General features: G+C 38.0%; 51 protein-coding genes (1 of these 51 running past the window's edge). 20 read left to right on the top strand and 31 right to left on the bottom strand.

Features of this window, described 5'->3' with window-relative positions:
- Together BTN98_RS07290 and BTN98_RS20280 are read left to right on the top strand one after the other, a co-directional pair.
- Window positions 1–369 carry the 3' portion of a DUF2884 family protein gene (locus BTN98_RS07290; RefSeq protein ID WP_060999669.1) on the top strand. Its footprint begins 393 nt before the window's first position, so only the last 369 of its 762 coding nucleotides appear in the window; its start codon lies off the left edge, out of view; its stop codon occupies window positions 367–369.
- A gap of 135 nt (window positions 370–504) precedes the next feature.
- Window positions 505–660 (top strand): hypothetical protein, encoded by a 156-nt coding sequence (locus tag BTN98_RS20280; protein ID WP_162840644.1) that lies wholly within the window; start codon window positions 505–507, stop codon window positions 658–660.
- Here the strand turns inward: BTN98_RS20280 and BTN98_RS07285 are convergent.
- The 3 genes from BTN98_RS07285 to BTN98_RS07275 form a co-directional block, all read right to left on the bottom strand.
- Window positions 657–1,661 (bottom strand): phospholipase A, encoded by a 1,005-nt coding sequence (locus tag BTN98_RS07285; protein ID WP_060999666.1) that lies wholly within the window; start codon window positions 1,659–1,661, stop codon window positions 657–659. The genes BTN98_RS20280 and BTN98_RS07285 overlap by 4 nt on opposite strands.
- 185 nt (window positions 1,662–1,846) lie before the next feature.
- Window positions 1,847–4,216 carry a YgiQ family radical SAM protein gene (locus BTN98_RS07280; protein ID WP_060999663.1) on the bottom strand — a complete coding sequence of 790 codons (2,370 nt, stop codon included), beginning with the start codon at window positions 4,214–4,216 and terminating at the stop codon, window positions 1,847–1,849.
- Between the two features lie 224 nt (window positions 4,217–4,440).
- On the bottom strand, window positions 4,441–5,682 hold the full coding sequence (locus BTN98_RS07275) for a mechanosensitive ion channel family protein (protein WP_082732196.1): 1,242 nt from the start codon (window positions 5,680–5,682) through the stop codon (window positions 4,441–4,443).
- A 199-nt stretch (window positions 5,683–5,881) separates the two neighbouring features.
- Between BTN98_RS07275 and BTN98_RS07270 the strand changes: the two genes are divergently transcribed.
- Complete coding sequence (locus tag BTN98_RS07270; protein ID WP_060999677.1) at window positions 5,882–6,655, top strand: ribonuclease H family protein; 774 nt, start codon at window positions 5,882–5,884, stop codon at window positions 6,653–6,655.
- A gap of 6 nt (window positions 6,656–6,661) precedes the next feature.
- On the opposite strand, the gene BTN98_RS07265 is transcribed toward BTN98_RS07270, so the two are convergent.
- From BTN98_RS07265 to BTN98_RS07255, 3 genes are all read right to left on the bottom strand, one after another.
- A complete protein-coding gene (locus BTN98_RS07265) occupies window positions 6,662–6,994 on the bottom strand; it encodes a hypothetical protein (RefSeq protein ID WP_060999675.1) in 333 nt (110 codons plus the stop codon).
- A 125-nt stretch (window positions 6,995–7,119) separates the two neighbouring features.
- A complete protein-coding gene (gene dcuC / locus BTN98_RS07260) occupies window positions 7,120–8,487 on the bottom strand; it encodes an anaerobic C4-dicarboxylate transporter DcuC (protein ID WP_060999661.1) in 1,368 nt (455 codons plus the stop codon).
- A gap of 230 nt (window positions 8,488–8,717) precedes the next feature.
- Entirely contained in the window at window positions 8,718–9,593 is an 876-nt protein-coding gene (locus tag BTN98_RS07255) for a LysR family transcriptional regulator (protein WP_060999657.1), read from the bottom strand.
- Window positions 9,594–9,751: 158 nt separating this feature from the next.
- On the opposite strand from BTN98_RS07255, the gene BTN98_RS07250 reads away from it, so the two are divergent.
- Window positions 9,752–10,948 (top strand): MFS transporter, encoded by a 1,197-nt coding sequence (locus BTN98_RS07250; RefSeq protein WP_065190126.1) that lies wholly within the window; start codon window positions 9,752–9,754, stop codon window positions 10,946–10,948.
- 14 nt (window positions 10,949–10,962) lie between these two features.
- On the opposite strand, the gene BTN98_RS07245 is transcribed toward BTN98_RS07250, so the two are convergent.
- The 4 genes from BTN98_RS07245 to glpA all read right to left on the bottom strand — a co-directional run bounded on the left by BTN98_RS07245 (window position 10,963) and on the right by glpA (window position 15,718).
- Window positions 10,963–11,379 carry a hypothetical protein gene (locus BTN98_RS07245; RefSeq protein ID WP_060999653.1) on the bottom strand — a complete coding sequence of 139 codons (417 nt, stop codon included), beginning with the start codon at window positions 11,377–11,379 and terminating at the stop codon, window positions 10,963–10,965.
- Window positions 11,380–11,514: 135 nt separating this feature from the next.
- Window positions 11,515–12,723 (bottom strand): anaerobic glycerol-3-phosphate dehydrogenase subunit GlpC, encoded by a 1,209-nt coding sequence (gene glpC / locus BTN98_RS07240; protein ID WP_060999652.1) that lies wholly within the window; start codon window positions 12,721–12,723, stop codon window positions 11,515–11,517.
- Entirely contained in the window at window positions 12,723–14,066 is a 1,344-nt protein-coding gene (glpB, locus tag BTN98_RS07235; protein WP_060999650.1) for a glycerol-3-phosphate dehydrogenase subunit GlpB, read from the bottom strand. Before glpB ends, glpC begins: the two co-directional genes overlap by 1 nt.
- Entirely contained in the window at window positions 14,066–15,718 is a 1,653-nt protein-coding gene (gene glpA, locus BTN98_RS07230) for an anaerobic glycerol-3-phosphate dehydrogenase subunit A (RefSeq protein WP_060999648.1), read from the bottom strand. The genes glpB and glpA overlap by 1 nt, the downstream gene beginning before the upstream one ends.
- A 287-nt stretch (window positions 15,719–16,005) precedes the next feature.
- Here glpA and BTN98_RS07225 point away from each other — a divergent pair, with 287 nt between their 5' ends.
- The 3 genes from BTN98_RS07225 (at window position 16,006) to BTN98_RS07215 (ending at window position 18,364) form a co-directional block, all read left to right on the top strand.
- Window positions 16,006–16,674 (top strand): hypothetical protein, encoded by a 669-nt coding sequence (locus tag BTN98_RS07225; RefSeq protein ID WP_060999646.1) that lies wholly within the window; start codon window positions 16,006–16,008, stop codon window positions 16,672–16,674.
- A gap of 157 nt (window positions 16,675–16,831) precedes the next feature.
- A complete protein-coding gene (locus tag BTN98_RS07220; RefSeq protein ID WP_060999644.1) occupies window positions 16,832–17,020 on the top strand; it encodes a DUF4250 domain-containing protein in 189 nt (62 codons plus the stop codon).
- A gap of 291 nt (window positions 17,021–17,311) precedes the next feature.
- Window positions 17,312–18,364, top strand: a complete 1,053-nt coding sequence (locus BTN98_RS07215) for a hypothetical protein (RefSeq protein ID WP_107207917.1) — start codon at window positions 17,312–17,314, stop codon at window positions 18,362–18,364.
- Window positions 18,365–18,420: 56 nt separating this feature from the next.
- Here the strand turns inward: BTN98_RS07215 and metR are convergent, their stop codons facing one another.
- Window positions 18,421–19,332 (bottom strand): HTH-type transcriptional regulator MetR, encoded by a 912-nt coding sequence (metR, locus tag BTN98_RS07210; RefSeq protein WP_060999640.1) that lies wholly within the window; start codon window positions 19,330–19,332, stop codon window positions 18,421–18,423.
- Window positions 19,333–19,610: 278 nt separating this feature from the next.
- Here metR and metE point away from each other — a divergent pair, with 278 nt between their 5' ends.
- Complete coding sequence (metE, locus tag BTN98_RS07205) at window positions 19,611–21,932, top strand: 5-methyltetrahydropteroyltriglutamate--homocysteine S-methyltransferase (protein WP_060999638.1); 2,322 nt, start codon at window positions 19,611–19,613, stop codon at window positions 21,930–21,932.
- 83 nt (window positions 21,933–22,015) lie between these two features.
- Here metE and BTN98_RS07200 read toward each other — a convergent pair whose 3' ends face one another.
- The 8 genes from BTN98_RS07200 to BTN98_RS07165 all read right to left on the bottom strand — a co-directional run bounded on the left by BTN98_RS07200 (window position 22,016) and on the right by BTN98_RS07165 (window position 29,265).
- Complete coding sequence (locus BTN98_RS07200) at window positions 22,016–22,474, bottom strand: META domain-containing protein (RefSeq protein WP_060999636.1); 459 nt, start codon at window positions 22,472–22,474, stop codon at window positions 22,016–22,018.
- Between the two features lie 352 nt (window positions 22,475–22,826).
- Window positions 22,827–24,485, bottom strand: coding sequence for a mechanosensitive ion channel family protein (locus tag BTN98_RS07195; RefSeq protein ID WP_060999634.1), 1,659 nt, complete (start codon window positions 24,483–24,485; stop codon window positions 22,827–22,829).
- 221 nt (window positions 24,486–24,706) lie between these two features.
- The gene (locus BTN98_RS07190) at window positions 24,707–25,084 is read right to left on the bottom strand and encodes a hypothetical protein (protein ID WP_060999632.1); all 378 of its coding nucleotides are present in this window, start codon (window positions 25,082–25,084) and stop codon (window positions 24,707–24,709) included.
- Window positions 25,085–25,226: 142 nt separating this feature from the next.
- The gene (locus BTN98_RS07185) at window positions 25,227–25,568 is read right to left on the bottom strand and encodes a TehB family protein (RefSeq protein WP_060999631.1); all 342 of its coding nucleotides are present in this window, start codon (window positions 25,566–25,568) and stop codon (window positions 25,227–25,229) included.
- A gap of 197 nt (window positions 25,569–25,765) precedes the next feature.
- A complete protein-coding gene (gene pstB / locus BTN98_RS07180) occupies window positions 25,766–26,515 on the bottom strand; it encodes a phosphate ABC transporter ATP-binding protein PstB (protein WP_060999629.1) in 750 nt (249 codons plus the stop codon).
- Between the two features lie 18 nt (window positions 26,516–26,533).
- Window positions 26,534–27,433: a phosphate ABC transporter permease PstA gene (gene pstA / locus BTN98_RS07175; protein ID WP_060999627.1), complete on the bottom strand. Its 900-nt coding sequence runs from the start codon at window positions 27,431–27,433 to the stop codon at window positions 26,534–26,536.
- Window positions 27,434–27,439: 6 nt separating this feature from the next.
- The gene (pstC, locus tag BTN98_RS07170) at window positions 27,440–28,351 is read right to left on the bottom strand and encodes a phosphate ABC transporter permease subunit PstC (protein WP_060999625.1); all 912 of its coding nucleotides are present in this window, start codon (window positions 28,349–28,351) and stop codon (window positions 27,440–27,442) included.
- 92 nt (window positions 28,352–28,443) lie between these two features.
- A complete protein-coding gene (locus BTN98_RS07165; RefSeq protein ID WP_060999623.1) occupies window positions 28,444–29,265 on the bottom strand; it encodes a phosphate ABC transporter substrate-binding protein in 822 nt (273 codons plus the stop codon).
- A 301-nt stretch (window positions 29,266–29,566) separates the two neighbouring features.
- Between BTN98_RS07165 and BTN98_RS07160 the strand changes: the two genes are divergently transcribed.
- The 6 genes from BTN98_RS07160 to BTN98_RS07135 all read left to right on the top strand — a co-directional run bounded on the left by BTN98_RS07160 (window position 29,567) and on the right by BTN98_RS07135 (window position 35,588).
- Window positions 29,567–30,481, top strand: a complete 915-nt coding sequence (locus BTN98_RS07160) for a LysR family transcriptional regulator (RefSeq protein WP_060999621.1) — start codon at window positions 29,567–29,569, stop codon at window positions 30,479–30,481.
- A 257-nt stretch (window positions 30,482–30,738) separates the two neighbouring features.
- Complete coding sequence (locus BTN98_RS07155; RefSeq protein WP_370738439.1) at window positions 30,739–32,004, top strand: NupC/NupG family nucleoside CNT transporter; 1,266 nt, start codon at window positions 30,739–30,741, stop codon at window positions 32,002–32,004.
- Window positions 32,005–32,100: 96 nt separating this feature from the next.
- Window positions 32,101–32,376 carry a hypothetical protein gene (locus BTN98_RS07150; RefSeq protein WP_060999619.1) on the top strand — a complete coding sequence of 92 codons (276 nt, stop codon included), beginning with the start codon at window positions 32,101–32,103 and terminating at the stop codon, window positions 32,374–32,376.
- An 18-nt stretch (window positions 32,377–32,394) separates the two neighbouring features.
- Complete coding sequence (locus BTN98_RS07145) at window positions 32,395–32,781, top strand: DUF805 domain-containing protein (RefSeq protein ID WP_060999617.1); 387 nt, start codon at window positions 32,395–32,397, stop codon at window positions 32,779–32,781.
- 449 nt (window positions 32,782–33,230) lie between these two features.
- Entirely contained in the window at window positions 33,231–34,391 is a 1,161-nt protein-coding gene (locus BTN98_RS07140) for an amino acid permease (RefSeq protein WP_060999615.1), read from the top strand.
- Between the two features lie 402 nt (window positions 34,392–34,793).
- Complete coding sequence (locus tag BTN98_RS07135; protein ID WP_060999613.1) at window positions 34,794–35,588, top strand: ATP adenylyltransferase family protein; 795 nt, start codon at window positions 34,794–34,796, stop codon at window positions 35,586–35,588.
- A gap of 20 nt (window positions 35,589–35,608) precedes the next feature.
- Here the strand turns inward: BTN98_RS07135 and BTN98_RS07130 are convergent, their stop codons facing one another.
- Window positions 35,609–36,172 carry a C40 family peptidase gene (locus tag BTN98_RS07130; protein ID WP_060999611.1) on the bottom strand — a complete coding sequence of 188 codons (564 nt, stop codon included), beginning with the start codon at window positions 36,170–36,172 and terminating at the stop codon, window positions 35,609–35,611.
- A 249-nt stretch (window positions 36,173–36,421) separates the two neighbouring features.
- On the opposite strand from BTN98_RS07130, the gene BTN98_RS07125 reads away from it, so the two are divergent.
- Window positions 36,422–37,618: a sugar ABC transporter substrate-binding protein gene (locus tag BTN98_RS07125; RefSeq protein WP_065190127.1), complete on the top strand. Its 1,197-nt coding sequence runs from the start codon at window positions 36,422–36,424 to the stop codon at window positions 37,616–37,618.
- Window positions 37,618–39,759 carry a diguanylate cyclase domain-containing protein gene (locus BTN98_RS07120; RefSeq protein WP_060999610.1) on the top strand — a complete coding sequence of 714 codons (2,142 nt, stop codon included), beginning with the start codon at window positions 37,618–37,620 and terminating at the stop codon, window positions 39,757–39,759. Before BTN98_RS07125 ends, BTN98_RS07120 begins: the two co-directional genes overlap by 1 nt.
- A gap of 54 nt (window positions 39,760–39,813) precedes the next feature.
- Here the strand turns inward: BTN98_RS07120 and BTN98_RS07115 are convergent, their stop codons facing one another.
- Both BTN98_RS07115 and BTN98_RS07110 read right to left on the bottom strand, forming a co-directional pair.
- Entirely contained in the window at window positions 39,814–40,281 is a 468-nt protein-coding gene (locus BTN98_RS07115; RefSeq protein ID WP_060999608.1) for an RNA methyltransferase, read from the bottom strand.
- A gap of 124 nt (window positions 40,282–40,405) precedes the next feature.
- Entirely contained in the window at window positions 40,406–40,741 is a 336-nt protein-coding gene (locus BTN98_RS07110; RefSeq protein WP_060999606.1) for a PBPRA1643 family SWIM/SEC-C metal-binding motif protein, read from the bottom strand.
- Between the two features lie 617 nt (window positions 40,742–41,358).
- Here BTN98_RS07110 and zwf point away from each other — a divergent pair.
- From zwf to gnd, 3 genes are read left to right on the top strand one after another with little or no spacing between them, the layout of a single operon-like run.
- On the top strand, window positions 41,359–42,858 hold the full coding sequence (gene zwf, locus BTN98_RS07105; protein ID WP_060999604.1) for a glucose-6-phosphate dehydrogenase: 1,500 nt from the start codon (window positions 41,359–41,361) through the stop codon (window positions 42,856–42,858).
- 2 nt (window positions 42,859–42,860) lie between these two features.
- Window positions 42,861–43,586 carry a 6-phosphogluconolactonase gene (pgl, locus tag BTN98_RS07100; protein WP_060999602.1) on the top strand — a complete coding sequence of 242 codons (726 nt, stop codon included), beginning with the start codon at window positions 42,861–42,863 and terminating at the stop codon, window positions 43,584–43,586.
- Window position 43,587: 1 nt separating this feature from the next.
- Window positions 43,588–45,036 (top strand): decarboxylating NADP(+)-dependent phosphogluconate dehydrogenase, encoded by a 1,449-nt coding sequence (gnd, locus tag BTN98_RS07095; RefSeq protein WP_060999600.1) that lies wholly within the window; start codon window positions 43,588–43,590, stop codon window positions 45,034–45,036.
- A 78-nt stretch (window positions 45,037–45,114) separates the two neighbouring features.
- Here gnd and BTN98_RS07090 read toward each other — a convergent pair whose 3' ends face one another.
- From BTN98_RS07090 to BTN98_RS07060, 7 genes are all read right to left on the bottom strand, one after another.
- Entirely contained in the window at window positions 45,115–45,411 is a 297-nt protein-coding gene (locus BTN98_RS07090; RefSeq protein ID WP_060999598.1) for a hypothetical protein, read from the bottom strand.
- A gap of 286 nt (window positions 45,412–45,697) precedes the next feature.
- Window positions 45,698–48,166: a trimethylamine-N-oxide reductase TorA gene (gene torA / locus BTN98_RS07085; RefSeq protein WP_060999596.1), complete on the bottom strand. Its 2,469-nt coding sequence runs from the start codon at window positions 48,164–48,166 to the stop codon at window positions 45,698–45,700.
- 20 nt (window positions 48,167–48,186) lie between these two features.
- Window positions 48,187–49,365, bottom strand: coding sequence for a pentaheme c-type cytochrome TorC (torC, locus tag BTN98_RS07080; RefSeq protein ID WP_060999593.1), 1,179 nt, complete (start codon window positions 49,363–49,365; stop codon window positions 48,187–48,189).
- Between the two features lie 43 nt (window positions 49,366–49,408).
- Window positions 49,409–49,585: a trimethylamine N-oxide reductase system protein TorE gene (gene torE, locus BTN98_RS07075; RefSeq protein WP_036794120.1), complete on the bottom strand. Its 177-nt coding sequence runs from the start codon at window positions 49,583–49,585 to the stop codon at window positions 49,409–49,411.
- 472 nt (window positions 49,586–50,057) lie between these two features.
- The gene (locus BTN98_RS07070) at window positions 50,058–51,161 is read right to left on the bottom strand and encodes a phosphoribosylaminoimidazolesuccinocarboxamide synthase (RefSeq protein WP_060999591.1); all 1,104 of its coding nucleotides are present in this window, start codon (window positions 51,159–51,161) and stop codon (window positions 50,058–50,060) included.
- A gap of 217 nt (window positions 51,162–51,378) precedes the next feature.
- Window positions 51,379–52,143 carry a metal-dependent hydrolase gene (locus BTN98_RS07065; RefSeq protein ID WP_060999588.1) on the bottom strand — a complete coding sequence of 255 codons (765 nt, stop codon included), beginning with the start codon at window positions 52,141–52,143 and terminating at the stop codon, window positions 51,379–51,381.
- A 223-nt stretch (window positions 52,144–52,366) separates the two neighbouring features.
- Entirely contained in the window at window positions 52,367–53,080 is a 714-nt protein-coding gene (locus BTN98_RS07060) for a DUF445 domain-containing protein (protein WP_060999585.1), read from the bottom strand.
- A 217-nt stretch (window positions 53,081–53,297) separates the two neighbouring features.
- Between BTN98_RS07060 and BTN98_RS07055 the strand changes: the two genes are divergently transcribed.
- Entirely contained in the window at window positions 53,298–55,613 is a 2,316-nt protein-coding gene (locus BTN98_RS07055) for an ATP-dependent helicase (RefSeq protein WP_060999583.1), read from the top strand.
- Window positions 55,614–55,616: 3 nt separating this feature from the next.
- Here the strand turns inward: BTN98_RS07055 and BTN98_RS20275 are convergent, their stop codons facing one another.
- A complete protein-coding gene (locus tag BTN98_RS20275) occupies window positions 55,617–55,760 on the bottom strand; it encodes a hypothetical protein (protein ID WP_162840645.1) in 144 nt (47 codons plus the stop codon).
- A 303-nt stretch (window positions 55,761–56,063) separates the two neighbouring features.
- Window positions 56,064–57,320, bottom strand: a complete 1,257-nt coding sequence (locus BTN98_RS07050) for a dicarboxylate/amino acid:cation symporter (RefSeq protein ID WP_060999580.1) — start codon at window positions 57,318–57,320, stop codon at window positions 56,064–56,066.
- Window positions 57,321–57,671: the final 351 nt, after the last annotated feature.

Below are 57,671 nucleotides of genomic sequence, written 5' to 3'. Positions count from 1 at the left end.
TTTTATAATGCGCAAGGTGATTTTGTGATGCCTGCTGATGTGTTTAGTAGTATGGATACCACCTGGAAAACAGAATTTGAAAATGCGATCCAGCAAGTTACTGTTGAATCAATATCAAGTGTATTAACGGCACTTGGTGATGAAATGAAACATGGCGATCTCGATTTTAGTCAAATGCAGACTAAATTTTCGAAGTTAAAGACGCAGATCACTGATACTGTGGCTCAGCATAGTGGTGAGATGAAAGTAAAAGCGAATGATTTATGTGGCTCAATTGAAGGCTTAGCTAAACAAGAGCAGCAACTACAACAAATTATTCCACAGTTGCAAGATATACCAATGTTTAAGAGTAATGCTAATGCAAGATAATCAAAAATAGCACTTAAGGGTGCTATTTTTATTGGTATTTACGCCTACACTTGATAGATAAGACATCAGTGTCATGCTTAACGTTGGTGAATGTTACTGCTTGTAAATTTGTTCGCTAAGTCAATGGAGCGCTATATGTTAAAGATTTTAATTATTTTTGGTCTATTAGGCTTTGCATATTGGGTGATTCGCTATTTATCAAAGTCACAACAAAATCAGATTGTCACAGGCCTTGTTGCAGTATTAGGCTCTGCGGCAATCATCTTTATTGGATTTGAACTCTTTCGTTAAAGTAAATCAGTTAGGGCAATGCCAATACCGAGTCGTTGTTGTTTATGGTTGTAATCAATGAGATTTTCACCATAACCTGTTGAGTATTTTGTATAACCTCGTAATTTACCCCATAGCGGGAAGGTCAATCCCAATTCACCGTAGCCTTTGTGAGTTGCAAAGTTTTGGCGGCCAGTAAAACTAAATTCGTAATCTTGCCATTTATAAACTGCATTCATCTCATAATGCCCCATATAATCGATGATATCTGGATTGTCATCGCCAGTCGCAGAAGATGGTGTTTGTTTTTTATCTTCAGGTATTCGCCACCACGGGCGTAGTGATAGTGCTAAATTGCCTTTCTCAATGATCAGATCTGTATAGACACGGTTCCAGCTTCTCGATAAGCCCTGAGTGCGACCATTTGATTGGTGTTCAATACCCAGTGTCATCCAAGTTTTAGTGCCAAAGGGGGCCCATGGTGTGGGGGCAAGATAAAATATTTCAGGACGATAATTGGTTTCTCTAAACGGACGCGAAAGATCAGCGGCATACACTTGCCAATATGACTCTAAGGTGAAAGCGACAAATAAGCCATCATCATCAATCAATAAATCACCATAATTTAATGGCGTTTTAAAACTAATTTGAAACTCCGCCTCAGCATTTTTCATCTTACCAGCCCATGGACTATCTTTATAAGCGGCATCATTAATGCTGTCTGTCATGACGATCGGTAGAAAATAATTCATGCGATGGGGAGTAATAACGAAGCGGTTAAATGCTGTTTTACGTTCATTTTGTAAGCGTTGAGAAACAAGCGTTGGTAGGGCTTCTTCTGGTGTAGCTACTGCTGAAATGTTGTTTGTACAATGTAAACGGATGTCATTGAGTGTCAAGTTGCCACTTTGGTTTTTTGCTGCATTTAGTAGGCAAGCATCATATTCTTGAGTCGTGCTTGCAGCCGCAGTACTCGCAATAAATAATGAAGAAGTAAGGCAAGCAGTATAGATACATCTCACAATGAACAATTATCCCTAAAAGTTAAACAATAAACAGGTTATTAATCCGTTGTTATATTGTCATTAGTGTACCTAATTAGTCACTATATTTATTAATATTAAGTCAAATATTTGTAAAACAAAAACGCCGTCTAAAGATAGACGGCGATTATTGTTTAACGTGCAGTTTTTGAGTGCTGTATTAGCTATGCGCCACTGCGACTACGTGTTGGTTTGCCATTTGGGCGACCCCCTGTTTTACCATTACGGTTAGTCGGGCGACTATTTGGTTGGGCAGGCTTTCCATTACGGTTACCATTGGTACTGGTGTTATTATTACCACCACGGTTACTGCTAGTGCCTGTTTTTGCTGTATTGTTACTACGTGAGCCGTTTGGTTGCGGTTTACCATTACCTACAGGTTTACCATTTCGATTACCTTGAGGGCGTTTACCATCGGTACGAATATCTGGCTGATTTGGGTTCTTAGTTGCAAAGCGCTTAGAACCATGACGACCTGAACCACGGCGTTCTGCTGGTGTCATTTCTGCTTCACTACCAGCTTCTGGTACTAAACAATTAGGGCGATTACCAATAAGGTACTTCTTACCCATTGTCGTTAGTGCATCACGAATAAGAGGCCAGTTTAGTGGATCATGGTAACGTAAGAGTGCTTTATGCAGTCGACGTTGACGTTCACCTTTAGCAACAAATAAATCCTCACGACCTTTGTACTTCACTTTCTTTAATGGGTTAGTTTCAGAGTGGTACATTGCCGTAGCATTACACATTGGTGATGGGTAGAAGTTTTGTACCTGATCGCACTGGTAATCATTTTGTTTAAGCCACAATGCAAGGTTCAACATGTCATCATCAGTTGAGCCTGGATGCGCTGAAATAAAGTATGGAATCAGGTATTGTTTTTTGCCTGCTTCTTGACTGTATTGTTCAAACATTGATTTAAAGCGGTCATAGGTACCCATGCCCGGCTTCATCATCAGATCAAGTGTGCCTTTTTCTGTATGTTCCGGTGCGATCTTTAAATAACCACCAACATGATGAGTAACAAGTTCACGCACGTATTCTGGCGATTCGACAGCTAAATCATAGCGCACACCAGAGGCAATCATGATCTTCTTGATCCCCTTAACATTACGAGCATTACGATATAAATCAATTAGATGTTTATGATCGGTATTTAGCTTCTCACAAATTTTAGGGAAGATACATGATGGGCGACGACAGTTAGCTTCTGCACGTGTGTCAGAACAGCCAAGACGATACATGTTCGCTGTCGGGCCACCTAAATCAGAAATAGTACCAGTAAAACCAGGAACTTTATCGCGAATGTCTTCTAGTTCATTAAGAATAGATTCTTGAGAACGGTTTTGAATAATACGACCTTCGTGCTCGGTAATTGAACAGAATGAACAACCACCAAAACAACCACGCATGATGTTAACCGAGGTTTTGATCATGTCATAAGCTGGAATTTTTGCTTTGCCGTAACTTGGGTGAGGTACGCGAGCAAACGGTAATCCAAATACAAAATCCATCTCTTCAGTTGATAATGGAATTGGTGCACGGTTGATCCATAATTCACGATCAGCATGTTTTTGAATTAATGCGCGTCCAGAATAAGGGTTGGTTTCTAAATGCATGACACGGCTTGCGTGAGCATATAAAATACGGTCATTGGCTAGCTTTTCATAAGATGGCAGACGGACAACCGTATTTTCTGCGTCGTGGCGCGATGGACGAACGTGAATTACCTGTGGCTGCTTTTCTTTTTCTTCTTTATTAGATGCACAAGTTTCTTCGGTTGCATAAGGGTTTTGCATCACCATTGGACGACCAGGCTTTTCAATACGTGATGAATCAATTTCCTGATAACGCTCAGGAATGTCTTTGATCATTACTGCAGTGCCTGCAATATCAGTTAATGACTTGATATCTTCGCCATTTGCGATACGGTGTGAGACTTCAACCAATGCACGTTCAGCGTTACCAAATAACAGAATATCAGCCTTCGCATCCATTAATACTGAGCGACGAACTTTGTCAGACCAGTAATCATAGTGTGCAAGGCGACGTAAACTTGCTTCAATACCACCCAGCACGATAGGTGCTTCTTTATAGGCTTCACGGCAGCGTTGTGAATACACCAATACGGCACGATCAGGACGTTTGCCACCTTCATTGTTTGGAGTGTAAGCATCGTCTTTACGCAACTTACGATCCGCGGTATAGCGGTTGATCATTGAATCCATATTGCCGGATGTAATACCAAAATAAAGATTCGGTTTACCCAATGCCATAAAATCGTCTTTATTGTCCCATTTAGGCTGCGCAATAATACCCACGCGAAAACCTTGAGACTCAAGTAAACGACCAATAACAGCCATACCAAAACTTGGATGGTCAACATAGGCATCACCAGTAACAATGATAATGTCACAGCTGTCCCAGCCAAGAGCGTCCATCTCTTTTCTAGATGTTGGCAAGAATGGAGCTGTGCCATAGCATTCAGCCCAATACTTAGGATAGCTATCAATAGGAGTTACTTTAGTGTGCATGTTTTGACCTCTATATTTTGAGGCGGGAATTATAGCGGCTCATAAAAAGGCTGGCTAGTGATTATAAATCTTGATGTTAAACAAAGTTTTTAATAAATCGTGTTCTGACTCTTAATGATAGTGGTTTATTGTGTGACTGAAGGCGCGAAAATATAATTTATTATGTAATAAACGGTGCATTGAGGATGAATAACTTACCACTCAATACGCCGATAATTAAGCCGTTAAGAAGAGGTGATGCCTGACTGTAAGCTTCTTACATCCGATCCATCAGGGCTTTGATATACAGCAAGATCAAATTGGGGCAAAATCGCTAATACATGGTCAAAAATATCAGATTGAACTGCTTCATAAAAAGCCCATCGAGTATCATTAACAAACACATAAATTTGCACGGGTAGACCTTGTGCTGTTGGCTCTAATTCACGCACCAAAAAGGTCATATCTTGACGAATTTTCTTGTTTTGCTTTAAGTAAGCCTCTAGGTAAGCACGAAATACCGTAATATTGGTAAGCTGTAATGCATGCGCATCACCGCTGGCTATTTCAGTGTTTCTTTTCGTTATAAAATCTGCCACATAAGGGAGCTGAGCTAATTTTTGTTGTTGTTGTTCATCTATAAATTTAATCGTTTCAATATCTATTAGCACTGAACGTTTGATGCGTCTCCCTCCAGATTCCTGCATTTGACGCCAGTTAATAAATGAGTCTTGTACCAGAGCATAGGCTGGGATATTGGTCACAGTATTGTCCCAGTTTTTTACTTTAACAGTTGTTAAAGAGACTTCATCAATACTACCGTTAGCGCCATATTTATCCATTTGGATCCAATCACCCACTTTTACCATTTGGTTAGCTGACAGCTGAATACCAGCCACAAAACCTAAAATAGTATCGCGGAAAACCAATAACACTAAACCCGTAGCAACACCTAAACCGCTTAAGAAATAAATAGGTGAACGGTTAGCTAACACTGAAATAGCAATAATAAAGCCAATAAAAAAGAGGATTAATTTTGATAATTGAACAAAACTTTTGACCGGTAGGTTACGGCTGATCTGATTAATATCTGCCATATCGTTGGTTGCATCAAGAAATGCATATGAGCTTCTGACTAGAACGATAATCAGCCACAAGCTAAGCGTACGATCAATAAAGCTACTGAGAATGGCATGTTTATCTAATACTAGCGGTATAACAAGATTGAGTACCATTGCTGGAATAGTCAGTGATAATTTTTCAAAGACTTTATGGCGCACCATAACGTGTCCCCATGTTGCTTGGGAACGTTTTATGGCTGAGCGTAATAATGTAAGTAAGCCCCAACGCACAAAGACATAAGATAAGAATGCAAGGGCACAGCAAAGCACCATAAAGATGGCGGTTGATATATTATCTTGTGGTTGAACATTGATCCCCAGCTGTGACATGCCATTAGCAATGTCTAAGCGTATTTTATGGCTCAAAACTGAACTCCATACTCACACGGTGAATAAATAAATGTTGCATGATGATTGCTTAATATCATTATTTAATAACAGTATTAACAATGATACGAGTATATTTTAGTGGTGGCGTTTATCTTAGCATAATCATAAAGCTGCATTAGTGATAGAATCTTAGAATACCAAGTATGTATGTTCTATAAATAGTATGGAGATGATGGTGGCCAAAAAGTATTATGTGGTATGGCAAGGTCGTGAGCCCGGCATTTATGATGATTGGGCAAGTTGTAAGCAGCAAGTAGATAAATTTGCAGGTGCACGCTATAAATCATTTCCAACTCAAGCAGAAGCAACCGCCGCTTTTGGTAAACAACCTCAAGCAGTAAGATCTACAGCAGTGGGAAGTAATAAAACCACTGTAAAGCGTACAACAACCAGTAAAGGATCATTAACCAGCGAACAAGTTCATGCATTAACTGCAGAAATTAAAATATTTACTGATGGCGGTTGTGATCCAAATCCGGGTAAAGCGGGATCAGGGTTAGCATTATACCGAAACAATCAGCTCTGTGAGTTATGGTATGGCTTGTATGAACCAATGGGTACCAATAATACCGCTGAGTTAAATGCACTTAATCAAGCATTGATCTTAGCCGAACAAGCGTTGGCACAAGAGTCCACTGTCGCTATTTTTTGTGATTCGAAATATTCAATTCAATGTATTACCCAATGGGCGATAACATGGCAAAAAAATGGCTGGAAAAAAGCCGGCGGAGAGATTAAAAATCTAGCTTTAATTCAACAAATGTTTGCCCGTTACCAAGCACTAAAATCACAGCTTGTGATCCACCATGTAAATGGTCATGTTGGTATTGAAGGTAATGAATTGGCTGATCGTATGTCAATTTTAGCGGTCGATACGAAAACAGTCGACTTTTGCTTATACCAACCGCCTTATGATTTGGCTGCGTTACTTGCTCTTCGTGCGGGTTAAGCTCTGTTAGCTTTGGCTTAGTACAGCGAGCATACGTAAAATGTTCGCTTTATTTTCGCCACTGCCCATCATTTCTGGATTGGCTAATGCATATAAATAGCCTTCAATAGCACTACCATCAATATCAGCTCTGAAATCAATTAAATTTGCCCATTGCTCGATATCATCAGCATCAATTTCATCAGCAAGGTATTTTTCTAATACCATGATTAAATGCTGGTGGCTGACCTCAAAAGGGGGATCATTGGGGGAGTTTTCTGCATTTACAAATACTGAAAACGCCGCGTCCCGTTGAGGACCAAAGGTCAAGATTTGAATAAGGGCTTGTTGTTTGTTCATAACATCATCATGTGGTTTTGATTGATAATGGAATTGTGCCGTGAATAACAATATAAAAAAAGCCCACTGAGGCTATTTTCTCAATGGGCTTGGTATTTTTCAGTCGTTAATGTTCTATATAGTGATTAAGCGTACATCGGTACTAAGACAAATGTACCCACAATAACAGTCGCTAAACCACAGATAACAGGCACGAATGTACGTTTAACAACATCAAACGGGCTGATTTTCGCCATACCAGATGTTGCGACGATAACCCCAGAAACAGGTGAAATAGTACGACCTAAGTTTGATGCTTGTAACATTGGAATAATTAGGAAAGCAGGGCTTAAACCTAATTTACCCGCTAGCTGAGGTGCAAGTTCTACGAAAGCATAGAACGGTGCGTTACCAGAGCCTGTTGCAATAGCGGCAGCAACTGTTAGTGCTGTTAGTAGTAGCATCAATGCGAAACCACCTGCGCCAGCTTTATCTGCTAGCGCAATCAGGTTATCAATCGTACCAACTGTCATCAGTCCTTGCGCAAACACACCCGCAGCAACTAATAGCATTACTACGCCTTTAAATGCGTCACCCATACCAGCATAGCAAGACTCTAGATTGCTTAATGTCGTCTTACCATCTAAACGGTTAGTCAAGAAATCAACTAAAGCACCAAGTGCAATTGAAACGATTACAATTGTGTAAATATCCAGTTTTAAACCTGGAATGGTTTCACCGTTAAATAAGAATACGCCGATAATTGGCATGAAAGGTAAGATAGAGTAATAACCAGGTGCATTGACCTCCATTTCTGAAATATCAACACGTTCCATTGGCGTATTGTCTCTCTTATCAAGGTATTTATTCCAGAAAAACGCTGCTACAGCCATAACGATAATGGCGCAGATAGAAACAGGTAGTACCGTTTCAACGGCAAAGACGTGTAACGGTAAACCTGATTTTTCAGCTGCAACAACAACGTCACCTGATGTTGGCGATAAAATAATAGCAGCAGGTGATGCACATACCGCAGCCGCTGCTGGGCGAGAAATACCCATTGCTGTCATCATTGGGAATAGGGTTGCCATTAATAGCACCCCAAGGCCGGTTGCAGAGCTAACTGCAAGTGACATTAAACATGCCACAATATAGGCTGCAACTAATAATGCATAAGGTGATTTAATAAAAGAAAGAGGCTTTGAAAACTGTTTTACAACAACATTATTTGCACCGATGTATGTCATATAAGAGGCAAAACCACACAAAAGCATGATTTGTAAACCTAGGCCACCACCACGGTTTTGAAGCATGTATTTCACATACTCAAGTGAATCAGTTAGCAGGTTACCTGTAGATGCTACTTTTGCAGGTAAAACAGAATGACCTAATATCCCTGCAATAATTAATAATGAAACGCCAGCGGTTAATAAAACACCGGCTGCGTTATATCCTTTTACTATGTAATAACCAACGGCAATGGTAATCACCAAACCAATTAATAATTCCGTCATGGAAAACTCTCTCCTAAAATCAAATTAAATATGCATTTATGATGTTTTACGGCATTTTTTTCATAAAAGATGCGATTAATGTAGCTAAAAAACAGCTTATGAACGACTGTTAACAGTCTAAGTTATGATCTCTGGCATGCTTTTATTGATAATGTTAATAATTTGATTTTTATGATGTTAATTATTGATATTGTTATGTTTCGTAAGTGTTAAAATTGCCTTGCGTATCATTATTGTTGGCATTGCTGTTTGACGTATTCAATAAATGTTCTGTCGGCAAGTGAGAGGTAACCTTGTTTGCGCCATGCCATTGCAAGATCTAAATGAATAGGTTCAGCAAAGGGAATAGGAATAACGTTCGATTCATGGTCAGTGACTAATTCAAGTAAGGATGTGATAGCAAAGTCATGGCGAATAATTTGTAAAATCATGGGTAATAAATTAGTTTCAAATGAAATATTTGCAGTTAGATGATGTTGTTCGCAAATATGATCTAAAATTTCACGATGAAAATACCCAGGTTTAAATGCTACCAATTCTTGCCCAAAAAAATCGTCAAAAGTGATGCTTTTTTGGGTCGCAAACTCATGTTGTTCACTCACTACTGCGACCATCTGTGAACGTAATAGATGCTCTATTTGTAAACTACTCGGTACGTTATGATTAATAATAACACCAAGATCTAATTCCCCCTCAACGAGCATTTGTCGAATTGACTGGGTACCTGCTTCAACAATTGTTAATTTTAAATTGGGGTAGTGGCTTTTAAAGCCCATCAGTATTTGAGGAAAAAAATAGGATCCCAGCATACTTGGCACTCCAAGTCGTACTTCGCCTTTTTCTAATCCGCGTAACTCTTTCATCGCTAAGGTTGCATCGTCGATTTTTTGTAATATTTGTTTAGCATGTATAAGCAACACTTCACCTTCTTGAGTGAGGCTAACTTTGCGTTCATTACGATAAAATAATGTCAGATCTAATTGCTGTTCAAGTTTTTTGATTGCTACGCTAAGTGCTGGCTGTGCAATATGAAGTTGCTCTGCGGCACGAGTAAAATTTTTTGTTTGTGCTAATTGAGTGAAGTAAATAAGTAAACGCGTGTCCATGGCTATAATCTTTGTTTATCACTGTGATATTAATTATATATTTTCATTATTATGTAGCTATTGTTATCGTCTTGTCACGTTATGTTTAGTTTTTGAAAATAGATATTTCTACCCTAATGACATCCTGGGATAGGCATAGATCGTTTAAAGGTGAGATCATGATCGAGATAAACACATTAGCCTATAAGAAAACCAGTTTTGCACTGGCATTAGGGTCATTTATCGTTTTTTGTAATTTATATTTATTTCAGCCAATGCTGCCGTTGATGGCGAAAGAATTTGCTGTGTCCGCGACTCAAATTAACTGGGTATTAGCGGCAACAACATTAATGCTGGCAGTATGTTTAATTCCGTGGGCTATTGCTTCTGAGATAGTCGGACGACGATTGATCATGGTGATCAGCTTATTATTGATGCCCATTGTGGGGATCGTGATGGTTTTCACTCAAAATTTATTGAGCCTAACTTTAGTACGCGCGGTGATGGGGGTTTCAGTTGCAGGCTATGTTGCTGTTGCCGTGGCTTATATGGCTGAAGAGTTTAGTCCTACAGCATTAATGTTAGCGGTTGGTAGCTATATTAGTGCTAATTCATTAGGAGGCATTGCAGGACGATTATATGGCGGTATTTTTGGTGAGCAACTTGGCTGGCATTGGGCGGTATTTGGAATGGCGGTTATGAGTTTAATTGGGGCTATTGTAGTAATTAAATTATTACCGCCACAGCAACATTTTGTTCGTCATAACCATCAACTGTACGTACATGGTCGACAGTTAATCGCACATCTTAAACAACCAATATTATGGCTAGCAATGTTAATTGGTGGAATAAATTTTGCTTTATTTATTAATCTTTACTCAGTGACTGGATTTAGATTAGTAGCTGCACCATTTAATTTGCCATTAAGTTGGGCATCATTAATTTTTGTTTGCTATTTAAGTGGCACCATCACATCACGTTTAAGTGGTCGTTGGGCAAGTAAGTTCAATCCAATATCAGGGATGATTTTAGGAGGGATTTTAAGTTTGGTGGGAATGTGGTTAGGATTAGTTGAATCACGTATTACTATTTTAATCAGCTTACTGTTATTGAGCTCAGGCGCATTTTTTACTCATTCATTAGCTTATGCTTGGGTAAGTCATCATGCCAAAGTCGCTAAAGCAACGGCTACTGCGCTCTATTTAGTTCATTATTATGTTGGTGGTAGTTTAGGGGGATTTTTGTTGATTTACTGCTGGCAGCATGGTGGTTGGAGTATGGTTGTTACTGGCGGTACAGTATTGTACTCACTAATGTTTATATTATGTGGGTACTTAATGAAAGCCAAGCAACAACCTATTTTACAACCCCAATGAGGCAATAAGCGTGGCTAATCGATCGCGATAGTTAATGTGTAATGGCTGCTCTCACCGCGGCGAGCAAAGGCGCGATATTGACCAATGCGAATAGTGTATTTGCCATTGTAAGGTAATACATATTCGCCATTGTCATTAATATCAGCAGAATATGGAGTTAAATCAGCAATCCGTTCAAGTTTTGAATCGAGAAGAATAACCCATAATTTAGTACTTTTGGTGTCGAGGGTTACTTTTAAATGCTGATCTTTTTTAGCATAAAAAACATAATTATTAACATCATAGTTGGCTGTTGTCGCGACATACTGCTCACTGCTAGTTCCGGTTTTAAAATGAACCGCTTCATTGCTATCAGCAGCGATAGCCATAAAAGAACAGCTGCTTAATATCAGTGCAGTAAACAATAGCCCTAGTGGTTTTAGAAATAACATAATATGTTGACTCAATCGTTAGATAAACCTATCTCGCTAACCATTGAGCGAGTTAAAAGTACGCAGTATTTAATCGGGGGGAACACTGCGTACTTGATTAGTATTATCAAAAAGAGCCGATTGGTAAAGGTGTGTTTAGTCAGCTAATGCCATAGCCAGTAAACTAACTGGATGAATTGTTGTTAAATCAGTGTTTTCCTCAATTTGCCATTTACAGGTTTCACAATCAGTTATTGCATAATCAGCATTGGCATGGCGTATTTTTTGAAATAAGTCCTGGCCAATTTTTATTGAAGTATCATAATTTTCAGTTTTAAAACCATAAGTTCCTGCTAAGCCGCAACATTGGCTATCTAATACCTCAAGTTCTAAACCTGGAATCATTTTCAGTAATTCAATGGTATATAAACTCCCTCCAGTGCGCTCTAGGTGGCACGGAGTATGGTAGACCACTTTCTTATTAATAGGTTTTAGCTTAGGGGTATTGCCATTCATAAATGCTTTAAGTAGAAAACGGGTCACATACTCAATTCGATCGGCAACGTTAGCATTATCAACTTTTAAAACATGTGGATATTCCTCTCGTAAGGTAAACGCACAAGTTGAAGAGGTTGAAACAATGGTAGAATTATATTTTTCAACAACCGCTGCAAAACTTTGAGTATTGAGCAATGCGTTTTTCTTGGCTTTATCAAAGAAACCATTAGCAATCAGTGGTACACCACAACACTTTTCTTTTTTTAGTAATTGCACACCAATGTTCATTGCATTCATGACCTTGATGAAATCTTTACCTAATTGTGGGTGATTATAATTTACATAACAGCCGTGAAAATAATGTACTTGTTGTGGATAGTGAGTTTGGTTATGGCAGTGTTTTTTATACCATTGGCGAAAAGTACCATGGGAATATTTAGGTAAACTTTTATGGTCATGAACCCCAATGGTTTTATGCATAACTTTTTTAACCGGTTTCATGCTGGTAATCGCATTGACGATTGGTGCGAAAGGGGTCGCGACAGATCCCATTAAATCGGTATGGCTAAGGACAAAATCACGAATAGTTTTAATATTTAGATCGTGTTTAGCATGTTTACTGCGCGCAACAGCAATCATGTCACCAATTTTAACGCCAGAAGGACACGCGGTTTCACATCGTTTGCAGTTGGTGCATAGCTTGAGCATATCATCATAAAATTCCGCGCTTTTAATCCGTAATCGCTCGCCATCAGGACCACATTGTTTAGGGCCAGGGTAATTAGGATTGGCTTTAGCAACAGGGCAATAAACGGTACATACGGTGCATTTAATGCATTGGTCAAAACTGGTATCTTGCTTGAGCATTAGATATTGCCCTCTGCTAATGATGGAAAAATAGCGCTTGATTGATGGTTGTTCTGTAAGGCGATCATTGATTGTGCCGCATGAAAACCGCTACTAATAGCAACACCGCTGCCACAGCCTTCAAAGACAGGGTTGTAATGCGCCAAAATAGCCCCTGCACAATAGAGATTGGTAATGGTATTACCGTTAAGGCTTGGTTGTAGTTGCTGATTAGTTTCAACGCCCATGCCTAGAAATTGATGCGGTTGATTGCTGAAAAATTGTGATTGATACCAATGCTGGTGGTTGGTTGATGCTAATGGTGCGATATCTAATCCAAAAATGGCTTCTTCAATATGATGGCGTTCTGCATGTAAACCACGGCTAAAGAAACTACCACTAGCGAGTAAGTAATGATTGGCAACTAGTGGCATGTCACCATGGTGGCGAGTGAAAATACGTTGTAATTGGTTATTCTCAAATTCACCATGAGTCACTTCATCACCTGCAAGAATCAACCCACCTAACGATTTATAATAGCTTTTCATCGCATCTTCTAAACGAATGCCAAGTAGCGATGGCGGCATGGTTGGAATTTCACACAGTGTGTAACCGGTTAACTGTTCAATTTTTTTGATGATCTTAATGCCAGTACCGTTACCAAAGACAGCTGGAAGAACCACCAGATCTGCCTCGCCAATGGTATTTTTCATGGCTAACGCAAAACGTTGTAGTTTATTTTCATCGGCTAAGACACGAGAAATATCAATCGAGCGGTATTCACACGGATTACGCTGCATGAGTTCTACATCAGGTAATGCAACAGCTGCAGTGGTAATTTCTACGTTAGCAAAGTGGGGTAGTAGACGTAAGTTATCGGCTGCTAATTGGGGCTGAAAATCACGGAAACCATCAATCGTTACTAATGCGAGTCTATGTAATGCTTGTGCGGGTTCAAACATCGGAAAAGGGTGTACTGTTGATTGTGATAACCATGTCGCTTTAAATGTTCCCATTGGAGTAATGCGCAAATGGTTACAATCATCAGCTTGATGATGCAGTTCAATGCCAATATTTGCTATTGTCTGTTGATACCAATCAATCGCTTGACGAGTAATATCAAGCCCTAATTTACTGTAAGGATGCTGTGGTGATTGAGTAGTTAAGGTGTCAAATTCATTAAAAGGATATTGGATTGCAGTGCCATTAGGTAAACGGCTTAACACATCAATTGATCCTGACGAAAAATGGAGTGCACTTTGACCTGCAGCAATAACGGCTGTTTTAAGTCCAGCTTGAGCACAACGGATCGCACAAGTTAAGCCTGCAACACCACCACCAATAATTATATTATCAAAATTCATTATTTTTCCTCGTCTTGTGGCTGGTTAGTATTGGTAGATGTTGTTGCTGGTGGAATATCACTGACACCAAATAGACCTTCATAAATCCAATAAGAAAACTCGCCTTCGCGTAAAGCATCTCCCCAAAAAACAGGTTTAATGCCTTTCCAGCGTTCTTCAAGAAAATCACTCAAAATATGGCTTGCATGGTTGCCATCAGTGTTGCCATATTCAGCAAATAGTCCAGCTGCTCGATAAGAACATAATTCCCCTTGGCAAGGTCCCATACCAACGCGAGTACGACGGCGTAAATCAACTAAGTTATGCACATCAAGTTGCTTGATGGCATATTCAACTTCACCACAAGTTACCATTTCACATTCACAAATAATGGCTTGGCTTTTCTTATCATCGGTTAAAAATTGTTGCGCGCGCTCACCGTGGCGGTAATAAGCAGATTGATAAACTGGTTTGGCTAAACTGGCTGTGTGCTTAATGGCTTTAGGTTGTTCGGAGCCCGGTAATGGTCGTTGGTGAGTGGTACAAGGGGTGGTATTCCCGAGTTTTATGGCAACCAAGTCGGTGGTCCATTCAGCCATCATGCGATAGGTCATTAACTTACCGCCAGTGATAGTAATAAAACCATCCATGCTATCGCGTTCAGCGTGATCTAATAGCACGATCCCGCGGCTAATATTACGGCCGCTAGTATCACCATCGACAGCCACTAATGGACGTACGCCTGCATAAGCACGTAATACTCGAGTATTGGCCATGATCGGAGCAAGTTTGGCACCTTCCTTTAATAAAATATCAATTTCTTTACTCGTGACATGAAGGTCATCAATATCTTTATAATCAATGCGTTCTGAAGTTGTTCCAATCAATGAAATAGTATCTCCGGGAACTAAAATATCAGCATCAGAGGGCTTGCGACAGCGGTTGATCACTAAGTTATTAATACGATAATCTAAGATCAATAATGATCCTTTGGCAGGGAACATAGTGATATTAAGATCACCGTACTGGCAGATTTTCTGGCCCCAGATCCCTGCCGCATTAATTACCTGTTGAGCTCTAATTTCAAAATGAGTATTGGTTTTAAGGTTTAAACACTTAACTCCTTTAACAATGCCATTTTGTTGAATAAGGTCAGTAACAAAAGTGTGATTAAACAATTGTGCGCCATGTTCGATAGCATCAAGTGCATTTGATGAAGCAAGCCGAAAAGGATCAATGGTACCGTCGGGGACTTTTACCGCTCCAATTAAATGCGGATTACAGTTCGGCTCTAATCGTAACGCTTGTTGTGGGGTTAATTGTTCGACATCAATATCAGCACCTTGGCAGGCGCTAATAAATTGCTGTTGAAATTGAAGATCATCACTTGGCAGAGAAATAAACAATCCTTGTGTATCTTCCACACAATGACGAGCAATATTTTTAAGAATACGGTTTTCAGTAATACATTCTTTGGCTGATTCTGGATCTGTCACGGCATAGCGGGCACCAGAGTGAAGTAAGCCATGATTGCGACCTGTTGTTCCAGAGGCTAAATCGTCTTTTTCAATTAAAATGCATTTTATACCGCGCAGGGCACAATCACGCATTATCCCTGTCCCAGTTGCACCACCGCCGATGATCACAACCTCTGTTTCTAACCAAGTCGTCATGTTCGTTTCGCTTATCGTTATTGATTATATTATTAGCGTTTTAAACGCCCACTATTTTAATAGGGTTAATATGCCATTAAATTACATTCTATTTGTTGAGCGAATGCACATAAATGAGCGAACGAACATTAACATGTTCCTTTTTGTTCATGAAGTGGCTAATTGAAGATCAGTAAACGGAACTGTTAATACAAAGGTTGTGTTTAGCGGTAAAGGGGCGGCTGAGATTCGCATCTTGACGTGACTTGAGTATAATTGTGCTCCCTTAATTTTTTATGATGCTTAATATGATCGGCTATCTTGCATTTTTAATTCCGGCACTACTTGGTGCGCAATGTATTCTTACTTTAGTTCTCACCAAAGGGGAAATTTGCCCTGGTCAACGTGGTCGCGTACATAAAATGCTGCCTGTATTACTGGTTGGATGGTTATTAGCTGCGATCAGCCAAGTATGGGCAGTACTTCCGCTATTAAGCTTGTTATTTTTTACCGTCAAAGTGAAAACCAGTAAAACACGAGATTCAGGGCCTCTCATTGTGCTTTATGGTGCGAATTTGTTGGGTTTCATTTGTTGGGTGATGTTATTGCCAATGATGGATATGCCAGAAGTGTTGCTGAGTTTAGTGGCGATGGTGCTATACGGTAGCTTGCTTGCTCATGTATTACTTACGTTTTCACGCACTCGCTTACAGGCTTTTCATCGCATTTTGCCGTTTGTTGGCTTTGTGAGTGCAATAGTATCGGTACTGTTATTAGTGTGGAAAATTATCTTTATGGGTGAGGCTGCAACTGCGCCTTATACTGTTGAAGTTGTGACTTCATTAGTGTGTTTGGTGATTGCATTACTGGTATGGTCGGGGCATATTTTATTACATAAAACCGTCAACAAATGGCAGCTACTAGCAGCAGCGGCATTACTTACTTTTTCAGCCGTGATGCAATTAACCTTATTTTAAGCCATCACTGTGAATCCTAATTAGCCTTTATCTTGTTTGAGATAAAGGCTTTTTTATAGCTGAAATGTACAACAGGGAGAATTTGTAATATATCGTCTATGCTTAATGAGTTACATATAGTAATGACAATGATCATTGAAATAGTAAGGGGGATAAAATGGAAATTAATAACTTACTTGGTATGGATACCCATATTGTGATTGGTATTGTGAATGAGCGTTTACGGTTAGAGTGTTGCTCAATGGCTGAATTAACCTCTCGTTATGAGTTAAGCGAAACTGAACTGATAGAGAAAATGGCTCAGCAAGGCTATCATTACGATCCATTAAATAATCAGTTTAAGTAATAAAAAAGGAAATATAGGATAACTCACTAATTAGGTGGGTTATTTTGTTAGTGTGTAAAAATGTACTCAAATTAATATGAGGCTTTATTACTTGTTCGCTAAATATACATATTGTTATTAAGTGAATATATATTTTTTCGAATAACATTCAAAATGTTATTGTCTATTTTTCAATTTTAATATAAATATCACTGTCAATAAAATGCTTGCAGAGTATTATTGTGCTCTTTTATAAATTTATTATTACTTTATATATTTAATAATATTAAAAATTTGAGACAGTAAACAACGATGATAATAAAAAAATATTTATTCATAGCGATAACAGTATTTTCTACTTTATTGAGTGTTAATAGTAATGCTGCAGAAGGCGATATTATTGGTCATTGGGAAGATGCCAATGGTAATTTTTTTAGTAACGCGCTGGGAACTAATGATAGTCCAAGGATATTAATTGATAAATTGGTATATTTTCTTGATGCGAATACAGGAAAAATAAAACTGGATGATGGGCAAGGTTACTATCATACCTATATAACTGATGCAGATTGGATTTGGTATGAAAGTAGTGATTGTAGTGGTAATGGTTATTTATCAAATAATGATAGTTCATATATGGATGGAAATTTTAAAGCCCCGCCAGCAGGTGTTATTTTTGAATCAACACCTGATATTATCAATAAAAAAGTATTAAGATTTGAATATGGTAAAGGTGCTGTTATGTGGAATGAAAGTTTTCATTCTACGGGAAGAATACAACCAGACGGAAAATATAAATGTGAAAAATATGAATTTGAGCATGAGCCCCACTCATATGATCAAGTCGAGGTTAAAAATGAAATATTAAATCCACCTGAAAATATTATCGGTAATAATAAATATTCGAAATTACGTTTTTCGTATGATAATGGATCTTTTGCAATATATGCTAATGCATTACTCCCTTTAAAACTTGTTGAGAAACAAATACAGCCAGAACCGGATCCTAAACCTCGTATTGCGTATCAATCACCTGTTAATTCAGTGAGTATTCGTATTTCTTCTCAAGGAAAGCTGAGTTATGTGACTGTTAACCAAGGTCAGTCTCTTTATATCGGTGATATTAAAGTCTCTAAATTAAGCACTGGTGTTTATGACGTAACCTTTCCTGAAAGCTATATTGCAGCTGATCGAGCTCGTGATAAATTAATTTTGACCTGTAATGTGAATAGTAACAATCGCAATCAAGGTGGTGAGATGGGTATTAGTTGTTATAAACTAGATGATAAAAATATTATTAGAATTGTAACTGAATACCATAAACATCCTATTAATACTGATTTTACGTTAGGCGTAAAATGGTAGGTTATTAATATTAACAAATAACCCATTAAATACATTAATGGGTTATTCTTTATGATTTAAACCGTTTTAATACCTTGTAAATGCTGCTGGCATTGCTGTTTCGCTGTTGCAAAAAAAGCCTTCAAATAGTGGTGCTGGTATTCTGACGCTCGTACCGCAGCAAAGAGACGCCGCCATAATCCGGTGCCTAATGGTTTGCTGACAATTAATCCCTGACGGACAAAACTATCAACTGCCCAATTCGGCAATGCCGCGACTCCCATTCCCGCAGACACCATTTGTATCAACATCAGACTATTATCAGCTTGTTTCCACGTTAATGGCTCAATGGCCGCAGGGTGAAGAAAGTGCTTAACAATATCTAAGCGATGACGTTGAATTGGATAACTAAGTAGAGTTTGATCGACAAGATCGGCTGGATCTATATATGACTTAGTCGCTAACGGTGAGTGCGAAGCAACAATGAGGCGCATTTCAAAATCAAACAATGGCTCATAATGAATTTCGTTGCGGGGTTGAATATCTGATGTAATGACTAAGTCTAATTCCCCTTGAGCTAATGCCGGAATAGGATCAAAACTAAACCCAGAACAAAAATCAATATCCACATCAGGCCATAGTACCTGATATTTTTTTAAAGCAGGCATTAGCCACTGAAAACACGAATGGCATTCAATAGCCATTTGTAACCTTGCCGTTGTCTGATGTTTACTATTGGCTAGTGTTTGCTCGGCAATTTGTATTTTTGGCAATACGGTGTCGGCTAAATCAAGCAGCACTTTACCTTCAGCTGTAAAGCGTACTGGGCGTGTTTTACGTAAAAAAAGTTGACTGCCTAAGCGTTGCTCCAGATCTTTTAACTGATGAGACAGTGCTGATTGGGTTAAATATAAACTATTTGCAGTTGCAGTGAGTGATCCTGTTGCTCTCAGTACTGTTAATGTTTTTAGATGTTTAAGTTCAATCATATTCCATCCTTGGAGCATATAGGCAGCAGTTGATTGTTTTTTAATCTACTCGGTAAAGTGGTAATTGTAAACATCTGGATGGCTAAACGGCTATGTTAGCGATTGGTTTTATCAATTACTAGCATTTTAACGTGAAAAAAAATTCATGATCGTTATGAGAAAAATTACCTTGTTGTCAGCGTTATTATTAGTCACTGTGTTAGTCAATAACAGTCATCTTAGCCATTGTTTTTATATGGATTTATGATTAATACACAGTGAATTAAAGGAATATAACAATGACAGTACAATCAGAAAAAAAGGCCGGTATAACTAAAACAGTGACCCATATTTTAGGCTATCCACGTATTGGTAGTCAGCGCGAATTAAAATTTGCTCAAGAACGTTATTGGCGGGGTGAGATCGATCAATCTCAGCTTAAAAACGTTGGACAAGAGTTACGTCATCGCCATTGGAATGATCAACTTAGTGCTGGGCTAGATTATGTTGCAGTAGGGGATTTTGCTTGGTATGACCATGTATTAGGCACGAGCATGTTGCTTGGTCATATTCCAAGCCGTCATCAGCAAGGTTTTCCTGATTTAGATACCTTATTTACTGTCGCACGTGGTAAAGCGCCGACGGGATGTGTATGTGCTGCTGCTGATATGACCAAATGGTTCAATACTAATTACCATTACATCGTGCCAGAATTTACTGCAGAAGATAGTTTTAACGTTAGCTGGCAACAGTTGTTTGAAGAGGTGGCAGAGGCTAAAAAAGCAGGCCATAACGTTAAGCCGGTATTATTAGGACCAGTGTCTTATTTATGGTTAGGTAAAGAGAAACAGCAAGGGTTTGATCGATTGACATTATTACCCCGTTTGTTGACAGCCTATCAGCAAATATTAACCAAATTAACCGCACTAGGGGTTGAATGGGTACAGGTAGATGAGCCAGCATTAGCGCTTGAGTTACCCTCTGAATGGACGGCAAGTTTTAAATTAGCATATCAAGTACTTCATGGTGGGCCTAAGTTACTATTGACCACTTATTTTGATGACATTAGTCATCAACTCGCAACAATTTCACAGCTCAATGTTGATGGTTTACATATTGATTTATCAGCCGCACCAGCACAATTATCAGTCGTAGCTGACGCCATTCCAAATCATTGGGTGCTATCTGCAGGTGTGATTAATGGTCGTAATGTATGGCGGGCAGATCTGGCTGAATGGCTAGTTCGTTTGCAGCCGCTAAAGCAGCAATTAGGGCGCAATTTATGGTTAGCGAGTTCATGCTCTTTACTACATAGCCCTATAGATGTTGAGAGTGAAACTGAACTGGATGAAGATGTTCGTAAATGGTTAGCATTTGCCAAACAAAAATGTCATGAAATTACGTTATTGGCTCAAGCGCTTGATGGTGAACAAAGTGCGATTGCAGCATGTAGTGATTATAGCGTTAGTATAAAAGCCCGTCTTGATAGTGAACGCGTGCATAATACTCAAGTACAGCAACGTACTGCAGCCATTACACCGCAATTAGCTCAACGAGCGCTTCCTTATGCTGAGCGAACGATCCAACAGCAACACGCGTTACAGCTGCCCTTATTACCGACGACGACGATAGGTTCATTTCCACAAACAACGGCCATTCGTAGTCAACGTAGTGATTTTAAAGCGGGGCGAATAACTGAAGCTGACTACCATCAAGCGTTGGAGATACATATTCAAGATGCGATTATTCGACAGCATAATTTGGGACTTGATGTATTAGTGCATGGTGAAGCTGAGCGTAATGACATGGTGGAATATTTTGCAGAGCAGCTAGAGGGCTTTGTTGTTACTCAATATGGTTGGGTACAAAGTTATGGATCGCGTTGTGTAAAACCTGCAATTATTGTGTCAGATATTTACCGAGCAAAGCCAATCACTGTCGATTGGATCCGTTATGCGCAGTCTTTAACTACTAAGCCTGTTAAAGGAATGCTTACTGGGCCTGTGACAATATTAGGTTGGACGTTTGCACGAGAAGACTTATCTCGTGAAGCGATAGCTAATCAGATTGCATTAGCACTGCGTGATGAGGTTACGGATTTACAAACGGCAGGGATTAACATTATTCAAATTGATGAGCCAGCGATCAGAGAAGGGTTACCACTAAAACAGAGTCAATGGCAGGCGTATCTCGATTGGGCTGTACAGGCGTTTAAGATTTCAGCTGCAGGGGCTGCACCACAAACACAGATTCATACGCATATGTGTTATAGCGAGTTCAACCAAATAATTGCATCAGTAGCGGCATTAGATGCTGATGTGATAACCATTGAAACATCACGTTCTGATATGGAATTACTCACAGCATTTGAAGCATTTGCTTATCCTAATGAAATTGGCCCTGGTGTGTATGATATTCATTCACCAAATATTCCAGAAGTTGATACGATCACCGGGTTAATTGATAAAGCTGCGGCTTTGATTCCGATTGAGCGTTTATGGATCAACCCAGATTGCGGTTTAAAAACACGTAATTGGACTGAAACTGAAGCGGCATTAACTAATATGGTGACAGCAGCCCATATTTTACGTGAAAAGTACCGTGAAGTGACTGCGGCATAATCGAAACAATAAAAAAGCCGTCTACAAATATCGCTTTCTTATTGAAAGGATGAAGACGGCTTTTAGCATTTATTTACGAGTAATTATTGCGCATTAGTTGCTGCAGCATCTCGTGTAAATGTTAATGTATGCTTGGCGTTAGTCATTGTCATGGTATCGCCTGAAATGCTAACTTTATTCCAATCAGCAAGAGATTGAGCAAAGGTTTGTTCAATCTTCATTTCGTTATCTGGACAAAGCATCATCGTCATGCCCATTTTTTCAATGCGGAATTGACCGTCTTTTACTTCTGCTTGACCAAAGTATCGGTTACAACCTGCGTGACCATTTGCAGCTAGATCTGTTGCTAATTCTAACGTCGGTGATTGAAAAGGCGCTGGTTGGGCAATATCTTGGTTATCAATCTTCACTAATGACCAACTACCGTTAGCAAGCTCACTGCCAGTTACTTGGTGTGGTGTTGTTGGAGTGTTAATACCCGTTGTTGAACATGCAGCTAACATCATAGGAAGTACCAGAGCTGATAATAGACGCTTTTTCATTATAGTTATTCCTGAACAGTAATGTTGGTGAGTGAGCAAAAGTGCAAGCATTCATAGAGAAAAATTTGCTAGATAAATGATTGTCATCTTCTTTGTAAGGCATGTGTATTACGCCATACAGATTATGAGAATATTGAATAAAAAACTATTTTATCGTAATACTTGCTTGCATGGATTATACCTATTTCTTGCCGAATAATGCGGTTTTATTTGTTACTAAAGGTATATTTGTGAAATGTTTAGTGACAGATATGTAAACGGTGTGAATAATTGAAGTGTGTTTTATTGGTTTGATGAAAAATAAGAGGATAAGTGAGACTTACCCTCTTAAATACATTGTTTAGGGTACTATTTAGTTAGCGATTTTTGACTCTATCGCTTTTTCAACCATATGCAAATGAACATCTTGTTGTGGGAATGGAATCGAGATCCCTTCACGATCAAAGCGCATTTTCACTTCACGAGTAATATCCCAATACACATCCCAGTAATCATCTGTTTTTACCCAAGGACGAACAATGAAATCAACCGATGATGAATTTAACGTATGTAGCTTAATGTTTGGTTCTGGGCTACGTAAAACAGAAGGGTGAGATTCAACGATATCTTGTAAAACACGCTCTGTTTTTTCGATGTCATCGCTGTATCCGATGCCAAAAACCATATCAATACGACGTACTTTTTCATGTGTCACGTTCTTGATGATATCGCCCCAGATCTTACTGTTAGGTACGATAATGATTTCATTGCTGAAGGTTTTAATTGTGGTATTAACCAAACTCATGTGGCTTACTTTACCAGTAATGCTACCTGCTTCGACTAAATCACCGACATCAAATGGACGATAAATGAGTAGCATCATACCCGATGCAAAGTTAGACAATGTATCTTGTAGGGCAAAACCAATAATAATACCAGCAACACCAAAACCAGTTAAAATTGGTGCTAGATTTAAACCGACTTGCGAAAGTGCGATTAGAATACCGATAGCAAAGACAATCTTACCTGACATTGAAATAAAGAATTCTTGCATTAGCATCGACATTTTTAAGTTCTTTGTCGAAACAGCACGCGTTACCATTTTGCGAACAATATTCTTTAATGTCTTAAATGCAAAGATAATAAAGATAAAAATAAACACTTTAAATATCATTTGCGGTAGATTTTCAAATAACCATGAACCAAATTCAGTAGTCCATGAGCTAGCGATTGACCACATTACTTTACTATTTAATAAGTCATCAGTGACATTACCTGTTTGTTCAAACAGTAACCGCTTATATTCTGCGGTATCAATGCCCATATTGTCAGCTAATTTCACTAAATCTGTGAGGTTTTTAGTATCACTATCAACTTGGCGTTGAGCTAAAATTTGTGAAACTTGCAGTGTTTTGAGTTCATCACCGGTGGCTGATTTTAGTTGTTTGTCGTTTAAATCAACAGCTTGACTTCCAAATGTCAGTGAGGCTGACATAAAATCAAGACGGTGCTCAATATTATTTTTGAGTGCTTTTATTGCATTAGGTTGAGGTTTACCTAAACGTTCCATCCATTGATAATTTTCCCATTTTTCATTAAGAACAAGAATAATAAAATCACGACTTTCAGTCAGTGCTTTTAAAGCCACTAACTTGTCAGTGTCTTTTGCTTTATCAAGATCTTTTTGATCGCGTTCAACTTTAGTTTGTAAAAACTTCTCAGCGTCTGCTGCAAACGTTATTTGTTGTTCGACTTGTTTAACTAATAGCTTTTTATCTGCGTTTTTATCGTCAATTAACTCAACCAGTGTTTTTCTTAATTCTTTGTTTTTATTGAGTAATTGTAAGCGAATAACATCAAGAGAAGAGCCAGTTGTTGATGTTGCTTCTTTTGCTAAAACGTTAAGTTCTTTGTTTAGTTTTTGAAGTTGTTGATATTCAACATTCGTTTGTTGAGGGATCGTTGGCTGTGGTTTTGTTTCTGCAAAACTGAGCGTAGAAACGAAGATAAGCATTAATACCAGTAAGCGCATGTTGCGATAAACTCCTGCTGGTGATATGAAATAATATGAAGTTATCAGTCGTTATAATGACTAGTGATAACGAGCTATTTATTGTCATTAGACAAATGTGCGCAGATTATAACTAAATCGACGCTCGCGGCTATAAATATTCAATTAAAAGTGAAAAATTGATGTAACTGCTGTTTTTATAAAGAGTATTTAGTTGTTGTCATTATCAAAAACAATGATTATTAAGGTAAATCTTGTTGGCATAAAAAGTGACAGTGATTAAATGCCCATGTCCAATCTGGTTGCCAATATTCTTGTGTAAGAACAATCACGACATTATGTTGTAAATAGGGCAATATTTGTTGTAATAATATATAACTTGGCTTATCAACAATAATAATATTACAGTTATTGTTGAGTATTTTATTAATTAAAATTTGAGAATTAATTTGTTTGATTAATGTATTGGTTTTTATATTTAGATGATTGAATTGGTATACAAACAACTTATTAATAGGGGAGTTATTAATTAATATAGCCACTGATTTTATTGGAATATCCGTTGAGGTAAGTACGTCTACCCATGACTTAACTTGTCTTATTTGTTGTTTATAGCGCATTATCACACCCCCATAATTGGAATTATCAATGGTTAGTTATTTAGGTGGGCAGACTATCTAATACTTATTTACGTACTGTCATTATAGAGTTAATTTCGTATTTATGGAGTAATGATTGTGATCATGCGCTATGGTGCTGTAATCACTTTAAATTCCGCTCATTTAAGTTATCAAATACAATTTGACTGTCTTTTTGAGCATAAAAACAGACTTGAAATTGTGTATCGTCAGTTAAAAATTCTACCTTGTGCCAGTATTGCGGTGGGCTAATGGCACTATCGCCAGCATGAATGATAACTTGTTGTTCAATATCACTACGTCGGTCACTAAAGCCATAAAATTTGAGTTGCCCTTGCAATACACATATTTTTCCATAAACACCAGCACGAGTATTGTGACGATGTAAAAACATCTTCGGAATGTTTTCAACAGTAAAGATTGGGGTAGATTTATAGTTTACGTAATCTTTTGGAATCGTTGCCATGATGGGGACCTTATTGAGATAAATACAAACATGACTATAAAATACATGTTAAGCGGTGGTGCTGCAATCCTTTTTGTTTACATTGCGAAGTGGCATGTTTAATTTACTGATATTTAATTGTTTTTTTAATAAAAAAAGCCCCTTCATAAAGAAGAGGCAATAAGTACCATCGCTTTTATTATTCGTCAAAAATAGGCTTAACCAAAATCACCATTAACATAGCCTCGAGTACGATCGTCTGCTGGGTTGTTAAAGAGATTTTGGGTTTCATCATGTTCAACTAATTCACCCATTAAGAAGAATGCTGTTCGATCAGAGATACGGCGAGCTTGTTGCATCGAGTGAGTTACAATAACAATGGTAAATTCTTTTTTAAGTGTTTCCATCAAATCTTCAATCTTTTTGGTTGCTATAGGATCAAGGGCTGATGTTGGTTCATCCATTAAAATCACTTCAGGTTTCATTGCTATAGTGCGCGCAATACATAGACGTTGCTGCTGACCACCAGAAAGGCCAAAAGCATGAGATTTCAAACGATCTTTGACTTCATCCCATAATGCGGCACCGCGCAGTGATTGTTCAACAATGGCGTCTAAGGTTTTTTTATCTTTTACACCTTGAGCACGTAAACCATAAGCAACATTTTCATAGATACTCATTGGAAATGGATTTGGCTTCTGAAATACCATGCCAACTTTGATACGTAATTGAGCAACGTCTATATTGCCATAAACATTTTCATTATCGATGGTCAGTAAGCCCTTAATAGTAACGCCTTCGATTAAGTCATTCATACGATTTAAACAACGTAATAAAGTTGATTTACCACAACCAGAAGGGCCAATAAGTGCTGTTACTTGGCGGTTAGGAATTGGTAAGTTAATTTGCTTTAATGCTTGGTTTTGGCCGTAAAAAAGGTCAAGATTTTCAATGTTAAATTTGTTCATGTAATGGATCCTCAAAATTTAGTAAGTCGCAGTATTAAAACGGCTAGCGATAAGCTTGGTAATTAGATTAATTACAAGAACAACAATAATGAGTACTGTTGCAGTACCATAAGCTTGGTTCCATTCATGTACGGTATAGAGTTCTTGGGTTAGCTTGTACAAGTGAACAGTAAGCGTGCGTCCTGAATCAAATACACTGTCAGGAATACGCGCTACCATGCCTGCTGTCATAAATACTGGTGCTGATTCACCAATAACACGACCAACGCTGAGGATAATTGCGGTCACAATTCCAGGCATTGCGCTAGGAAGAGTGAGTCGCCAAATAGTATAAATCTTAGATGCGCCCAAACCATATGAACCTTCACGGTAGGTTTGTGGTACTGCCATTAATGCTTCTTCAGTGGTACGAATAATCACCGGAAGAATCAAAATACTTAAAGTTAGTGCACCTGATAGGATCGAATAACCAAATCCGAGAATAACAACAAAAAAGGTCATACCGAAAAGGCCATAGATAATCGAAGGAATGCCAGCTAAAGATTCAGTACAAAAACGAATAACTTTTACTAACCGGCTACCAACTTTGGCATATTCAGTAAGATAAATTGCAGTCATTATCCCTAATGGTGCTGCAACAGCAATTGAAGCGACGACCATATAAAGAGTCGATACAATCATTGGCCAAATGCCAGATTCTTTACCTATAGTGGTGTAGTTTGAACTAATAAAAGACCAATCGACATGGGAAAGTCCATTACTAAGAATGTACCACATAACCCATAATAAAAAGCCAACCGTAACGCCTGCCGCTAACCAGATAACGGCGATAGCTAAGCGATCTTTTCGTTTTTGTGCCGCAGGATTGGCGTTTTTTAGTCGACTCGTTTTAGCTGATAAAGAGTGATGATTAAGCATTGTAAATTACCTCGCTCGCTCACGATTCAGATAAAGAAGGATGCCGTTGAGTGTCATAATAAACACCAATAGCACAATACCAGTTGCATACAGTGCGCTAGCATGAATACCTGTGGCGTAAGACATTTCAATAGCAATATTTGCAGTTAGCGTTCGAGCTGATTCAAGTAACCCTTCAGGCATTGCAGGAGAGTTACCCATAACCATAATGATTGCCATGGTTTCGCCAAGTGCACGTGCTACACCTAAAATTACGCCAGTCATAATGCCAGAGCGAGCGGCGGGAACGATGAGTTTAAAAATAGTAAACATCGGCGATGCGCCAAGCGCTAATGAACCTTCTTTATAAGCTTGTGGCACAGCACGAATAGATGTTTCTGAAATGGTAATTACTGTTGGTAAAATCATGACTGCAAGTACGATGATTCCCGCTAAGATTGTATTACCCGCAGGTACATTAAAGATTTCTTGAATTAGCGGAACAATAATAACCAGTCCAAAAAAGCCATAAACAACAGATGGAATACCTGCTAACAGTTCAATCATTGGACGAATAAAACTGGCCAGTGGTCTTGGTGCTACTTCAGCAATAAAAATAGCGGTTAATACGCCAACGGGAACACCAATCATTACTGCACCTGCTGTTGAAACAAGTGAAGCGACAATCATCGGTGCAATACCATAGAGTGCTGGTGGTAACCAATCGGTACCAAGGACAATACCAGTAACACCAGAGTAAGCAAAGGCAGCATAACCTTCACGGAAAATAAAGTAGCCAATAGTAACGAGTGATAAGATACCGATAGCTGCGCTTAGCATAAAAAGGTATTTAAAGAATATTTCACGCCAGTCGATACTTTTTTTCGACTTTAACGACGGTATATCCTTGGTTGATTTTTTAATATTTGCGATGGTCATAATCTACACTCCAGAAAGGATACCAATTAGTAACCTATTTCTGAGAAGTCAAAAACGCTCAACTTATATTAAGTTGAGCGCTAAAATAAAAATTAGTTAACTGAGATGAAACCTTTATCTGAAACAATTTTTTGAGCTGTTGGTGATTGGATCCATGTTAGGAATTCCAATGCATCTTTTGATGGGCGGCCTTCTTTATAAACCACGATAAATGGGCGTTGAACGCTATAATCACCAGCTTTAATCGCTGCGACTGATGGTTTATGTCCATCAATAGTTAGTGGTTTAACTGTATTATCAACCGAGCCCAGTGAAATATAACCGATAGCAAAAGGATTATTAGCTACGGTAGTTTTTAATTGACCGTTACCACTAGCAACTTGTGCCTTTTGGGAAATCGCTGATACTTTGATGCCGTTAATCTTTTTCTTTAATGACATAATGTCTTCAAATGCGCCACGTGTGCCTGACGCTGTATCTCGTGTTGCGACAACAATCGGCTTATCTTCTCCACCGACTTGGTTCCAATTAGTCACATTACCTTTATAGATTTCAGTGATTTGTTCTTTGGTCAAATCAGTGACAGGGTTATTGTTATTCACTACAACGGCAATACCATCACGTGCAATAACGATTTCTTTTATTTGTGGTGATTCTTCTGATGTTTTTAAGTTACGAGATGACATACCAAGGTCAGCAGAACCATCGTGAGCAACACGTATACCTGCTGATGATCCTGGTCCTTGAACTTCTACCGTTACATCGTTAGATTTTGCATAAGTTTCACCTAATACTTCCATGAGGGGAGAAACAGAGCTAGAACCTACAACAGAGATAGTCTCGCCAGCGAACGCTGCAGAGCTAACAGCTAGTGAACTTGCAACAACAACTGCGCTGATAATCTTTGTTTTCATTTTCCTAATCCTTTCTTGTTGGGCTAAATGCCAATAGGTTTGAATCAACATGACAAAGATTAAAAAAGTTATGTGACAGTAATGTTTCAGAAGTTTGAACACTCTATGAATGCTGTAATAAATACTTAATAGGTATGTATGAAAAAATTATTTTATTTGAAGGAGATTAGCGTCGTTAACGTAATCAATATTCAGGCATATAATTGGATATCATATACTGTCAATTATAAACCGTATTATGATGACACCGAATTGCGCTCTTTGGTTTGTCATTTTTTTTCTTAAAATAAATAGGTTGTCGATGTTAAAAAAAGCACAGCAAATGATTGTTTTTAATGCGTTAACTAAACAACAAAGCTTTACTAAAGCCGCACAGCTACTTGATATATCTCGCACTCAAGTAAGTAAATTGACTCAACAGTTAGAACAGCGACTTGGAGTGCAATTAGTGCAACGGACAACCCGATCATTTGCGTTAACAGAAGCTGGACGTTTGTTTGCTAAGCACTGTGAAAAAGTGGCGCAAGAAATCAATGAAGCAGAAAGTGAATTATTAGGAAGTGAAGATAATTCGCAAGGTTTACTGCGGGTAGGTATTGCACAATCTTTTGCTTCTCATCATGTAGCACCTTATATCAATGAGTTTCATGAACAACATCCACTATTAGATTTAGAGTTGAGTTTGTTTGATCACCGTGTTGATTTGATTGCAGAGCAACTTGATCTTTGGATCGGTTTTATGGATTCACCACCAGAAGGTTTTGTTGCTCGTCATTTGAGTAATTGTGATTTTGTATTAGTAGCAAGTCCAGAATATTTAGCTACTCATGGTGTACCTTATCAGCCGAGTGATTTAGCTGATCATAATTGTATTATTTATTTTAGCCGTGAACGTAAAGATAATGTCTGGAGTTTTAGTCAGCAAAATAATAATCAGAACATTAAAGTGACAGGTAATTACCGTGTTGATTCTGCTGATGCTATTCGTGACGCGACAATTTCAGGCAATGGTATTGGTTATTTGGCAACGTATTTATTAACTGATGAAATACGCAAAGGGAAGTTGATTCGATTAATGCCTGATTGGCAATTAACACAGCATATGCCGCTATATGCTGTATATCCAAGACATAAATTTTTGCCTAATAAAGTGAATCTATTTATTGAATTTATTCGTCGCCATATAGAAGCTGGTAATATTTTGTGCAAATGGTGATGATGCAAAAAACAGCAACCTCACGCAAACGGTTGGCTTAAATAGCGGGAAGAATGTTTCAAATTGTAACCATTAGAGGTAATAGTATTCTCTATAGGAACCAATTCGATGATTTTCGTTTGCTTAGGCTAAAAAGAATACAATTTAGTGTTAATTTGTTAAGTTACTGTTGCTTGCAATAACAATTTGAACCTTGTCACACTTTTTTTTATGAATAAACTCTTTCCGCAATCGTTTACTACACCAAACATTGGGGAATGACTTTGCATTATCTTGTTGGCATGCTCGGTATTATTACTATTTTTGCAGTTGGTTTTTTATTTTCAGAAAACCGCTCAGCAGTTAATTGGCGGAGTGTATTAGGGGCTTTTTGTATCCAAGTCGTTTTTGCCGCTTTTATACTATATATTCCTGTCGGTCGTGTAGTGCTGAACAGCGTATCTGGTGCTGTATCTGGTATTCTTGAATATGGTCATGAAGGTACTGAGTTTCTTTTCGGTCAATTAGCACAATTTAAATTAGGCTTCATTTTTGCTGTCAACGTTTTGCCTTCAATTGTGTTTTTCTCCGCATTGATTTCTGTTTTGTATTACCTCGGTGTTATGAAATGGGTGATCAGTACTATTGGTGGTTTATTACAAAAACTATTGGGTACAACACGTACAGAATCAATGTCAGCAACAGCTAATATTTTTGTTGGTTCAGTTGAGGCACCATTAGTTGTTCGTCCTTTCTTGGCTCGAATGACACGTTCAGAATTATTTGCAGTAATGGTTGGCGGTTTAGCGTCCGTTGCTGGTGGTACTATGGTTGGTTATGCCGGTTTAGGTGTTCAACTTAAATACCTTATTGCTGCAAGCTTTATGTCTGCACCTGCCGGTTTGATGATGGCTAAACTGCTTGTACCTCAAACTGAAGGGGTTCACACCATGGAAGAAGAAGATGATGGTGAAGAAGACGAACCAGTGAACATGGTTGATGCGGCTTCTCGTGGTGCTCTTAGTGGTTTACAAATCGCAATGGCTGTAGGTGCAAGTTTACTTGCTGTTATCAGTTTAATCGCGCTCGTGAATGGTGGTTTAGGTCATATTGGTAACTGGTTAGCTTCTGTGGGTCACTGGTTAGGTTTTAACTGGGATGCTTTACATCAGCTTAGCCTCAATATGATTTTTGGTTATCTATTTGCACCTGTTGCTTGGTTAATTGGTGTACCGTGGTCAGAAGCGACAACGGCTGCGAGCCTTATCGGTACTAAAATTGCGGTGAATGAATTTATTGCATTTGCTGAGTTAATGAAACCAGAAACGATTGCTAAATTGAGTGAGCATTCACAAGCAATCGTAACATTTGCACTATGTGGTTTTGCCAACCTAACATCTATCGCTATGTTAATGGGGGGGCTAGGTGGCATTGTGCCTCAACGTCGTCCAGAAATTGCCCGTCTAGGCATGAAAGCGATTTTTGCAGCAACGTTAGCTAATTTAATGAGTGCGACTTTAGCGGGCTTATTTCTTCCGCTTTAATAATGCTATATTGGCGCTGAAAGATTAGAATAAACGGAGAGCCTAGCTCTCTGTTTTTGTATTCGAAATAAAGCACTAACTGTAGGAAGATGATCAATGAAGTCTGATAGTGACAAACTCATCGCAAAACATGCGCAATTGATTCATAGTGAAGGATTAACTGTAAATTCTCATACGCAGCGAGATGATGGCGAGTGGATACAGCATTCATTGATGATTGACGGCTATAACGTGCCTTTCAAGTTTAAGCGTAAATCAAAGTATCGAACCCTTGTTGGCGCAAAAGTAAATATGACCTATTATGCTGATTCAATTACAGTGGCAGGCTTAGAGTTTGAAATAATGAAAGTTGTCCGTATTAAGCGTTATTAATATTAACAAGGAAATAGAATGAATTGGTATTTTGCTGTTCTTCGTAAATATGCTCAATTTCAAGGGCGTTCGCGCAGAAAGGAATTTTGGTTTTTCACATTAATTAACGCATTTCTTAGTATGGTATGTGGCTTAGTCGACACGACATTACATTTGCCAATATTGGTTGAAGGCTATGGTGTGTTAGCTGCTATATATGCGGTTTTTGCATTTCTACCGACAGTTGCTGTGATTGTACGACGGTTACATGATCAAGATCGTACTGGTTGGTGGGCTTTGATTATGCTGATTCCGATTGTGGGGATTTTGGTATTACTTTACTTCATGTTACAAAATAGCACCGATGGAAGTAACCGCTTTGGTAATTGCCCTAAAAATAATGATAATACAACGCTCAGCGTCTAATTGTGTTTGCTTTTTAGCTTAACAAAGATAGCCCAATCTTAGGATTGGGCTATCTTTGTTGGATAGAAACATAATCATTCATTCCATTCCTGAACAATGTGTTTTAGTATGCTGTTATTAGCAGGCCATTCTGTTTTTGACCGAAACAGTAATGATGTTCTGACCGAATATTGCTAATAAACTGGGATTCATCGTTTAGGAGTACGATAATGACGCATCACCCTCAAAATAAACACTATTACCCCCCTCATCATCAATATCGCATGCCTGTATTACTTATAAGGTATGTCAGGTGAGTTTTTCTTCTGCTTTGTTATTTTAGTTTCCGATTTAGTAACGGTTCTCTGTAACCGCACCTTTTATCGACTAAAAATTAATATGTTATTAGTTATGTATCTCATTTGAGATATATGGATAGCTCTATCTAACAAATAAGAAGACATGGAAATATGAATACTAAATTACTAGGTAGCTCGCTAATTATTGCGGGCACAGCTTTAGGCGCAGGAATGCTTGCTATACCTATGGTGTTAGCTCAGTTTGGCTTACTTTCAGGCTCATTATTGATGCTGTTTATTTGGAGTGGGACAACATATGCTGCGTTATTATTATTAGAAGCAAGTATTAAAGTCGGTGGTGGCTTAGGTATGAATACCATCGCACGCAAAACATTAGGTAAGGGTGGGCAACTCATAACTAATGGGCTACTTTATGCTTTATTGGTTTGTCTGCTAATGGCTTACATTATTGGCGCTGGTGATTTATTACAAAAACTGGTGACAGGCTTCGGCATTGAGCTATCGATGCTGCATAGTCAAATCATTTTCACGGTATTAGCTGGGTGTATTGTTGCTGCCGGAACAGGCGCTGTTGATAAACTTAACCGCGTGCTATTTATCATTATGATCGCAGTATTGATTATTACGTTAGCTGCATTAATTCCTGGCATGAGTTTTAATCACTTCTTTGAAGCAACCAATACTAATAATGTTGATTTAATTAAAACCAGCGCAGTATTATTTACCAGCTTTGGTTTCTTTCCTGTAATACCTTCTCTTGTTTCTTATAATAAAAAAGCAACACATAAGCAATTGAGAAATATGGTTTTATTAGGTTCTCTTATCCCTCTAGGCTGTTATTTGCTATGGCTATATGCGGTCGTTGGAAGTTTATCTGCCGAACAATTAATTAAGTTTGATAATGTTTCAGTGCTTATTGATGCGTTAAGTTCTCGTTTTGTAGGCATTCACATCATACTTTCTATTTTTACGGGTTTAGCACTGTTAACGTCATTCTTAGGCGTAGCGATGTCATTGTTTGATCAAAACATTGATTTATTTAGAAAAAATCGCTTGGTAACTTACATTTTGACATTTATTTTGCCATTATTAGGCGCAATCTTTGCTGCTAATCAATTCTTGTCTGTTTTAAGTTATGCTGGATTGATTTTAGTATTTATTGCGGTATTTATACCAATGCTAATGATTCGCAATATAAGAAAATCAGCTCAAACTACATCTGATAATGTTTATCAAGTGGCTGGGGGAGCAGGAGCAATGCTAATGAGTCTGTTCTTTGGTTGCTTCTTAATTGGTGCACAACTTATTTAACAACGTGTCGCTCTTTAGCTAAACGCTCATTATTGATGGGCGTTTTTTTACTTAAATGATGAGTATTTAAAAGAGAGTAGGGTAGCAGATTGACCGATCTGTAGTACCCTGTTGAAGCACTTTATATGACCAATATAAAGTTTAATCATTAAAGCCTATAATCTACTTTGGAGTACGAATTAACATCGTAAATGATTGATAGAACTTATTGGCTAATAATACAAACTTTCATTAATGAGAGCCATATTCAAACCGTTTTTAGCAAGAGTGTTTTTTTACTAAAAGTGTAAACATTTCATTACAAATGATAGTTTTGGGATCTAATAATACGTTTTTTTTATTAGGTGAGTGATTGGTGTTGTTTTATTTTCTAGTAATTAGAATGATAGCAGGTATTTGTTGATGTTATGGGATAAAGCGTTAACCGTTGCTAAAAAGGCAAGTGAAGCACAAGTATTGCTGCCAATTTCAACAATGAATTCAGTTGTTTCTGAGCAGGGGGTTGATTTTTTTATTAAGGTTATGAATGACAATATTAATAAAAAAATACAGCAAGGACAGACACAGTCTAACCCATTTTTGCCTTATGAAGAGCGAATGTTTGTTGATACAGTGGGTGATGCACATGTGTGTTTATTAAATAAATATCCAGTTAGTGAGCCACATTTACTGATTTGTAGTAAAGCATTTGTGAGCCAGTCGTCTTTACTTGAACTGCAAGATTTTTCAGCTTGGATTCAAGGTGTTAGTTACCCAAATGTATTAGGTTTTTTTAATTCAGCAGCAAAAGCAGGAGCAAGTCAGCCTCATCGACATATGCAGCTGATGAAAACGACAGTACCATTAGAAAGTTTGATTTTGTCTGGTAAGTTACCTTTTAGGCATAAACTATTTACCTTTGATCGAATTAATAGTGAGAAAGCTTATTTTTGCTATTTGGCTGCAATGCATGATTTGGGTCTAACACCTAAAAATGCTAGTCTAAATATCAATGAACCGATCGAATGTTTACCATATAATATTTTACTGACTCAAAATTGGATGTTAGTGATCCCTCGACGTACTAATCATATTGGTGATGTTTTTGCTAATGCATTAAATTATTCGGGCTGTTTTTTAGTAAAAGATCAACAACAGCATGATTGGCTAATTGATTATGGATGCTTGCGATTACTTACTGAGTGTGTCGCACCATAAAACAATAAATAGGAGTATTTTTACTCCTTTATTGTAGGATTTGGCATTCGTATAACGGTTAAATAGCGCTTGGGATAACCACTTTGATAATAACTTGTTTCAGTGACACCAAAATGCTTTTTAGATGATGAACTATGAATAAATTTAATCACTCCTGGTTTTACTTCAGTAATAATCCCCGCATGGCCTGGTCTTCTAATTTTTAAATTAGTCCCTGTAAAAACAATCAGATCACCAACTTTTGCATCTTTTAATGGTATTGAATGCTTAAATAATAGTGTGTAAGCCGCAGTTGTTCGTGGGATAGATATATTAAAACGGCTGTAGACATATTTAATAAATCCTGAGCAATCAAACCCTTTCGGTGATGTTCCTCCCCAAACATAAGGTATACCTATATTTTTTCTTGCATAATTAATCATTTGTTGTTCTATTGTCGTTTTATGCGGCTGTTGGGTAACATTACTAGCTAAGGTTTTGAATGTGTTAGTATGTTGTGGGTATGTATTAGCTTGTGTTTTATAAGCTATAAAAAATAATAGTGATAACGGTAAAATATGCTTTGATAATAAATTGATTTTCATGATGTTTATTCTTTTTGTATGTATATAGTGTATATTATGATAACTGTTTATATTAAGTGTGCAATAGATACTAAAAAACGATTCTTTTTTGATTGGTATCAAATTAAATTTTTATTATGCAGATAGTCTATACTCTTTGCTAGTTAATATGAGTTTTTTATTATTTAATAGAGCCGATATAAATTGTAATTAGTCATTTATTATTAGCTCTAATATGTCATACAAAATTTTTTAGGTTTTATTAAAATAATGTTCAATAAGTTATTAAACAATTCTCATTTTTCTTTTTTGTTATTCATATTATTATTTTCTAAAGCAGTACAGGCATCAGAAACATTAAAAATTTGGTCATCTCATCAAAATCATGAATTTTTAGCTGCAATGTCGAATCAATTTCAGGAAAAGCATGATGTTAAAATGTCAATTGTTCAATTGGATCCATCTGAAATAAAAGCTGAAATTCTATTAAGTGCACAAGATAATGTTTTTCCAGATTTAGTCGTTATACCCTCTGATTTTTTAGGTCTTCATAAGATGATGAACCTATGGCCGATCCCTGATAATTGGTACAAAGAAAAATTGGATACAATGGTTAGCTCAACAATAAAATTAAAATCAAAGTATTGGGGAATACCTCTTATTCAAGGTAATTTCTTATTATTATATTACAATAAAAAATATGTAACGCATCCAGCGACAGATTTTGAAGATATCCTTTTGCAAAAAAAGTATTATTTTGTGAAAAATATCATGCCAATAGGTTGGAATTATAATGATATGTATTATTTGATGCCATTTTTATCAGCCTTCAATGGTAAGCCTATTGAAGATGGAAAGATCACGCTAAATACTCCAGCGATGGTTAACGCATTAAAATATTATCGTTTTTTAGCGCAACAGGGCATTATTAATCCAGAGTGTGACTACCGTTGTTCTCAAGACGATTTTGTTGAAGGAAAGAGTGCTTATTCTATCAATGGAGATTGGGCATACCGTGATTTAAAGAATATGCTAGGTAAAGATTTAGGTGTGGCGATATTACCTAAGATTAATGGACATAGGATGCATCCTATGACCAGTACATTTGTATTGGCGATTCCAAATTATGAGCGTCATTCAAAACAAAAACAGCAGCTGATTAAAGCGTTTTCTGAGTTTGTTCAGCAACCAAGTAGCCAGCAATTAGTGTATGAAAAAACTGGCCTATTACCTATATCCATGGCTTATTATAAAAAAATTAAACAAAATGCGACTGGAGATCATAAGATCCTGTTTCAACAAATGGCATTAACAACGCCAATGTCTTCATCACTAAATATGTCAATTGCATGGCAAGCGATGGCTATTGGATTCCAACGTTATCAAGCTGGCGCTACTGCGGAATATTCAGTACAACATATGCAAAAAATGGCAATAGAGCAGATGAATCAGTTGGACGATAATTAATGAAGTTACGGTTAAAGTCATCGTTAGCATTATTAATGCTAATTATTTCAGTAGTACCTGCTGCGATTGTCGGTGGGTTGCTTTTAAAACAACAGTCAGATGTTGAAGAAAATTATCGTATTGATATGTTAGATCGACTTGCTACCACTATTAAGCAAGAATTTGATTATCGTTTCTCATTATTATCTACAAGTTTGGATGTGTTATCACGTGATAGGTTATTTGTACAAGCAATAAACAACTATTTTCTTGCCGGGCATGTTATCAATTCCTTGGGAACATTGATAAAGAATACCCCATTAACTAAAGCGGCTTATTTAGTTGATGACCAATGGAATGAAATTGAAAGTTATAATGGTATTCCTGGGTTAAATTCATTTTCAAAATTAAAAACGGTACTTAATTATAGGTTATCAGCAAAAGGAAAAGAACGGTTAAAACAGTGGGTTTTTTATTATAATGGTGAAAAACTAATGTCAGATAAATATAATCCAACTCGTCGAGGTGTTGTTATTGGCGTACCTATTTTTCGTTCTATGACTGATGAATTAAAGCATTTACCTCTAGGTTATTTAATCGTTATTGTTCCAATTGAAAATATCAAAAAAGTATTAAAACCATATTTAAAAGATGGCGAGAGAGTTGTATTTAAAAATCATCGAATTGGTGATATGGAAAATATGGCTGATATGAGTAATATTATAATATCGCAAGGTGATATCGATAAAAATAAGCCGACAATACAGAAAACAATAAAAATAAAATTAGAAAACAAATATATATCAGAACCGATTGAATATACAATGGTCGTTTATATGAATAAATATATAAGTAAAAATCCGTATATTAATTCATTGAAATATATTTCTTTATTTGGTTTGGTGATTATTTTATTGGCATTTTTTAGTGCTGGAATGACATACCGTTGGATTGCTAGACCACTAGAGGGATTAATGGCTACTGTACGTGCTTATTCTCAAGGTGAGTACCAACGCTATGGTCGTGATCTTCGTTTTGCCGAGTTTTTTATGGTTGATAAACTCATTCGTAAAATGGCTAAAACGATTCAAGCTCAAGTTTCTGATTTAGCGGCAAAGAATGCAGAGTTAAATGCTGCTTATAAAGAGAAAGAACAAGCAAACTTACAATTAATCGATTTTAATGATGAATTAGAAAGAAAAGTTGAAGAAAAGACATTGGCATTAAGATGTTCTTTAATGAGAGAAGAAAATCGACGTTCAATGTTACAGTCATTATTATCATTTAGTCATGATTTGCAAGTAGATAAAAATATTATTGAAGTTGTAATGACTCAAGTCGTTGCTTTATATCCTACCGCAGGATGGGCAATGAAAGCTTATACTCATAATAATGAGGCGTGGGCATGTGAGAATATTGATAAGAATTGTTTAGAGAATAATAATATTCAACCAGAGACACACTATAGTGATTATTATTGTTTACCCAAGAGTGGTGAATATTTGCACTGTTTTAAGATAAAAAATAGCCATAATGAAGTCGTTGGCGTGATTATTATGCAATATGAAAAGCTGCAGCGTGATGATTTTGAGGTTATTTCATTATTTATTCGCCAGCTATCTACTGAATTAGAAGGTCGTTTACTGAATAGTGAATTAGCACGTATAGCGGTAACTGATTCACTAACGGGGATTGCAAATAGAAAAGCATTTGATCATGACTTAGAACAACATATCCAATTATATAATCGCTATCCAGAGCGCAGTTTTGGATTATTTATGATAGATGTGAATGGACTAAAGCGAGCAAATGATAATTATGGTCATAGTATGGGTGATGCTTTATTAATTCAAACCAGCAAGCTTTTGGTTCAGGCATGCCGAGCAACAGATAAGGTTTATCGTTTAGGCGGGGATGAGTTTGCCATTATTCTTGAAGTTGGTGATGAGGATAGTTGTGCTATTTTATGGCAGCGATTAGAAACCGTTCGTGAACACACGAATTATGCGAGTTTACCAAGTGGTCAATGTGTAGAAGTACATTTTGCTATGGGGTATGCGAGTTGCGAACATTATTCAATTGATGAACTTTGTTTAATTGCTGATAAATCGATGTATAAAGATAAAAGAAGTTTTTACAAGCAACGTGGTATTCAACGCTAACAATATAACCACTGCACTATAGGATTGAGTTGCAGTGGTTTTTAAAGAGCAGGGTTATTTATGATTAGAAAAATTATCACCCTTCGCTAAACGGTCATATAAAATTACATTGACTGCCGCAGCTAAATTCATACTGCCTTTGGTTGGAACATAAATTGTTTCACGACAAAAATCAGTAATATCTTTTTTTAATGTACCGTCTTCAGGGCCAAAAATATAAAAAGCTCGTTTAGGGTGTTTATATTCAGGTAATGGCTTTGCATCATCGATAAGATCGACGGCAACAGGTACGCAACCAACAGGAATGATTGCTTTTAAATCTTCAACGCCAATTAAAGGAATATTAAGCGCTGCATTTTTGGTGTCAGTACAAAATTGTGCTGCGTGATCATAGCGAGTGCCAGTATAAAAGACAGAGTTAACACCATAACATCCCGCTGCACGCATAACAGATCCGACATTTTCAGGTGTTTTAGGGTTAAAAAGGCCTACGCAAGCGTATCCCTGACTTTTTTTGCTCATATTTATATCTACTTTTGAATTTTATACAGGAATTTATACTTAATAGTGATATTTCACTGTCAGTATAATGATTTAGGAGAGAATAAAAACAGGAACTCAGGCCCCTGTTTTGTTATTAGGAAAATTATTTACCGCAGCATTTTTTGTATTTGTTACCGCTACCACATGAGCAAGGGTCATTACGATTAGGTGTTTTATCAAATACTGTAGTGACTGGTTTGTTTAATATTGCAGTAAGCTCGGTAATATCTTCTTCAGCATTAGCATCTACAGTAATTGTTGCAAATAGTTGTTCTACAGCTAGTTGTGCTTCTAATTGCTGTTGGCGTTCTTCTGTGTTCACAATCAATGTGAGAGGGTTGGTTTCCGTGCCAAGCTTATTCTCGCGCTTTGTGTTGTAGCCACAACTGCTGTGTTTTGGTTTTTTTTCGATGCGGCCTTTAAAGAAAAATTTAGACATGGGATAACCTGTTTGCTATGAAATATTAGCGCTGTCATTGTTGAATGAATGCACTTTATAACGAAAAAGCCACCAAAATAAAGGTGGCTGAAATTGCGGGCATAATAACCGCCATTGTGTTGCTTATCAAGCGTTGAGCTGATACTAGCATATAAAAATAAGTAGCCAATGTGCTTAAAAATGTAGCAAACAAGGTTTGATTTGTGGTTTGTATTCAAGTAATCGATTGCATTGGTTGAATTTTATATTCACACTAAAGCTGCATTAATCGACGCTATAGATTGATAGCGAATGGCTAAAAGGGATATTTTGAAGAAAAAATCTATCGGACTAATAGGTTTTTTCGTCTATCACTAAAGTCAATAATTGTTAACATACACAGTATTGAGAAGAGTAAACAGTAGCAAATTGTCTGGTATGTTAATGTATTAGCGATAAATGCCACAGATTAAATGCACTAATTAACTGAAATGAGAATTAAGATATAACAAAAATTTTCAATTTTTATCGCGAAAAATAGATACCAAATTGAAAATTACGGCATAATAATGCCCGTTATACCAAGCAATTGATTGCTGTACCAGATCGAATGATCTGTAAATAAATGGGAACATTACATGGTTAAACCAGAAAATAACGCAATTGTGATTTTTGGTGCGTCAGGCGATTTGACTCATCGTAAATTAATTCCTGCGTTCTATCACTTATACGCTAATGGTTTATTGCCGGAAGATTTTGCAATTTTAGGTGTTAGTCGTACGGCATATAGCGATCAGGATTTTCGTGATAAGCTTCGTTCTGCATTAGAAGAAAATGAAAAAACAGATGCAGCGACATTAACGAAGTTTTGTCAGCATTTATATTACCAAGCCTTAAACACTTCTGACGCTGAAGAATACGCAGTATTAAAGCAGCGCTTAGACATATTTAAAGATACCCACCATACTCGCGGTAATGCAGTCTTTTATCTTGCGACACCACCAAGTCTCTACGGTGTTATTCCTGAATGTCTTGCAGCTCATGGCCTTAACGATGAAGCTGATGGTTGGAAAAATCTGATCGTTGAAAAGCCATTCGGTTATGATCTTGCATCTGCAATTGCACTCGATAAGCAAATCCACGCGTGCTTCCAAGAGCATCAAATCTATCGTATTGACCATTACTTAGGCAAAGAAACAGTACAAAACTTATTAGTTTTCCGTTTTGCTAACGGTATGTTTGAACCATTGTGGAACCGTAACTTTATCGATTATGTAGAAATTACAGCATCTGAAGCATTAGGTGTTGAAGATCGAGGCGGTTATTACGATGGTGCAGGCGCTGTACGTGATATGTTCCAAAACCATTTATTGCAAGTATTAGCAATGGTAGGTATGGAATCACCTGCTGCAATCAATGCTGATTCTATTCGTGATGAAGTGGTTAAAGTGATGCAAAGCTTTAAACCTTTATCTGATGATGATTTACATAAAAACTTAGTCTTAGGTCAATATACTGAGTCTGATGTTCGTGGTAAACATCTTCCTGGTTACCGTCAAGAACACGGCGTTAATGATGAATCACGTACTGAAACATACGTTGGTATGAAGATGTTTATCGAGAACTGGCGTTGGAACGGTGTGCCGTTTTATGTCCGTACTGGTAAACGTTTACCAACTCGAGTTACAGAAGTTGTGATTCACTTTAAAAAGACCCCGCATCCAGTGTTTGGCGCTAATGCTCCAGAGAACAAATTAATCATTCGTATTCAACCGGATGAAGGTATTTTAATGAGCTTCGGCCTTAAAAAACCAGGTGCAGGTTTTGAGTCTCAAGAAGTGTCAATGGATTTCCATTACGACAAAATTGAGTCGCTTAATATGCTGACCGCTTACGAACGCTTGTTGCTTGACTGTATGAAGCAAGATGCGACCTTGTTTGCGCGTACTGATGCAGTAAAAGCCTGCTGGAAGTTTGTTCAGCCAATTCTTGACTATAAAGAACAACCTGAGCATTTATTTGGTTATGCGGCAGGAACGTGGGGACCTAAAGAAGCTGATGAATTACTATCAAATGATGGTCGTCAATGGCGTTTCCCATGTAAAAACTTGGCCAATACAGATTATTGTGAGTTATAAGCATGATTAACTATAAAGTGTTTGCGACTCCGCATGATGTTGTTGTATCTCTAGCTGAAACACTGCAAGCGATGAGCGTGCAAGATCATGCCGCACATATTTCATTATCAGGGGGAAGTACCCCAAAATTATTGTTTAAAGTATTAGCGCAAGCGCCTTTTGCTGACAATATTCAATGGAATAAGCTTCACTTCTGGTGGGGTGATGAGCGTTGTGTTGCTCCAACAGATACTGAAAGTAATTTTGGTGAAGCTAATGAATTGCTGTTTAAACATATTAGTATTCCAGCCGAAAATATTCACCGTATTCGTGGTGAAGCTGACGTTGAAGTTGAATGTGCGCGTTTTGCAGCAGAAATGGATGCAGTTATCCCGCATAAAAATGGCTTGCCTGCATTTGATTGGATTTTATTAGGTATGGGTGGCGACGGTCATACTGCGTCTTTATTTCCAAATCAAACCAATTTTGATGATCCTGCATTAGCAGTGATTGCGATTCAACCACAAAGTGGTCAACAGCGTATTTCAAAAACAGCACGTTTACTTGAAAATGCTGATCGTATTACTTACTTGGTGTTGGGTGAAAGTAAGGCAGAGGTATTACAACAAATAAATAGTACACCGGCGGAAGAGCTTGTTTATCCGGCGGCAAAAATTAAAGCCTCTCATGGCGAAACAGAATGGTATTTAGATGCAGCAGCAGCAAAACTGCTAGCACAAGGAGAATAATATGAAAGGCGATATCGGTGTAATTGGTTTAGCAGTTATGGGTCAAAACTTGATTCTTAATATGAATGACCATGGCTTTAAAGTTGTTGCGTTTAACCGTACTGTTTCTAAAGTAGAAGAGTTTCTAGAAGGTGCAGCAAAAGGCACTAACATTATTGGCGCAACGTCTCTTGAAGATCTAGTGGCTAAGCTAGAAGCACCACGTAAAGTGATGCTAATGGTACGTGCTGGTGATGTTGTTGATGCATTCATTGACCAACTAGTTCCGCTACTAGACAAAGGCGATATCATCATTGATGGTGGTAACTCAAACTACCCAGATACTAACCGTCGTGTTGCTGAGCTTGAAGCAAAAGGCATTTTATATGTAGGTTCAGGTGTTTCTGGTGGTGAAGAAGGTGCACGTTTTGGTCCTTCAATCATGCCTGGTGGTTCTGAAGCGGCATGGCCTGCAATCAAACCAATTTTCCAAGCAATCTCAGCAAAAACAGCTGCAGGTGAGCCTTGTTGTGATTGGGTAGGTAAAGATGGTGCTGGCCACTTCGTTAAAATGGTTCACAATGGCATCGAATACGGTGACATGCAGTTAATCAGCGAAGCATATCACTTTATGAAATCTGGTCTTGGTTTATCTCACGATGAGATGCAAGCGATTTTCCAAGAGTGGAATAAAACAGAATTAGATAGCTACTTAGTAGAGATCACAGCTGAAATTCTTGGTTATAAAGATGAAGATGGTCAACCATTAGTTGAGAAGATTCTAGATACTGCTGGCCAAAAAGGTACTGGTAAGTGGACAGGTATTAACGCACTTGATCTAGGTATTCCACTAACGCTAATTACAGAAGCTGTATTTGCGCGTTGTGTATCTTCAATGAAAGATCAACGTGTTGAAGCTGAAAGCCTATTTGGTAAAACAATTGCTAAGGTTGATGGTGATAAGCAAGTATGGGTTGACGCATTACGTCAAGCACTACTTGCATCTAAGATCATTTCTTATGCGCAAGGCTTTATGCTAATTCGTGAAGCTTCAGAAGAGTTTAATTGGGATCTAAACTACGGCAACGTAGCGCTAATGTGGCGTGGCGGTTGTATCATCCGTAGTGCATTCTTGGGTAATATTCGTGATGCATACGAAGCTAACCCAGAAATCAAATTCCTAGGTTCAGATACGTACTTCAAAGATATTCTACTAAGCAGCATGCCTGCATGGCGTAAGGTCGCATCAAAAGCGATGGAAATTGGTCTACCAATGCCAACAATGACATCGGCATTAACATTCCTTGATGGCTACACAACTGCAAGCCTTCCGGCGAATATGATCCAAGCGCAGCGTGACTACTTCGGTGCTCACACTTACGAGCGCGTTGATCAGCCTCGTGGTCAGTTCTTCCATACCAATTGGACTGGTACTGGCGGTGACACTGCTTCTACTACTTACGATGTGTAATTAGTAACCAATAAAGAGATTAAAGCCACTGTTCACGGTGGCTTTTTTTATGGGTTTTATAAGGCAAATAATCAACACTTAGCTTGCCATACGTTGGCAATATAATAATGCCCGTAGCTCCATATTTTCGGCTTCAAGGGCCACTATTTGCTTGTGTGCCTCTGTGCGCATATCTTCATTTGTTTTACGTGTTTTTTCAAAAATATCACTCAGTGCACTAAATAACTCTTCACCAGCAAGTAGCATCTCTTTCCCACTAATTTCAATATTATAAGAACGTAATAAATCACGCGCATAAGTGGTTAGATCACCTTTTGCTCGACCTATTTGTTTGTCAATTAATGGGCAAGTATGGGGATAAGAAAAGCCTGACATAGTATGTACCTTTTAAATCAAATATCTATAAAATAAAATTGTTATAAACCTCCATGCCTACAAGTTAATTTTCGCTTACAGATGATAATTGATCAACACGTGCACAATAAGTTTGACAAAAAATAAACAAATGTCTCTTTTTTGATACACTTATTCAATAATATAATTGCTAGTGCGGTTTTAATTGATGTTGATGATTGCAAATTACGATTATTTTTTGTCACAAAAAAAGCCCCCGTATCGATTAAGAGTACGAGAGCTTAAATATCACGCTAAGATTATGTGATTAACTTACTTCAATAGGGCCACCAAAGGCTGTTACTGGTGGTAACTCGCCTTTGAATTTCTCAATGCTTACCAAACAGGTTTGGGCACTGGTTGCCTGAGCTAATTCCGAGGTTGGAATGTCCATGGTTAATGTATTTGGGTCACCATAGGTATCAATAGAGCCCACCTTTTCATTTAATGGCCCATACCATGCACCTTCTTCGATACGTACCACACCTTGTGGATAGCTATCTGTAAGCACTGCACCAGCAAGTAACTGACCACGGTCATTAAATACCCGTACTACATCGCCGTCTTTAATGCCTTTCGTTGCTGCATCTTTGGGGTTGATGTAGACAGGCTCACGACCTTGAACGGCATAAGTTGCTCGGAATTCATCTGATTCACACATTTGTGAGTGTAAACGCTTATCGGGGTGGCACGATTGCATCCAGAATGGGTGTTTATCAGAACCTGGGCCACCATGAGAACGTTCTGTCTTTTCAAACCACATTGGGTGGCCTTGGCAGTGTTCATAACCATAACGGGCAATTTTACGACTTGATATTTCAATGAAACCTGATGGCGTACCAAGTGCATTGATTTCAGGATCTTGACGGAAATCCGCATGGCGAACCCAAGGTTTACCAGTACCAAAATCTAAAAATCCTTGTTGCCAGAATACATCAAATTCAGGCATATCGAATTTGCCAGCGTTAGCTTTACGGCAATCGTTATACAGCATTTGAACCCATTGCATTTCGTCCATGCCACGGGTGTATTCATTGTTTTTACCAAAGCGACGTGATAATTCAGTGAAAATATCAAAGTCAGTTTTTGATTGGTATAATGGATCCACCAATTTTTGCATCGCAATTAAACCGCGACCACTGTATGAGCCCATAACGTCAATGTCGTTACGTTCAAACTGAGTACAAGCAGGTAACACGATATCAGAGAAGCGACAAGTTGCTGTCCATGCAAAATCAATCGTTACCACGGTTTGTAATTTTTGGAACGCTTGCTTCATGCGGTTACGATCTTGATGGTGATGCCAAGGATTGTTACCACTTATCACCATCATTTTGTAATCTGGCAGAATGACTTTAGAGCCGTTGTACTTAATTTCTTTGCCGGGTTCTAAAATACAGTCAACGAAGCGTGCAACAGGGATAGTACGACTGTAACCGTTAAAGTCATTGTTATCCCATTTAGGTTTTTGACCTTCATCGACGTTACGTGGAAAGCCGCCTGGTGCTGCAAAACCTGTTGATGGTACGCCAATACCAGAGTAGTGGTGACCATAAGAGATACCACCACCAGGTAAACCAATTTGGCCAACCATCGCTGCAATAACCGCACCCATCCAGTAAGGTTGCTCACCGTGTTCTTGACGCTGAATACACCAACCAAATAGAATTTGAGTGCGCTCTTTAACCAGCATTCGAGCAAATTCACGAATTTGGTCAGCGGGCACGCCACAAATTTCTGCAGCCCATTCTGGTGTTTTTTCAACCTTGTCTTTGGTTTCACCTGTTACGTAACCAATGAACTCATCAAAGCCCAAGCAATACATCTTGATGAATTCTTTATCATAAAGATTCTCAGTGTAAAGCGTGTGCGCTACCCCTAACATAAAAGGCACATCAGTTTGTGGGTGAATGTATAGATGGGTGTTTTCTAAGAAACGTTGAGTCTTGTTTTTAACCGGATCAACCGAAATAACATTGATCTCACCTTTTGCCACTTTTTCTTTAAGCTGTGCAAGGTAAGGGTAGGACTCATGGGTTTCACAGTTCCAACCGACTTGGAGGTTTTTAACCGGATCGTTAGCCCATAAAATAATGTTCTTACTGTTGTCTAGAATTTCAGACCATGATGTACCTTGAGCATACACTTCAGTCGAACCTAACACGTAAGGCATGATGGTTTGACCTGCACCTGTTGAATAGTCGCCAACTTTGGTGATGTAATTACCATGCATACCGACAGCACGTTGCATATGACTAGTACAGCTATGAAATTGACCGGTTTGGCGCCAGCCAGTTTGACCTGCGTGTAGCGCCCATGGACCATAGTCTTTTTGAATACGTTCAAGTTCACGGTAGAACAAATCTAATGCTTCATCCCATGTTACGCGGACAAAGCGATTATTACCGCGAGTTTCGCCGCTGAACTTGTGCTTTTTAAGCCAGTCTAGACGCACCATTGGGTAACGTACACGTGATGGATTATAGATAATTCCTTTGATGCCTTTTAGCATTTCGGTTGGGTTTTTATCTATTTCAATCGCTTCAATCTGTTGTACTTTACCAGCATAAATTTGAGCGCGGAAAGCCCCCCAGTGAGAGCCAGAATAGCGCCATGTACCTTGACCAATTTGATCGTCTGCAAACACTTTTGATGATGCGAGTAGGCTTGGGCCAATAACAGTCGCTGCACTTGTTGTTGCAAGACCTTTAAGAAAACTTCTTCTTGATACAGACATAGTATTTACTCCATCAATGCTTAGTGTTGGCCATTAGAAAAATCAGAAGAATGTTTCTGTAGATACTTCAAAACAATCGCTTCACTATCACGGTCAAAGTTTACAAATGCCAACATACCGTTAAACATACCTGGCCAGGTATTGGCATCAAAATGGCCTTCAGCTGGTTGGGTATGACAAACAGAACAGTTGGTGGTGTAAGCTGTTTTTGCTTGTGCCCATACTGGTGTGATGTCATTGACTAATGAATCTTTAGGCATCCACACCTTTGCTGTTACACGCTGCCAAGGAAGACCAGTTAAGTCATCAATTTTCTGTTCGTATTTATCAACAACTTTGCCGTTTTGTGCAGATTCTTTTAATAGAGAAGCAACAGGAATATTCATTCCAAAGTCTTCCTGAATCACACGACCATAGCCTTTATCTTTACGCCACCCAGCAATTTCAACTTCAATGGCATCATCTGTTTCATCAATGACTTTTACACCAGAGGCTGGATTTAGAATACCGGCCTCAACTTTCATCGCCTTGTCTTCATAAACGGGTAAGAAACGCACACTGTAAATCTGTTCGCCTTTGCTGTAGTTAGTACCGTGTGACAGCTGTACTAACTCTGAAATCATGCCACCGCTGGTGTCCATATCTTTTGGTAAGTGGTGAGCAATACCTTTATGGCAATCTACACAGCTTTGATCACGCTCTGCGGCATTTTTCATTTGTACGCGAGCAACAGGTGACATTTTTTCAAAGTCCATGCCTTTATAATCGTGACAATCACGACATTCCTGTGACCCATTGGCTTTAAAACGCTCCCATTCATGCTGAGCGAGCACGATACGACGATCTTCAAACTTTTCGGGAGTGTCGATAAAACCAGCAAAGTGAGCAAATACTTCTTTACTTGCTTGAATTTTACGAGAAATTTTATCAGTCCAATCATGGGGTACATGACAATCAGGACATGTAGCTCTAACACCTGAGCGGTTTTTATCATGAATAGTATTAACGTATTCAGGTACGACATTGTCAGCATGACAGCTTACACAGAATTCTTCGGTATTAGTTTTTTCAAGTGCAGTATTAAACCCGCCCCAGAAAATAATACCTGCAACAAAACCACCGAGCGTGAGCACTCCGAGGCTAATATGAACACTTGGACGTGATAGGGTTAGCCAAGCTTTTTTCAAAAATGCTTTCATTATTGTTTCTCTTTATATGATGCTTGCAGCGTAAAGTAGGGAATCAACCACCGTGACCGGGAGGGCCAAAGACAAACAATTGCAACATCCATACGGTGAAGCCATAACCACCAACGAAAATGACGCTTAAAATAGGGAAAAGAAAAATTGTAATAAAAAGGAACATTTTCCATTCGCGGCTGCGTGTTTTCTTGGCAGTAGGATCAGTAATACTGCTCATAAAACCTCCTGAGATTGTTAAATGTAAAAAATGAGTTTTTATAAATATTTATATCAATTCTAATTGCAATGTGATCATAAAGTAGACTGCTGTATTTATTCAATTAATAAATGCATTATTTTACAGCTCAAATGGCATTTTTTTGACATTAACATTAATTATTAACAGTAAAAATAACAGTGTGAAAGTTAATGAAATTATAAGTGTGATTGTTTATTTTTGGGGTGGTTTTTGGTGGCTTTTAATGTTGTGGTATTGTTTTCTTTTTGAGTGTTAATGTTGGTTTTTGATTGGGTGTTTGTTGGTTATATTTCTGTGGCGTTGTAATTTGGGGTGGGAGAGTTATTTGATAGCGGAATTATGTAAATAAAAAAGCCGATTAAACAATAATGACAAGGGAAATATGAATAGAATATTAGTATTAGAACAAGAGAGCTATGACGCACAGGTGGCATAGCCCTCTATAAAAACATTAATCAATAAGCTGATATTGATGACGTAAAATATCAATGATTTCTGCTTTAGGATCTTGGCTTAAGACAATCGCATTACCTGTAATTTTTTCTGCAATACCTGTATATATTTTAGATATTTGCATTAACACTTCTTGAGGCAATGCATTATTTTTCGCTAATGCAAAGCGTTCAGGCATCCGTTCTTTATTTAATAAAATATCAGGATCTGGGAAATAATTTAATAATACTTGGCGAAAATCTTCTTTTGAGTTTTCAATGATCTGTCCGTCACGATATGCCGCGCCATCCCAAATACGTGATGAATCTGGTGTACCGACTTCATCCATATAAATTAGCTTTTCGTCACCGTTAGCATCAGTAACATAACCAAACTCAAATTTAGTATCGACAAAAATTTGGTCTAAATTAGCTAATTCGTTACTAATGACATTAAAGCCATCGGCCAATAGTTTTTCGTAGACACCAATATCATTGGGATTACGGAAATTAAAAGCTTGGTAATTATCGATTAAGTCTTTACGAGTGATATTAACATCATCAGCTTCAGGAACATTTGGAATGCCTCTGAGAATACCTTTGGTTGATGGCGTCATCAGTAGTTGGGGAAGTTTTTGATCTTTTTCTAGACCTTCAGGTAATTCAATCCCACAAAAATCACGTTCACCGTTGCTATATGCTCGCCACATAGAGCCAGTGATGTATTGACGACAAATAGCTTCAACCATCACAGGTTTTGCTTTTTGTACTATCCAGACAAATGGATGAGGGATATCAAGAATATGGCTATCAGCTAATCCATTATCTTTAAATAGTTTAAACCAATGGTTTGAGATTGCATTGAGTGCAGCACCTTTACCTGGAACACCTTTTAAACCACCTTCACCATGCCAAATACAATCAAATGCAGAAATACGATCACTGATGATCATTATTGCTAAAGGAGCATCTGGTTGAACGTTGTAGCCTTTTTGTTGAATAAGACGACGGCTATCTGCTTCTGTTAACCAATAAACGGAGCGTACTTTTCCACTATGGACGGGTTTATCTGTACGGATGGGAAGGTCGTCATTGACGGCAAGAACTTGATTAGCAAGGCTCATGGTGAAATTCCTATTTCAAAATGATGGCATCGAAATACAGAGTGTTTAAGACAAAATGTCGCTTAATCACTCATCTTATTGGGCATAATACTAGGTTCATTGTTGGACTACCAGCAAAAAAGCAAACGATTGCCTTGGTGGTGCGTCATAATAAAACGTAAGTACAATAGTGGGGTATTGCACTTAACATGATGAGTAATGAGTTGATTAGAAGAAGTTAAAACCGTAGGTAAAAGGCATGCAAATCACGGGGTGTAATATAAAACATATGCAATAGCCAGTGTTTGGTGTCCTCAATATTGAACCAGACAGGTGTAAATTGAAAATGACTCCAATTTGTGAGCACTTGTAATGCGCCGTCATAACTAGGAGCGATATCAAACAGAATCACAATCGCAAGAACTTGCGCCAGGCTGATAAACGGTTTGGTAAAAGCAAACGGTTTGAGTGCTGTACCAAATGATGACTTTAAGCGTTTATTGGACAGATCGACGCTGTATATTTCATCTAATGCTAAATGAACGATACCGCCAAGTAGCACAAATCCGCCAGCTAACCAGCTATCGGTTGCGGTGTGACCAAGCAAGATACATATATGTAGGCAACATAAAGCAATAAGGGTGACAAATGCGATGGAATGACATGCGCCTCGATGTACGGTGCAGCGATCAAAAACAGTTTTGCCAAAATAACGAATTGTAATAAATAATGATACAACGTAAAGAATCAGTTCTAGCATTGCGACTTGGGTATAAATATGGCTGACAAGTATAAAACAGCAAAACCCAGCTAGCAGCGTGAATAAGGCTTTCATTGAGGTTGAATGGTCTGAATCTATGTCAGGTAATAGCCCACCAATGGTGCCAAAAAAGGTCATCCATAGTGCAATACTAGGGCTAATATGGTCTGCAGATAAAAGTGTGGTTGCTGTTAAACCACTAACAATTGCTGCAACCGTGAAATGGGTTGAGAAATTTGCCAAGAAAATGAATTCCAACTGGATACATATACAGGTAATTATCACTGTTGGTTATCATTATTCAACATTTATCACGATTTTGGTGTAATAAATGAAATTAATCGGATAAAAAAGAGCCATTTTAACGGTTATTGTCGAGATATAATGGAAGAGCCAAGTGTACGATTAAGAGTGCAGCGACAGCCGTATTGTCTATCGTAAACAATACGACTGATAACAATAAATATTAGCCTGTAATCAATGCTGAAATGATACCAATTACGCCACCAAACACACCGCCCCAAATCACTAGCCATCCAAGGTGTTCGCTGATCATTTTTTGAACCATTTCTTTAACCATTTTAGGGGTAAGCTCATTGAGACGTTGATCAATAATATCTTCGATAGTCCCCTCTATATCACCTAACGATTCCGGTTGGCTAAGTTGTTCTTTGAGTGCTTGTTTAAAGTTATCTTGCTGGCTGATATCGGTAACTGATTGTTGCATTTTTTCAATAAACGGTTCGCGTAATGGTTCCATTGCTTCTGTTCCCCCCATCATGGTGATCATGGCGCCAAATGATGAGTCCATGATCACATTCAATAATGAATCAAACGTCGGGGCAAAGTCGATCTTTTGAATGATAGGTTGCATATCTAATTGTGCAGGTCCAACATTACTTTGTTTTAAAAAGCGGCTGATATTTTGTTGAGTAAAAAACTGCTCCATCATTAATGCTTTTATTGCTGCTTTAAAGGCTTCAAAGCGGGCAGGGATAACGCCTGAACCATATAAGCCAGGGACTTTTTCAAACAACATATAAATAGCAAGCCAGTTGGTTAATGCACCTGAAAAGGCAAATAAACCACAGTAAAGAATAATGTGGTTGTTGCTGATATAACCAATGAATAAAAGTAGTAGCGAAAGGGCATTGGTCATGAAACTTTTGTTTTTTAACATGTGGTAATTCTTAGTCGTTATAACACCGAGAGATACGGTCATTGGGTCAGGAAATAGCATGTTGCCATTTATAATTAGCCAAATTCTAACAGATAGAAATAGACCTACGCTACATTTGTGTTTGCGATGCTAATAGCGGCTATACGATTTAAACTTCAGATAGCAATTGTTATACTCGCTCGCTATGCATTTATTGTCTACTGAGTATTGTTAATTAATGACCCGTTTTACAGCTGAACAAACTGCTTTTATTCATCATCAGACAGGTAATGCGCTATGTGTAGCGGGTGCTGGAACGGGTAAAACAACCACATTAGTTGGTGTTGTTGAGCATAAATTACAGACGATAGCAGCTGAAAATATGCTGGTGCTAATGTTTAACCGTGATATTCGAACTGACTTTAAAGCCAAATTAGCTCACATACCGTTGGCTGAGCGGGTATCTGTGCATACTTTTCACAGCTTTTGTTTTCAACTACTGAGACAATCCGGTTATTTATCTGCGACGGGTTACCAAATTGATTTTAATAATGGTGATAGCGATAAAACTATAGCTAAATTGGTATTGCGACAAATGGCTACTCAAGAAAAATCGTATCAAAAACAGCAGCAATTTAAAGATCCACGCACCATCGAATTACTGATGAGTTTTATTGGGTTGGTAAAAGCACACATGTTACCGCCAAAAGAAGTGTTTGAACTGTCTGAAATTAATAGTGAATATAAATTTATTATTGAAGCTTTTTGGAATTTTGAAACGGTTCGTAAAGAGCGTAAACAGCTATTTTTTGATGATTGGCTGGTTGAAACAATCCAATTGCTAAAAAACGATTCAGCGTTACAGAAGCATTATCATCAGCAGATTCAATTTATGATGGTTGATGAGTTCCAAGATATAAATACAGCCCAATACCAACTATTAAAATTATTGCTGTCGCCACAAGCACAATTAGTTGCTGTGGGCGATGTTGATCAATGTATTTATAAATGGCGCGGTAGTGCACCTCAATTTATGCTTAATTTTGAACAAGATTTTGCGCCAGCAACCACTTATAGTTTGTCACACACTTTTCGCTTCGGACATAGTTTAGCGTTAGCTGCTAGCCATTTGATTGCTAATAATAAGCAACGCTTTCATGACTTTCAGACTATTGCTCATGAATCCGTTGCTGATACGACTATTGAGGTTATCGGTACGGCACGTCAAGTCGGGGAAATTGCACAGTCAGCTGCTGATTTCATTGCGCAGGGTGGCCAACCAGAAGAAGTTGCTATTTTAGTCAGACGCTGGTCGCAAGCAATGTTATTTGAACTTGCTTTTTTAACCAAGAAAATACCTTATCACATGCCGATTGGTTCAGTGCTAACCCATAGCCGTGAAGTTAAGTTACTTATGGATATTATGGTATTAGCGACAGGGCGCTTTTTGACGTTAGCTAATAATGACCAAGCTAATTTGTTGTTTAATTTATTATCATTCCCACATTGTTATGTGCCGAATAAAAGCTTACGCCCTTTGTGTGAGGCTCTAGCGCAACGACCAAGCTCTGAATGGTTGGCTGTTATAAAACAAACTCAAAAAATTCAACCGATATTAAACCTAGAAACGTTTACAGATAGGATTGAGTTATTGCTAATGTTACAACGTAAAGGCAATTTTAAAGCATTAGCTGTTTATAAGCAGTATCGACGTGATAGTGAATTAGATACTTGGATTTGGAAAACAGAAGCAACGGCAACGGAAATAGAAGAGGCGGTTGAGCGCTTAGACAGTGTTGAAACTGTGCTTGAATCGATGGATCAAAACTGTGAAAAAGCATTGCAGTATTTTGAATATTATACTCAACAATCAGCGGCTGAAAATCAGACTCAAAATAATAACAGTGTTCAATTAACCACGATATTTAGAGCCAAAGGCTGTGAGTATACGCAGGTTCATTTACCTTATTGGGATAAAGATGCTTTTCCTTATGTAAATCGGTCTGCATTGGGCATTTCTGCCGATACTGAAGAAGAACGTCGACTTGCCTATGTGGCAATAACACGCGCAAAACAGAGTGCGAAAATTTATTATACGGTCGAGAATACCAAAAAAGATCAGTATGTGCGTAAGGATAAAAATGCCAGTCAATTTATCATTGAATCAAAGGCTGATGTAGCGCAAGAAATTGGTCCGGTATTATATCAAGAGGGTGAATTACCGTATCATAAATCAGCTGTAGTGCAGGGCTATTATCGTCGATTAGCACGTTTTGATGATATGCAATTACCGCCTAAAGCTGTTTCTATTTCGTTGCCAGAGCCAAATGCGACTGGGGAAAGTGTATATAGCTATGAATGGGCGTTACAACAGCCTATGCCTGAGAATGCTGACAAGTTGGTTCGTAGTTTGGTACAAAAACCAATGAAGTATTTGGAAGTAGAAGTATCGCGTATTGTGCGTGAATTAAATCAAGCGGGCACGGCTAAGAAAAAGGTACTACTTAATCGTCTTATTGTGGTAGCGCGTGCCAAGGCGCGTAAATATAATTAACGCCTATAGATGATTACTAGCACGGTTAGCGCGAGACTCACGTTGACCTAAATTTTGTTGCATAGCAAAATCAAGTCGTTCGCGGAGCTGACGAGATTTAGTTTCGGCACTTTTAAATCCGAACGACTGTAATAATTTTTTGACCATAATTAAAACCTATTAATTTATAGATAAGGCAATCCACAACACCAAAACTACAGGGGAAGTCGTTGCCTTAAATTATTAGAGAATTAACATCGTCCTTGAGCTTCCAATGGCTCCATTATATCGCCTGTTGAGTAAACAGTACTTTTGTTGATATAAAGGATGTTAAAAATTTTAACGACAACAATTAGTTACTTAAAATAATTGTTGTCATTATGTATAGATTCTATGACGGGGTTAAATGAGAGTCAAAGCAATATTTGGTCGTTACTCAATAACACGATAACATGCTAAAAAAGGCCTAGATCACACTTTTGTTGACTGGTTTTGCCATTTATCGACAACTAACGCGGCGATTAGGTCTCCCTCAACATTGACGGCTGTGCGGAAAGTATCCAGTGGCCTTTCAATAATGAGCAATATCGCAATAGCTTCGAGCGGAATACCGACTGCAAGCAATACAAGTTGCATGCCGGACATTGATCCTGATGGCATACCTGGTGCGCCAATAGATGACACCATTGCCATAATAAAAATCATAATAAGCCCTGATGTCCCAAGCTCAATACCATAGAGTTGAGCCAGAAAAATAGCAGCAACCCCTTCAAATAGTGCTGTACCATCCATATTCATAATAGAGCCTAGTGGCAATACCATACTGCTGGTGGGTTGCGATATATTTAAATCTTCTTGTGCTGTTTGCAATGACAGTGGCAGTGTCGCAGAGCTTGATGAAGTTGCAAATGCCATAGCCATTGGCGCTGATAATGCGCGAAATAAGGTAGAATATTTAATACCAGTAAACATTTTAGCAAGCAACGGTAATACAATTCCGCCATGTACTAATGTTAATGAAAAGACTAATAAAGCAAACAGTGCTAATTCGCCAAAAATACTATTGCCACTTTGAGCGGTAAATTGAAATACAATCGCAAATACAGCTAACGGTGCTAATTTTATTACCGCAGAGACAACACGATTAATTGCAATGTTAAGTCCTGAAATAAGATCAAAAATAGCATGTTTAGGCGGTAAGCTTGCTAATAATGCGATACCAAGTAATAGGGCAAAAACAACAATCGCCAATAAGTTTGTGGTTGCGAGTGCTTGAAAAGGATTCACCAAGGCCATGTTAAATAATTTTTCTGCAATAGCACCACCAGAAGAAGAACTATTATCAATCAATTGAACATGACTACCGACAGTGACTTGTGCAGTATCAATTAAATGTGGCCATTTAGGAATTGCCAGAGATACCCCTAAGCCTAAGCTAATTGCAAGTGTTGAGGTTAGGCTATAAAAGGCAATTGTTTTATAGCCTAATGTTTTTAAACGTGATGTTGAGCCAATGCTAGTGATACCTTGTAATAAGGACAATAATACCACCACTCCAACCAGCATTTTGAGTAGGCCGATATAAGTCGTTTTTGTTAGCATTAATAATTTAAATGTAGTTGATTGCTCAAAGCCTGCATGTAATGGTAATAAAGAGGCAAGACTCCATGCAAATAGAGCTGCAACCATTAATTGCAAAGGTAACGATTTGAATAGACGACGGTTCATGAAAAAGGTCTCTGTTCGGTGTTCGTTTCGTAACGAGAATATAAAAAGGAGAACTTGGGATTAAAGTCTTATTAATAATTAGAGTGCCTAATCCAAGAAATGAAATAAATATTATTATGTATATAAATAAAAAACGCTCTGACAGAAATGCCAGAGCGTGGCAAATGCCATTCTCAATTAACGATGATTTAGATATGTATTCAAATAGGGTATAAGTAAAATTAAATATTATATCGTTAATGAGTTAAGTGCTAATCCATCAGCTTATGGTATTGAACAAGTGAACATAAGGAGTAAAATTCTCAACGTATATTGCTATACGTTGAGAATAGTGCCGATTAAGGCTGATAA

The organism is Photobacterium aquimaris, assembly GCF_002954455.1.
GTDB classification, from domain to species: Bacteria; Pseudomonadota; Gammaproteobacteria; order Enterobacterales; family Vibrionaceae; genus Photobacterium; species Photobacterium aquimaris.
Note: the sequence above shows the minus strand (reverse complement) of the source record. Positions and strands in the feature narration are given on the sequence as shown.

What these genes read in the sequence shown, in the direction of transcription:
- BTN98_RS20280 (WP_162840644.1), top strand. Translation starts at nt 505, where the DNA reads ATGTTAAAGATTTTAATTATTTTTGGTCTATTAGGCTTTGCATATTGG.
- BTN98_RS07280 (WP_060999663.1), bottom strand. Translation starts at nt 4,216, where the DNA reads ATGCACACTAAAGTAACTCCTATTGATAGCTATCCTAAGTATTGGGCT.
- BTN98_RS07265 (WP_060999675.1), bottom strand. Translation starts at nt 6,994, where the DNA reads ATGAACAAACAACAAGCCCTTATTCAAATCTTGACCTTTGGTCCTCAA.
- dcuC (WP_060999661.1), bottom strand. Translation starts at nt 8,487, where the DNA reads ATGACGGAATTATTAATTGGTTTGGTGATTACCATTGCCGTTGGTTAT.
- BTN98_RS07255 (WP_060999657.1), bottom strand. Translation starts at nt 9,593, where the DNA reads ATGGACACGCGTTTACTTATTTACTTCACTCAATTAGCACAAACAAAA.
- BTN98_RS07250 (WP_065190126.1), top strand. Translation starts at nt 9,752, where the DNA reads ATGATCGAGATAAACACATTAGCCTATAAGAAAACCAGTTTTGCACTG.
- BTN98_RS07245 (WP_060999653.1), bottom strand. Translation starts at nt 11,379, where the DNA reads ATGTTATTTCTAAAACCACTAGGGCTATTGTTTACTGCACTGATATTA.
- glpC (WP_060999652.1), bottom strand. Translation starts at nt 12,723, where the DNA reads ATGCTCAAGCAAGATACCAGTTTTGACCAATGCATTAAATGCACCGTA.
- glpB (WP_060999650.1), bottom strand. Translation starts at nt 14,066, where the DNA reads ATGAATTTTGATAATATAATTATTGGTGGTGGTGTTGCAGGCTTAACT.
- glpA (WP_060999648.1), bottom strand. Translation starts at nt 15,718, where the DNA reads ATGACGACTTGGTTAGAAACAGAGGTTGTGATCATCGGCGGTGGTGCA.
- BTN98_RS07225 (WP_060999646.1), top strand. Translation starts at nt 16,006, where the DNA reads ATGATCGGCTATCTTGCATTTTTAATTCCGGCACTACTTGGTGCGCAA.
- BTN98_RS07220 (WP_060999644.1), top strand. Translation starts at nt 16,832, where the DNA reads ATGGAAATTAATAACTTACTTGGTATGGATACCCATATTGTGATTGGT.
- BTN98_RS07215 (WP_107207917.1), top strand. Translation starts at nt 17,312, where the DNA reads ATGATAATAAAAAAATATTTATTCATAGCGATAACAGTATTTTCTACT.
- metR (WP_060999640.1), bottom strand. Translation starts at nt 19,332, where the DNA reads ATGATTGAACTTAAACATCTAAAAACATTAACAGTACTGAGAGCAACA.
- metE (WP_060999638.1), top strand. Translation starts at nt 19,611, where the DNA reads ATGACAGTACAATCAGAAAAAAAGGCCGGTATAACTAAAACAGTGACC.
- BTN98_RS07200 (WP_060999636.1), bottom strand. Translation starts at nt 22,474, where the DNA reads ATGAAAAAGCGTCTATTATCAGCTCTGGTACTTCCTATGATGTTAGCT.
- BTN98_RS07195 (WP_060999634.1), bottom strand. Translation starts at nt 24,485, where the DNA reads ATGCGCTTACTGGTATTAATGCTTATCTTCGTTTCTACGCTCAGTTTT.
- BTN98_RS07190 (WP_060999632.1), bottom strand. Translation starts at nt 25,084, where the DNA reads ATGCGCTATAAACAACAAATAAGACAAGTTAAGTCATGGGTAGACGTA.
- BTN98_RS07185 (WP_060999631.1), bottom strand. Translation starts at nt 25,568, where the DNA reads ATGGCAACGATTCCAAAAGATTACGTAAACTATAAATCTACCCCAATC.
- pstB (WP_060999629.1), bottom strand. Translation starts at nt 26,515, where the DNA reads ATGAACAAATTTAACATTGAAAATCTTGACCTTTTTTACGGCCAAAAC.
- pstA (WP_060999627.1), bottom strand. Translation starts at nt 27,433, where the DNA reads ATGCTTAATCATCACTCTTTATCAGCTAAAACGAGTCGACTAAAAAAC.
- pstC (WP_060999625.1), bottom strand. Translation starts at nt 28,351, where the DNA reads ATGACCATCGCAAATATTAAAAAATCAACCAAGGATATACCGTCGTTA.
- BTN98_RS07165 (WP_060999623.1), bottom strand. Translation starts at nt 29,265, where the DNA reads ATGAAAACAAAGATTATCAGCGCAGTTGTTGTTGCAAGTTCACTAGCT.
- BTN98_RS07160 (WP_060999621.1), top strand. Translation starts at nt 29,567, where the DNA reads ATGTTAAAAAAAGCACAGCAAATGATTGTTTTTAATGCGTTAACTAAA.
- BTN98_RS07155 (WP_370738439.1), top strand. Translation starts at nt 30,739, where the DNA reads ATGACTTTGCATTATCTTGTTGGCATGCTCGGTATTATTACTATTTTT.
- BTN98_RS07150 (WP_060999619.1), top strand. Translation starts at nt 32,101, where the DNA reads ATGAAGTCTGATAGTGACAAACTCATCGCAAAACATGCGCAATTGATT.
- BTN98_RS07145 (WP_060999617.1), top strand. Translation starts at nt 32,395, where the DNA reads ATGAATTGGTATTTTGCTGTTCTTCGTAAATATGCTCAATTTCAAGGG.
- BTN98_RS07140 (WP_060999615.1), top strand. Translation starts at nt 33,231, where the DNA reads ATGAATACTAAATTACTAGGTAGCTCGCTAATTATTGCGGGCACAGCT.
- BTN98_RS07135 (WP_060999613.1), top strand. Translation starts at nt 34,794, where the DNA reads ATGTTATGGGATAAAGCGTTAACCGTTGCTAAAAAGGCAAGTGAAGCA.
- BTN98_RS07130 (WP_060999611.1), bottom strand. Translation starts at nt 36,172, where the DNA reads ATGAAAATCAATTTATTATCAAAGCATATTTTACCGTTATCACTATTA.
- BTN98_RS07125 (WP_065190127.1), top strand. Translation starts at nt 36,422, where the DNA reads ATGTTCAATAAGTTATTAAACAATTCTCATTTTTCTTTTTTGTTATTC.
- BTN98_RS07120 (WP_060999610.1), top strand. Translation starts at nt 37,618, where the DNA reads ATGAAGTTACGGTTAAAGTCATCGTTAGCATTATTAATGCTAATTATT.
- BTN98_RS07115 (WP_060999608.1), bottom strand. Translation starts at nt 40,281, where the DNA reads ATGAGCAAAAAAAGTCAGGGATACGCTTGCGTAGGCCTTTTTAACCCT.
- BTN98_RS07110 (WP_060999606.1), bottom strand. Translation starts at nt 40,741, where the DNA reads ATGTCTAAATTTTTCTTTAAAGGCCGCATCGAAAAAAAACCAAAACAC.
- zwf (WP_060999604.1), top strand. Translation starts at nt 41,359, where the DNA reads ATGGTTAAACCAGAAAATAACGCAATTGTGATTTTTGGTGCGTCAGGC.
- pgl (WP_060999602.1), top strand. Translation starts at nt 42,861, where the DNA reads ATGATTAACTATAAAGTGTTTGCGACTCCGCATGATGTTGTTGTATCT.
- gnd (WP_060999600.1), top strand. Translation starts at nt 43,588, where the DNA reads ATGAAAGGCGATATCGGTGTAATTGGTTTAGCAGTTATGGGTCAAAAC.
- BTN98_RS07090 (WP_060999598.1), bottom strand. Translation starts at nt 45,411, where the DNA reads ATGTCAGGCTTTTCTTATCCCCATACTTGCCCATTAATTGACAAACAA.
- torA (WP_060999596.1), bottom strand. Translation starts at nt 48,166, where the DNA reads ATGTCTGTATCAAGAAGAAGTTTTCTTAAAGGTCTTGCAACAACAAGT.
- torC (WP_060999593.1), bottom strand. Translation starts at nt 49,365, where the DNA reads ATGAAAGCATTTTTGAAAAAAGCTTGGCTAACCCTATCACGTCCAAGT.
- torE (WP_036794120.1), bottom strand. Translation starts at nt 49,585, where the DNA reads ATGAGCAGTATTACTGATCCTACTGCCAAGAAAACACGCAGCCGCGAA.
- BTN98_RS07070 (WP_060999591.1), bottom strand. Translation starts at nt 51,161, where the DNA reads ATGAGCCTTGCTAATCAAGTTCTTGCCGTCAATGACGACCTTCCCATC.
- BTN98_RS07060 (WP_060999585.1), bottom strand. Translation starts at nt 53,080, where the DNA reads ATGTTAAAAAACAAAAGTTTCATGACCAATGCCCTTTCGCTACTACTT.
- BTN98_RS07055 (WP_060999583.1), top strand. Translation starts at nt 53,298, where the DNA reads ATGACCCGTTTTACAGCTGAACAAACTGCTTTTATTCATCATCAGACA.
- BTN98_RS20275 (WP_162840645.1), bottom strand. Translation starts at nt 55,760, where the DNA reads ATGGTCAAAAAATTATTACAGTCGTTCGGATTTAAAAGTGCCGAAACT.
- BTN98_RS07050 (WP_060999580.1), bottom strand. Translation starts at nt 57,320, where the DNA reads ATGAACCGTCGTCTATTCAAATCGTTACCTTTGCAATTAATGGTTGCA.